Annotated in this window: 57 protein-coding genes and 1 pseudogene (1 of these 58 running past the window's edge); 6 read left to right on the top strand and 52 right to left on the bottom strand. The window is 63.3% G+C overall.

Features of this window, described 5'->3' with window-relative positions:
• Positions 1–122: 122 nt before the first annotated feature.
• Positions 123–314 (top strand): 50S ribosomal protein L28, encoded by a 192-nt coding sequence (rpmB, locus tag AMA01_RS08100; protein WP_067849834.1) that lies wholly within the window; start codon positions 123–125, stop codon positions 312–314.
• Between the two features lie 75 nt (positions 315–389).
• Here rpmB and spoVM read toward each other — a convergent pair whose 3' ends face one another.
• From spoVM to AMA01_RS08170, 14 genes are all read right to left on the bottom strand, one after another.
• Entirely contained in the window at positions 390–533 is a 144-nt protein-coding gene (gene spoVM, locus AMA01_RS14055; RefSeq protein ID WP_081442625.1) for a stage V sporulation protein SpoVM, read from the bottom strand.
• A gap of 93 nt (positions 534–626) precedes the next feature.
• The gene (rpe, locus tag AMA01_RS08110; RefSeq protein ID WP_067849836.1) at positions 627–1,292 is read right to left on the bottom strand and encodes a ribulose-phosphate 3-epimerase; all 666 of its coding nucleotides are present in this window, start codon (positions 1,290–1,292) and stop codon (positions 627–629) included.
• Positions 1,292–2,167, bottom strand: coding sequence for a ribosome small subunit-dependent GTPase A (gene rsgA / locus AMA01_RS08115; RefSeq protein WP_067849838.1), 876 nt, complete (start codon positions 2,165–2,167; stop codon positions 1,292–1,294). Before rsgA ends, rpe begins: the two co-directional genes overlap by 1 nt.
• 11 nt (positions 2,168–2,178) lie before the next feature.
• A complete protein-coding gene (pknB, locus tag AMA01_RS08120; protein ID WP_067849842.1) occupies positions 2,179–4,125 on the bottom strand; it encodes a Stk1 family PASTA domain-containing Ser/Thr kinase in 1,947 nt (648 codons plus the stop codon).
• Positions 4,122–4,883: a Stp1/IreP family PP2C-type Ser/Thr phosphatase gene (locus tag AMA01_RS08125; protein ID WP_067849844.1), complete on the bottom strand. Its 762-nt coding sequence runs from the start codon at positions 4,881–4,883 to the stop codon at positions 4,122–4,124. The genes pknB and AMA01_RS08125 overlap by 4 nt, the downstream gene beginning before the upstream one ends.
• Before the next feature lie 36 nt (positions 4,884–4,919).
• The gene (rlmN, locus tag AMA01_RS08130) at positions 4,920–5,966 is read right to left on the bottom strand and encodes a 23S rRNA (adenine(2503)-C(2))-methyltransferase RlmN (protein ID WP_067849846.1); all 1,047 of its coding nucleotides are present in this window, start codon (positions 5,964–5,966) and stop codon (positions 4,920–4,922) included.
• 21 nt (positions 5,967–5,987) lie between these two features.
• Positions 5,988–7,343 (bottom strand): 16S rRNA (cytosine(967)-C(5))-methyltransferase RsmB, encoded by a 1,356-nt coding sequence (gene rsmB, locus AMA01_RS08135; protein WP_067849848.1) that lies wholly within the window; start codon positions 7,341–7,343, stop codon positions 5,988–5,990.
• A complete protein-coding gene (fmt, locus tag AMA01_RS08140; RefSeq protein WP_067849850.1) occupies positions 7,333–8,277 on the bottom strand; it encodes a methionyl-tRNA formyltransferase in 945 nt (314 codons plus the stop codon). Before fmt ends, rsmB begins: the two co-directional genes overlap by 11 nt.
• Positions 8,274–8,777 carry a peptide deformylase gene (gene def, locus AMA01_RS08145; RefSeq protein ID WP_067849851.1) on the bottom strand — a complete coding sequence of 168 codons (504 nt, stop codon included), beginning with the start codon at positions 8,775–8,777 and terminating at the stop codon, positions 8,274–8,276. The genes fmt and def overlap by 4 nt, the downstream gene beginning before the upstream one ends.
• A gap of 21 nt (positions 8,778–8,798) precedes the next feature.
• Positions 8,799–11,213, bottom strand: coding sequence for a replication restart helicase PriA (priA, locus tag AMA01_RS08150; RefSeq protein WP_067849853.1), 2,415 nt, complete (start codon positions 11,211–11,213; stop codon positions 8,799–8,801).
• Positions 11,210–12,427, bottom strand: a complete 1,218-nt coding sequence (gene coaBC / locus AMA01_RS08155) for a bifunctional phosphopantothenoylcysteine decarboxylase/phosphopantothenate--cysteine ligase CoaBC (RefSeq protein WP_067849855.1) — start codon at positions 12,425–12,427, stop codon at positions 11,210–11,212. The genes priA and coaBC overlap by 4 nt, the downstream gene beginning before the upstream one ends.
• An 89-nt stretch (positions 12,428–12,516) precedes the next feature.
• Positions 12,517–12,717 (bottom strand): DNA-directed RNA polymerase subunit omega, encoded by a 201-nt coding sequence (gene rpoZ / locus AMA01_RS08160; RefSeq protein ID WP_067849856.1) that lies wholly within the window; start codon positions 12,715–12,717, stop codon positions 12,517–12,519.
• 120 nt (positions 12,718–12,837) lie between these two features.
• A complete protein-coding gene (locus AMA01_RS08165) occupies positions 12,838–13,716 on the bottom strand; it encodes a YicC/YloC family endoribonuclease (protein ID WP_067849858.1) in 879 nt (292 codons plus the stop codon).
• 64 nt (positions 13,717–13,780) lie between these two features.
• A complete protein-coding gene (locus AMA01_RS08170; protein ID WP_067849860.1) occupies positions 13,781–16,501 on the bottom strand; it encodes a calcium-translocating P-type ATPase, SERCA-type in 2,721 nt (906 codons plus the stop codon).
• Between the two features lie 162 nt (positions 16,502–16,663).
• On the opposite strand from AMA01_RS08170, the gene AMA01_RS08175 reads away from it, so the two are divergent.
• The 3 genes from AMA01_RS08175 (at position 16,664) to AMA01_RS08185 (ending at position 21,096) form a co-directional block, all read left to right on the top strand.
• Positions 16,664–18,448 (top strand): Rqc2 family fibronectin-binding protein, encoded by a 1,785-nt coding sequence (locus AMA01_RS08175; protein ID WP_067849862.1) that lies wholly within the window; start codon positions 16,664–16,666, stop codon positions 18,446–18,448.
• 15 nt (positions 18,449–18,463) lie between these two features.
• Positions 18,464–19,756 (top strand): Glu/Leu/Phe/Val family dehydrogenase, encoded by a 1,293-nt coding sequence (locus AMA01_RS08180; protein ID WP_082744079.1) that lies wholly within the window; start codon positions 18,464–18,466, stop codon positions 19,754–19,756.
• Between the two features lie 83 nt (positions 19,757–19,839).
• On the top strand, positions 19,840–21,096 hold the full coding sequence (locus AMA01_RS08185; RefSeq protein WP_067849864.1) for an MFS transporter: 1,257 nt from the start codon (positions 19,840–19,842) through the stop codon (positions 21,094–21,096).
• Here AMA01_RS08185 and AMA01_RS08190 read toward each other — a convergent pair.
• The 10 genes from AMA01_RS08190 to lspA all read right to left on the bottom strand — a co-directional run bounded on the left by AMA01_RS08190 (position 21,078) and on the right by lspA (position 32,602).
• Positions 21,078–22,352 (bottom strand): NAD(P)/FAD-dependent oxidoreductase, encoded by a 1,275-nt coding sequence (locus AMA01_RS08190; RefSeq protein ID WP_067849865.1) that lies wholly within the window; start codon positions 22,350–22,352, stop codon positions 21,078–21,080. The two genes, AMA01_RS08185 and AMA01_RS08190, sit on opposite strands and share 19 nt — an antisense overlap.
• A 103-nt stretch (positions 22,353–22,455) precedes the next feature.
• A complete protein-coding gene (gene pyrE, locus AMA01_RS08195) occupies positions 22,456–23,115 on the bottom strand; it encodes an orotate phosphoribosyltransferase (protein ID WP_067849867.1) in 660 nt (219 codons plus the stop codon).
• Positions 23,108–23,863 (bottom strand): orotidine-5'-phosphate decarboxylase, encoded by a 756-nt coding sequence (gene pyrF / locus AMA01_RS08200; RefSeq protein WP_231862880.1) that lies wholly within the window; start codon positions 23,861–23,863, stop codon positions 23,108–23,110. Before pyrF ends, pyrE begins: the two co-directional genes overlap by 8 nt.
• On the bottom strand, positions 23,856–27,104 hold the full coding sequence (carB, locus tag AMA01_RS08205; protein ID WP_067849991.1) for a carbamoyl-phosphate synthase large subunit: 3,249 nt from the start codon (positions 27,102–27,104) through the stop codon (positions 23,856–23,858). The genes pyrF and carB overlap by 8 nt, the downstream gene beginning before the upstream one ends.
• Positions 27,097–28,203: a glutamine-hydrolyzing carbamoyl-phosphate synthase small subunit gene (gene carA, locus AMA01_RS08210; RefSeq protein ID WP_067849869.1), complete on the bottom strand. Its 1,107-nt coding sequence runs from the start codon at positions 28,201–28,203 to the stop codon at positions 27,097–27,099. The genes carB and carA overlap by 8 nt, the downstream gene beginning before the upstream one ends.
• Complete coding sequence (locus AMA01_RS08215) at positions 28,200–29,495, bottom strand: dihydroorotase (RefSeq protein WP_067849871.1); 1,296 nt, start codon at positions 29,493–29,495, stop codon at positions 28,200–28,202. Before AMA01_RS08215 ends, carA begins: the two co-directional genes overlap by 4 nt.
• Positions 29,492–30,424: an aspartate carbamoyltransferase gene (gene pyrB, locus AMA01_RS08220; RefSeq protein WP_067849994.1), complete on the bottom strand. Its 933-nt coding sequence runs from the start codon at positions 30,422–30,424 to the stop codon at positions 29,492–29,494. Before pyrB ends, AMA01_RS08215 begins: the two co-directional genes overlap by 4 nt.
• A 17-nt stretch (positions 30,425–30,441) precedes the next feature.
• Positions 30,442–30,975, bottom strand: coding sequence for a bifunctional pyr operon transcriptional regulator/uracil phosphoribosyltransferase PyrR (gene pyrR / locus AMA01_RS08225; protein ID WP_067849873.1), 534 nt, complete (start codon positions 30,973–30,975; stop codon positions 30,442–30,444).
• Positions 30,976–31,171: 196 nt separating this feature from the next.
• Complete coding sequence (locus tag AMA01_RS08230; RefSeq protein WP_067849875.1) at positions 31,172–32,116, bottom strand: RluA family pseudouridine synthase; 945 nt, start codon at positions 32,114–32,116, stop codon at positions 31,172–31,174.
• A gap of 15 nt (positions 32,117–32,131) precedes the next feature.
• Entirely contained in the window at positions 32,132–32,602 is a 471-nt protein-coding gene (gene lspA / locus AMA01_RS08235; protein WP_067849877.1) for a signal peptidase II, read from the bottom strand.
• Positions 32,603–32,694: 92 nt separating this feature from the next.
• Here lspA and AMA01_RS08240 point away from each other — a divergent pair, with 92 nt between their 5' ends.
• Positions 32,695–33,522, top strand: a complete 828-nt coding sequence (locus AMA01_RS08240; RefSeq protein ID WP_067849879.1) for a phosphosulfolactate synthase — start codon at positions 32,695–32,697, stop codon at positions 33,520–33,522.
• Here AMA01_RS08240 and AMA01_RS08245 read toward each other — a convergent pair.
• Positions 33,507–34,148 carry a TraR/DksA C4-type zinc finger protein gene (locus tag AMA01_RS08245; protein WP_067849881.1) on the bottom strand — a complete coding sequence of 214 codons (642 nt, stop codon included), beginning with the start codon at positions 34,146–34,148 and terminating at the stop codon, positions 33,507–33,509. The two genes, AMA01_RS08240 and AMA01_RS08245, sit on opposite strands and share 16 nt — an antisense overlap.
• Before the next feature lie 12 nt (positions 34,149–34,160).
• Positions 34,161–34,475 (bottom strand): DUF5665 domain-containing protein, encoded by a 315-nt coding sequence (locus tag AMA01_RS08250; protein ID WP_067849883.1) that lies wholly within the window; start codon positions 34,473–34,475, stop codon positions 34,161–34,163.
• A gap of 155 nt (positions 34,476–34,630) precedes the next feature.
• Between AMA01_RS08250 and AMA01_RS08255 the strand changes: the two genes are divergently transcribed.
• Positions 34,631–34,825, top strand: coding sequence for a hypothetical protein (locus AMA01_RS08255; protein WP_067849884.1), 195 nt, complete (start codon positions 34,631–34,633; stop codon positions 34,823–34,825).
• Positions 34,826–34,873: 48 nt separating this feature from the next.
• Here AMA01_RS08255 and AMA01_RS08260 read toward each other — a convergent pair whose 3' ends face one another.
• From AMA01_RS08260 to AMA01_RS08380, 26 genes and pseudogenes are all read right to left on the bottom strand, one after another.
• Positions 34,874–35,380, bottom strand: a complete 507-nt coding sequence (locus tag AMA01_RS08260; protein WP_067849885.1) for a DivIVA domain-containing protein — start codon at positions 35,378–35,380, stop codon at positions 34,874–34,876.
• Between the two features lie 111 nt (positions 35,381–35,491).
• Complete coding sequence (locus AMA01_RS08265) at positions 35,492–36,259, bottom strand: YlmH/Sll1252 family protein (protein ID WP_067849887.1); 768 nt, start codon at positions 36,257–36,259, stop codon at positions 35,492–35,494.
• Positions 36,260–36,272: 13 nt separating this feature from the next.
• Positions 36,273–36,554: a YggT family protein gene (locus tag AMA01_RS08270; RefSeq protein ID WP_067849889.1), complete on the bottom strand. Its 282-nt coding sequence runs from the start codon at positions 36,552–36,554 to the stop codon at positions 36,273–36,275.
• Positions 36,555–36,566: 12 nt separating this feature from the next.
• Complete coding sequence (locus AMA01_RS08275; protein WP_067849890.1) at positions 36,567–37,256, bottom strand: YggS family pyridoxal phosphate-dependent enzyme; 690 nt, start codon at positions 37,254–37,256, stop codon at positions 36,567–36,569.
• 3 nt (positions 37,257–37,259) lie between these two features.
• The gene (pgeF, locus tag AMA01_RS08280) at positions 37,260–38,048 is read right to left on the bottom strand and encodes a peptidoglycan editing factor PgeF (protein ID WP_067849892.1); all 789 of its coding nucleotides are present in this window, start codon (positions 38,046–38,048) and stop codon (positions 37,260–37,262) included.
• A 47-nt stretch (positions 38,049–38,095) separates the two neighbouring features.
• Entirely contained in the window at positions 38,096–38,392 is a 297-nt protein-coding gene (locus AMA01_RS08285; RefSeq protein ID WP_067849894.1) for a YlmC/YmxH family sporulation protein, read from the bottom strand.
• Between the two features lie 54 nt (positions 38,393–38,446).
• On the bottom strand, positions 38,447–39,226 hold the full coding sequence (gene sigG, locus AMA01_RS08290) for an RNA polymerase sporulation sigma factor SigG (protein WP_067849896.1): 780 nt from the start codon (positions 39,224–39,226) through the stop codon (positions 38,447–38,449).
• Positions 39,227–39,383: 157 nt separating this feature from the next.
• Positions 39,384–40,133: an RNA polymerase sporulation sigma factor SigE gene (gene sigE, locus AMA01_RS08295; protein WP_067849898.1), complete on the bottom strand. Its 750-nt coding sequence runs from the start codon at positions 40,131–40,133 to the stop codon at positions 39,384–39,386.
• The gene (locus tag AMA01_RS08300) at positions 40,030–41,049 is read right to left on the bottom strand and encodes a sigma-E processing peptidase SpoIIGA (protein WP_067849899.1); all 1,020 of its coding nucleotides are present in this window, start codon (positions 41,047–41,049) and stop codon (positions 40,030–40,032) included. The genes sigE and AMA01_RS08300 overlap by 104 nt, the downstream gene beginning before the upstream one ends.
• Before the next feature lie 279 nt (positions 41,050–41,328).
• On the bottom strand, positions 41,329–42,465 hold the full coding sequence (gene ftsZ / locus AMA01_RS08305) for a cell division protein FtsZ (protein ID WP_067849900.1): 1,137 nt from the start codon (positions 42,463–42,465) through the stop codon (positions 41,329–41,331).
• A gap of 87 nt (positions 42,466–42,552) precedes the next feature.
• Positions 42,553–43,788: a cell division protein FtsA gene (ftsA, locus tag AMA01_RS08310; protein WP_012810653.1), complete on the bottom strand. Its 1,236-nt coding sequence runs from the start codon at positions 43,786–43,788 to the stop codon at positions 42,553–42,555.
• 115 nt (positions 43,789–43,903) lie between these two features.
• Positions 43,904–44,281: a small basic family protein gene (locus AMA01_RS08315; protein ID WP_067849901.1), complete on the bottom strand. Its 378-nt coding sequence runs from the start codon at positions 44,279–44,281 to the stop codon at positions 43,904–43,906.
• Positions 44,281–45,021, bottom strand: a complete 741-nt coding sequence (locus AMA01_RS08320; protein ID WP_067849902.1) for a DUF881 domain-containing protein — start codon at positions 45,019–45,021, stop codon at positions 44,281–44,283. Before AMA01_RS08320 ends, AMA01_RS08315 begins: the two co-directional genes overlap by 1 nt.
• 5 nt (positions 45,022–45,026) lie before the next feature.
• On the bottom strand, positions 45,027–45,731 hold the full coding sequence (locus AMA01_RS08325) for a DUF881 domain-containing protein (RefSeq protein ID WP_067849904.1): 705 nt from the start codon (positions 45,729–45,731) through the stop codon (positions 45,027–45,029).
• Positions 45,732–45,745: 14 nt separating this feature from the next.
• Positions 45,746–46,576 (bottom strand): cell division protein FtsQ/DivIB, encoded by an 831-nt coding sequence (locus tag AMA01_RS08330; protein WP_067849907.1) that lies wholly within the window; start codon positions 46,574–46,576, stop codon positions 45,746–45,748.
• Between the two features lie 35 nt (positions 46,577–46,611).
• Positions 46,612–47,604: pseudogene (gene murA, locus AMA01_RS08335) on the bottom strand (UDP-N-acetylglucosamine 1-carboxyvinyltransferase); the annotation flags it as partial.
• A gap of 21 nt (positions 47,605–47,625) precedes the next feature.
• On the bottom strand, positions 47,626–49,083 hold the full coding sequence (locus tag AMA01_RS08340) for a recombinase family protein (protein ID WP_067849911.1): 1,458 nt from the start codon (positions 49,081–49,083) through the stop codon (positions 47,626–47,628).
• Entirely contained in the window at positions 49,080–49,238 is a 159-nt protein-coding gene (locus AMA01_RS13915) for a hypothetical protein (RefSeq protein ID WP_195867440.1), read from the bottom strand. Before AMA01_RS13915 ends, AMA01_RS08340 begins: the two co-directional genes overlap by 4 nt.
• Positions 49,239–49,297: 59 nt before the next feature.
• Complete coding sequence (locus AMA01_RS08345) at positions 49,298–50,290, bottom strand: YpdA family putative bacillithiol disulfide reductase (RefSeq protein ID WP_067849913.1); 993 nt, start codon at positions 50,288–50,290, stop codon at positions 49,298–49,300.
• A 143-nt stretch (positions 50,291–50,433) separates the two neighbouring features.
• Entirely contained in the window at positions 50,434–50,748 is a 315-nt protein-coding gene (locus tag AMA01_RS08350; RefSeq protein ID WP_067849914.1) for a UDP-N-acetylglucosamine 1-carboxyvinyltransferase, read from the bottom strand.
• Positions 50,729–51,679, bottom strand: coding sequence for a UDP-N-acetylmuramate dehydrogenase (gene murB, locus AMA01_RS08355; RefSeq protein ID WP_067849917.1), 951 nt, complete (start codon positions 51,677–51,679; stop codon positions 50,729–50,731). The genes AMA01_RS08350 and murB overlap by 20 nt, the downstream gene beginning before the upstream one ends.
• A gap of 85 nt (positions 51,680–51,764) precedes the next feature.
• Positions 51,765–52,871, bottom strand: a complete 1,107-nt coding sequence (gene murG, locus AMA01_RS08360) for an undecaprenyldiphospho-muramoylpentapeptide beta-N-acetylglucosaminyltransferase (RefSeq protein ID WP_067849919.1) — start codon at positions 52,869–52,871, stop codon at positions 51,765–51,767.
• Positions 52,868–53,983: a stage V sporulation protein E gene (gene spoVE, locus AMA01_RS08365; RefSeq protein WP_067849996.1), complete on the bottom strand. Its 1,116-nt coding sequence runs from the start codon at positions 53,981–53,983 to the stop codon at positions 52,868–52,870. Before spoVE ends, murG begins: the two co-directional genes overlap by 4 nt.
• 80 nt (positions 53,984–54,063) lie before the next feature.
• Positions 54,064–55,440, bottom strand: a complete 1,377-nt coding sequence (gene murD / locus AMA01_RS08370) for a UDP-N-acetylmuramoyl-L-alanine--D-glutamate ligase (RefSeq protein WP_067849920.1) — start codon at positions 55,438–55,440, stop codon at positions 54,064–54,066.
• A gap of 13 nt (positions 55,441–55,453) precedes the next feature.
• On the bottom strand, positions 55,454–56,419 hold the full coding sequence (gene mraY / locus AMA01_RS08375; RefSeq protein WP_067849922.1) for a phospho-N-acetylmuramoyl-pentapeptide-transferase: 966 nt from the start codon (positions 56,417–56,419) through the stop codon (positions 55,454–55,456).
• 12 nt (positions 56,420–56,431) lie between these two features.
• On the bottom strand, positions 56,432–57,671 hold the 3' portion of the coding sequence (locus AMA01_RS08380) for a UDP-N-acetylmuramoyl-L-alanyl-D-glutamate--2,6-diaminopimelate ligase (RefSeq protein ID WP_067849923.1). Its footprint extends 257 nt past the window's final position; only the last 1,240 of its 1,497 coding nucleotides appear in the window; the start codon falls outside the window, past its right edge — the gene reads right to left on this strand; it ends in the stop codon at positions 56,432–56,434.

Consider the following 57,671-nt stretch of genomic DNA (forward strand, 5'->3'; position numbering starts at 1 on the left):
GGGGGCTGGAAGGACGGTTGCGGGATTCTTGGAGAATGTGCTAAGCTATGCGAGGTTCATCACGCAGAAGCCCGCGCATGAGGCTTCCTTTCCGTACAATTTCAAGGAACGGAGGTGCTCGAATGGCTCGCCGTTGTGAAGTGTGTGGCCGGGGCCCGCAAGTCGGGAACAAGATCAGCCACTCCCACATTCTGACGAAGCGGCGCTGGTACCCGAACCTGCAGACCGTGCGTGCTGAAGTGAACGGCTCCGTGAAGCGCATCCGCGTCTGCACGCGATGCCTTAAGGCAGGTAAGGTGAAGCGCGCCATCTGAGAAAGAAAAAAGCACCGTTCAGGTGCTTTTTTCTTTGTATCGATGGCTGTCTCACGCGTGCTGGTTGAACTCGCCTCACTCGTCCTTGGTGAACGTGCTGAGCACAGCTTTCACAATTCCTCCCAGGAAGCGCGGCAACTTGATGGTGTAGACCTTCACGACCTCTACCCCCCTCGAACAACCTGCGCCATTGTCGGAGCGGAGTCTGACCCGCCGCAAGTCCCGCTCTGCCTCCAGGGCATAGGCGTCTGTCGCTAGCTATGTATATGCGCCCACTGTAGAAATGTGCCAGGACGAGCTCAGAAATTCATCTCAACTGTCAAGCGCCCGACGCAGGGCCTCAATGGCTTTGGCGCGGTCCAGTTCATCAAACACGGCCGATCCCGCCACAAACACGTCGGCGCCGGCACTCCTCGCTCGGCGGATGGTCCCGGCGTGGATGCCTCCATCCACCTCGACGTGGACGTCCTGCCGCCCCGCGTCGTCCAGCATTCGGCGAACCTCGGCGACCTTTGCGAGCGTGCTTGGAATGAGCGATTGACCCCCGTAACCCGGATTCACGGTCATGACAAGGACGAGATCGACGTCAGAGACCAGATACGACAAACCATCGGGAGGCGTACCGGGATTCAGCGCCAAGCCCGCCTTGAGGCCCGCCTCGCGGATCATCTGCAGTGCGCGATGCACGTGCGGCGTCGCTTCGTAGTGCACCGTCAGAATGTCAGCTCCTGCATCCACAAACGCCGGAATCCAGCGCTCTGGACACTCGACCATGAGGTGCACGTCCAACGTCGCTTCGACGTGCCGCCGCAGCGCCTTGACGATGGGAGGCCCCAACGTGAGGTTCGGCACAAAGTGACCGTCCATCACATCGATGTGAATCCAGTCGCACCCGGCCCGGATGACCTCGTCGACCTCTTCTTTCAACCTGGCGAAATCGGACGACAGAATGGAAGGAGCAATGACTGGTGTCTTCATCAGTACGCGTTCAACTCCTGTTCCCGCGCTTCCTCATACAGCTGCTTGTACGACATATAGCGACTGGCCGGAATTCGCCCTTCCTCCACAGCGGATTTAACGGAACATCCATCTTCATCTAAATGGAGGCAATCCCGGTAGGTGCACCGCTGCGCCCACGGTAGAAACTCGCGAAAATGAAACTTCACCTCACGAGATGCCACGTACACGTGGAGCTGACTGAACCCTGGGGCGTCCGCCAGCCACGTGGCATCGTCCAACCGAACCAGTTCCACATGGCGCGTGGTCTGCCGCCCTCTCCCGATCTTCTCACTCACCTCGCCGGTCTTGAACGAGATGCCTGGCGCCAGGGCGTTGGCGAGCGTGGATTTGCCCGCGCCGGACGGTCCCGCAAGAACGGTCACATGTCCCTTGAGCCGCCACCGCAATCGATCCAGACCCTCTCCCTGCCTGACCGACACGGCGACGGCTTCGTATCCAACGCGGCGGTATGTGTCCACCGCGGCGTCGGACTCAGCTTGCTCGACCAAATCGGCCTTCGTGAACACAATGGTCGGTTCGACGCCCGCCACGCTCACCTGCAGCAAGGTCTTGTCGAGCATGTAGAAGCTGAGATCGGGCGTCACAAAGGAACACGCGACAACGACGTGATCGACGTTGGCGATCGGGGGCCGGACAAGCTCCGTCCGCCGCGGAAGCACCTCGCGAATGATGCCCTCCTGCGCCCCGACAGGCTCATACCGGACGAAATCCCCCACCAGCACCGTTGTGCCTTTGACTTTAAACACGCCTCGCGCTCGGCAACGCCGAATGTGGCCATCGTCGAACACGTCAAAGAAGCCGCCGATGGCGCGAATGACACGCCCTTCTCTCACCGCGCTCCTCCTCAATGCCCTTTGTGCTTCAGTTGACCGGGCGCCGACTTGCCGGGCGGCTGCGGTGCGGGCGCAGGCTGAGCCGTGGGCTGGGTGGCGTTGCCGGCGGGCCCAACGGAATTGCCGCCGGCCGCGCTGTTCGCACCACCATTGTCCGCCCCCGCCGCGTTGCCCGAGCCGTTCTGCGTCCCGCCGCTCGTCCCGTTGCCGGTGTCGTTGCCCGTTCCATTGGACGGCGGGAGAGACGCGGGATTTGGCACCACATACAGATTGATGGTCGATCCCGCCGGCACGCGATCCCCTTGGATGTACGGGTACGCGTAGGAGACGAGCGGATTTTGGTCGGCGAGATCGCTCGGCGTCACCGTGCCCAAGGTGAGGCCAGCAGCCTGAATGGCTGCCTCCGCCTGCTGAAGCGTGAGGCCGACGAGCTTCGGCACCGTGACGTATTGCTGCTGACTCACCGTCAGCGTGATCTTCGATGTGATGGGGACCTGGGTGCCTGGCGCCGGATCGCTCGAAATCACGTCACCCGACGGCACCGACGTGCTGGTCTCCGTTTGGACGGCGATGTTGTTGGCCGAGAAGCCAGCGCTCGTGAGAGCCTGCTTTGCCTGATCCAACGGCTCATTCGTCACGTCCGGCACGGCCACCTTCGGCGCACCCTGACTGACGTAGAGCGTGATATCCCGGGTCTTCTTCACCTGCGTGTTGCCTGCAGGAGACTGCTGATACACAATCCCGGACGCGGCCTTCACATTTGGCTCGAACTTCTCCTGAATCTGCTGCCTGGAAAAGCCCGCGGCCTCCAGGGTCGCGACGGCCGCTGCCGCCGGTTTACCGACGACGGAGGGCAGTTCGACGTTGGGTACGGTGAGGAGCCTCGTCACGAGCACAATGGCCGCATACCCGCCGAGGCCGATCGCGGCGAGCGACAATACCACGATGCCCGTGATGAGGCTCGCACGTTTCCAGCGCGCCATGGGGCGCTTCGCCGATGCCGGCGCGTCGGATGCGCCTTCCTCACCCGTCACCTCCGCAGACTTGAGCGCCTCGCTCAGGCGCTCACCCATCGCCGGCACCACGATGGTCTTTCCGTCCAAGCCGCTCGAAGGTACAAACTTTGGCTCGTTCGGGCGCTGAAGCGCAGCGTCGAGATCGGCCATGACCGCGGCCATATCGGGATAGCGCCCCTCTGGCTCCTTGACCAGACAGCGCAGGACGATGTTCTCCACGCTCTGCGGGATATCCCTGTTCAGCTGGCGCGGCTCGACAAACGGCTCTCTCAGGTGTTTCAGCGCGACACTGACCGGCGAGTCTCCCTCAAATGGGAGTTTGCCCGTCAGCATCTCGTACATCACGACGCCGAGCGAGTAAATGTCGCTCTTGGCATCGGTCGGACCGCCTCGCGCCTGTTCAGGCGAAAAATAGTGGACCGATCCCAACACCGTCGTCGCCTGGCGATGGGCAATGGTTTGACCCGTGGCGGCTCTCGCGATGCCGAAATCAGCCACCTTGACCTGGCCGCTCTTCGTCATGAGAATATTGTGCGGCTTGATGTCGCGGTGAACCACGTGCAACTCGTGCGCGTGCTGTAAGGCCGAGCAGATTTGCCTGCTGATCCGGATCACTTCCTCGACCGGAAGCGGTGCGCGCTCGACAATCACGTCCTTCAACGTGGGCCCATCCACATACTCCATCACGATGTACTGCTGGCCGTCCTCCACGCCCACGTCGTACACGTTGACGATGTTCGGATGGGAGAGGCGCGCAGCGGCCTGCGCTTCTTGGCGGAAGCGGCGAACGAACTCCTCGTCTTCCGCGTACTGGTTGCGCAGCATCTTCACGGCCACCGTGCGATCGAGCAGCGTATCCATGGCGCGATACACTTCCGCCATGCCGCCTTCGCCAATTTTCTGCTCGAGACGGTACCGACCCCCGAGCGCGCGCGCCGTCATCCGTTGTTGTCCTCCTCTCGATGCACCGCGACGAGTGCGGTGACGTTGTCCGTGCCGCCCCGTTCGAGCGCCAGTTGGATCATGGCGTCCACCGCCGCAGACACGTCTTGTGTGGTGCATGCACCGCGTGCCTGCTCCAAAAACAGCCTCAGTTCCTCGTCCTCGACCAGATTCGACAGCCCGTCCGAGCACAGGAGCAGGACATCGCCCTCCTCCCACGACAGCTCCGTCAGGTCTGGAATGCTCACGGGCTCGGTTCCGAGCGATCTCGTCACAATGTTGCGCTGCGGGTGATGCCTGGCTTCCGAAGCGGAGAGATGGCCGCGGCGAACCAACTCCGCCACGAGGCTGTGATCCTCCGTGACCTGGCGAAATTCTCCTCCGGTCAACGCGTACGCCCGGCTGTCCCCAACGTGAGCCACCACCATCCTGTCCGCGAGCGCGAGCGCGCACACGATGGTGGTCCCCATGCCAGCGTATGCCGGCACCGCCTCCGCCTGTCTGTAAATCGCTTCGTTCGCGTCCGCGATAGCCGCTGCCACAACCTCTCTGGGACTGGCGTCCGCTGACAGATGGCGCCCCACATACTCGGTCACTCGTTGCACGGCGATCCGGCTGGCCACGTCCCCGGCCTGAGGTCCTCCCATGCCGTCGGCGACCACGAACAGAACGCCGACCGGCAAGTCGTCCACGACCGCGTAGCCGTCCTGATTCATGGAGCGCACCAGCCCGATATCGGACTTCGCCGCGTAAATCATCTCAACACCTCGACTCTCGAACCGGCGAACACCCACTCAGGCTTGCCGGTTCGCGTACTGGGCGCGAAGCTGTCCACACGCCGCCGCGATGTCGTGCCCCATCTCGCGGCGGATGGTGGCGTTCACGCCTGCGTCCAACAGCGCGCGCCAAAATGCAAAGATCTGTTTCTTGTCCGTGCGGCGATAACCGCGTTCAGGCACGTAATTCACCGGGATCAGGTTCACGTGGCACGGCAAGCCCTTCAACAAATCCGCCAGTTCCTCGGCGCACTCAAGGCTGTCGTTCTCGCCCGCCACCAGCGCGTATTCGAACGAAATCCGGCGTCCCGTTTTTCGATAGTAATCATGACATGCCTCCATCAACTTGGCAATCGGGTACGCCTTGTTGACAGGCATCATGCGTCCGCGAATCGCATCGTTCGGCGCGTGCAGGGATACTGCCAGCGTGATCTGACGACCTTCTTCTGCAAGGCGGCGAATGCCGGGGACAAGTCCCACTGTCGACACGGTGATGTGTCTCTGCCCGATGTTCAGCCCGTGCTCGTTCGTGATGATGTCGATGAATCGCATCACCTGATCGTAGTTGTCCATCGGCTCACCCGAGCCCATGACCACGACGGACGACACGCGCTGCCCCACTTCGTCCAACAGCGCCTGGCTGTGCATCAACTGCTCAACCATCTCCCCCGCGGTCATGTGGCGGATCATGCCGCCCAGCGTGGACGCGCAGAACGTGCAACCCATCTTGCAGCCAACCTGGGACGACACGCACACGCTGTTTCCGTAGTCGTGACGCATGAGCACCGACTCGACCGTGACGCCGTCCGGCCAGGCGAGCAAGAACTTGCTGGTCGGATCCACCTTGGAATCCTGACGCACGACCTGCTTGGCGGATCGCAGGTACGCCACCTCGTTCAGGCGCTGGCGGAGCGCCTTCGGCAGACTCGTCATATCGTCGAACGACTTGGCCCGCTGCTGGTACATCCACTCGTAAAGCTGAACGGCGCGAAATGGCCGCTCTCCGAGTTCGCGCACCACCCAGTCGCGCAGTTCATCGAGTGTGAAGTCGTACAAATGGATCATGGTCTCACCTCCCGGCGAAGCTCAAATTCGGCGCAGGCGCGCCATGAAAAATCCGTCCGTCTCGTACCAGTCCGGCCAAAGCAGGAAACCGGCCGTGCGCTCTCCAACCCTCGCCGCGAGGTTCGGCGTCAGCTCGCCGCCGATGTCTTCGATGCGGACGCCCACGGACGGATCGGACGCCACCTCACGCACGACAGACTCGTTCTCCTCCTTCAACAGTGTGCACGTCGAGTACACGACGCAGCCGCCGGATCGGACGATGGCGCACGCTCGGCGCAGCAAGGACCTCTGAAGCTGCGCCAATTGCGCGACGTCCTCCGGGCGCCGCCGATATCGCAGATCCGGCCGGCGGCGCATGACGCCAAGGCCCGTGCAGGGTGCGTCCACGAGCGCCGCGTCGTACAGCGCCCCAGGTTCCACCTGCCGGCCGTCGCCGAGTCTCGGATGAACGCTTTGCACGCCGAGCCGCTCCGCCTGTTGCCGGACGGCGCGGACCTTCGCCATCGCGACGTCGTAAGCGTCGATCTCGCCGCGATCGTTCATCAACTCGGCCAAATGGGTCGTCTTGCCACCCGGCGCGGCGCACAGGTCCACCACGCGCATGCCGGGCTCCGGCCGAAGAAGAGGCGCGACGAGCATCGCCCCCTCGTCCTGAATCGTCACCCATCCGTCCCGGTACGCCTGAAGGCGCGTCACATCGATCTGCCCCTGCACGCGCACGCCGTCATCCGCGAGCGCGCCGGACCTTGCCTCGACGCCCTCCTCTGCCAGCCGAGCGATGACCTCCTCCCGGGATCCGCGCAGGCGATTGGCGCGGAGCGACATCGGCGCCGGCTCATTCATCGAGGCGAGGGCCGCGAGGACTCGATCCGCTCCGTGGTCCGCCACGAGCCGCTCCACAATCCAGGCCGGCACACTGTACATGACCGACCAGCGCTCGAGGTCCCGCGCCCCTGCGAGGGCCTTCTTGAGCAAACTCTCCCACTCTTGCGCCCGCTCGGCGTACCGGCGCAGGACCGCGTTCACGAGGGCCGCGGCCTGTGGCCGATGCCGCTTGGCGAGTTCGACCCCGTCGTTCGCCGCCGCGTACGCCGGAACGCGGTCGAGCCAAGTCATCTGGTACGCGCTCATCCGCAGGATCACGCGCACCTCGGGATCCAGTTTCGCCAAGGGGCGGCGCAAGAGCGGCGAAAGCAGTCGGTCGAGCGTGATCTGCCGGCGCAGCGTCCCATAGGCGATCTCGGTGGCCAAGGCCCGATCCCGCTCGTCCACCTTTCCGCCCGCGAGCGCCCCTTGGAGGGCGACGTTGAGATACGCCGCGTCCCGTTCAACCCGGATGAGCGCCTGATACGCGCGCCGCCTGCCTTCAGCGATCATCGCTCGCGTTCCCCCTCATGCGCACGCCTTCCCCGCGCAGCCCGCGCCAAAACGCGCCCGCTGGCATCGCGCGGCGACCACTCGGCTTCAGCTCGAAGATCTCGTAGATGCCCGCGCCGCACGACACCCAGAGCGCATCGCCGCGCGGTTTGACCTCGCCGGGATCGCCGAAGGGCCCCATGTCCATCGGCCTCCCCGCCAGCACCTTCATCTCGTCACCGGTGCTGAGCGCGGCACTCGCCCCCGGCACTGGCGCGAGCGCCCGCACCTGCCTGTCGATCTCGGCCGCGCTTCTTGTCCAGTCGATCCACTCGTCCTCGCGCGCCAACTTCTCGGCGTACGTGACCCCTTCAGCCGGCTGGGGCACGGGTACAAGCTCGCCGGCGACATAAAGCGGCAGATACCGCTCGCACACCTCGCCGCCGAGCCGAGCCAATTTGTCGTGCAGCGATCCGGCCGTGTCCGTCGGCTCGATGACTGCGCGCTCCTGCGCCAAAATGGGCCCCGCGTCGAGATCGCGCACCATTTCCATCAGCGTGATGCCGGTTTCCGCGTCGCCGGCCCAGATGGCGCGCTGGATGGGCGCCGCGCCGCGCCAACGGGGCAGAAGGGACGCGTGCACGTTGACCGATCCGACGCGCGGAAGCCGCAGCAGCGCCTCGCTCAGGATCTTGCCGTACGCGGCCGTGACGATGAGATCCGGCGCAAATCGCCGGATGTCCTCCATCGCGTCTCGCAGGCGCTCGGGCTGCCAGACCGGAAGGCCGAGTTCCAGCGCGCGCACTTTGACCGGCGGCGGCGCCAGCGTCCGGGATCGCCCGCGGGGCCTGTCTGGCTGCGTGATGACGACCACCTCGTAGCCCAGGCGGCAGAGCGCATCGAGGCTCGGCACCGCAAAATCCGGCGTCCCGCAAAACAGCGCGCGAACCGTCATCGCGACGACTCTCCGACCGGCTGGCGCTCGATCTCCTCGGGCCGCAGGTAGTCCGTGAACAGGATGCCGTCCAGGTGATCGATCTCGTGCTGCAGGCAGCGGGCCAGCAGATCGCGGCCCTCCATCTCAAAGAACTCGCCATACCGGTTCTGCGCCCGCACCCGCACGTAGGCGGCGCGCTCCACCACGCCGGAGAGCCCGGGCAGAGAGAGACACGCCTCGCGCTCCCGCTGCACGCCGCTCCGCTCCACAATCTCCGGGTTGACGAGTTCAATCCAGGCGCGCTTCTGAAAGCTGTCCTCCTTCGGCTGCACGTCGATCACGACGAGACGCTTCAGAATCCCAATCTGATTGGCTGCAAGGCCAATCCCGTCGGCGTCATACATGGTTTCCGCCATGTCGTCGAGGAGCCGGTGAATCGCCGGGGTGAACTGCGTCACGACATGCGCCTTCTGCCGCAGCACTGGATCCTCTCCCTTGCGAATGATGCGAATGGCCATCGTTCATCCCCTCCCTGTATGTCAACCGATCCGCTGGGCATTGACGTCGAGCACGGCGGAGCCGCCCAGCCGATTCATCTTCTCTTTCACCAATCGGTACGCGCGCACGACGTCCTCTTTCACATCCTGCCACGCCGCGTACTTCATCACAACCTGGTACCGATACACGTTGTCGATCCGCCGAATGCCACTTGGCCCCGCCGGCAGCACGGTCAAGGACGCCGCGGAGGGCGAACGCGCGAGCTCCCGCTCGAACCTCGCCGCCGCGCCGCGCGCCAGCCGCTCCTCCGAATGCGAGGCGAGAAACACCGCCAGTTCACAAAAGGGCGGATATCGAAAGAATTCGCGGCTCTCCCGCTCGCGTTCGTAGAACATGCGGTAGTCGTGGGACTTCGCCGCTTCGATGGCGCGATGACCGGGCTGATACGTCTGGATGAGCGTAATGCCATCCGTGTCTGCGCGCCCGGCCCGTCCCGCCACCTGCGTGAGCAATTGGAATGCGCGCTCGTTGGCTCGATAATCCGGGAGCGTGAGCATCGCATCCGCCGCCACGACCCCCACCAGCCGGACGCGCGGAAAATCGAGTCCCTTCGCGATCATCTGCGTGCCCACGAGCACGTCCGCGTCGCCCCGCTGAAATCGGTCGATGATGCTCTCGAGCGCCCCCTTGCGCCGCGTGGTGTCCAGATCCATGCGGAGGACCCTCATCTCGGGCCAAGTGCGCAGCAGGTGCTGCTCCACCTGCTCGGTTCCGAGGCCATATGGGACAAGCGCATCCTCGCCGCAGGCAGGGCAACGGCGCACGAGCGGCTCCTCGTGCCCGCAATAGTGGCACAAAAGGACGTGCCCGTCCGCACGCCGGTGAACCGTCAGGTGAATGTCGCAGCGCGGACACTCCATGCTGTGCCCGCACGCCCGGCACAACGCCGCGTGCGCGAAACCGCGGCGATTCAGAAACAGGATGGCCTGCATGCCCTCCGACACCGTGCGCTCCAGTTCCGCCGCGAGCCTGCGGCTGAAAATCGACCGGTTTCCCGCGCGCAACTCCTCGCGCATGTCGATCACGTCCACGGGCGGCAGCGGCCGTCGATTTGCCCGAACCGGCAGGGAGACAAGCCTCGCGCCGCCTCGTTCCACCCGAAACATGGACGCGAGCGACGGCGTCGCCGATCCCAAGACTACGAGCGCCCCGGCCTCCCGCGCGCGCCACATGGCCACTTCGCGCGCGTCGTAGTGGGGCGCATCCTCTTGCTTGTACGACGGCTCGTGTTCCTCATCGATCACGACCAGCCGAAGCTTGCGCATCGGCGCAAAGACCGCCGATCTCGCCCCGATGACCACGCTCGCCTCCCCTTCGAGGACCCGCGTCCATTCCTCGCGCCGCTCGCCGAGCGACAGCCCGGAGTGAAGGACCGCAATCTGATCTCCGAACCTTCGCTCGAACCTCTGCACGAGCTGGGGTGTCAGGGCGATTTCCGGTACCAATACGAGCGCCTGTCCGCCCTCGTCGACGGCCGCGCGAATCAGGTGCATGTACACTTCCGTCTTGCCGCTGCCGGTCACACCGTGCAGCAGCGCCACGCCATGGCCCCCTCGCGCCATCTCGGCCAGTGCGCGCACCGCCGAGCTCTGGTACAGCGTCAGCTCTGGCCAATCGTCCACCTCTGGCGGCGCAGATTCGCGCTTCGCGCGGCGTTCCACGGCGCCGACCAGCCCCGCCTCGACGAGCGGCGTCACCGAAGCCGGTGGATACGCGCGCCGGTCCCAGGGCACCTCTCGCTCCGCCGCAAGTCGCAGCAAGATCTCGGCCTGGCGCCGCGCGCGGCGGCGCCGGCGTTCCGCCTCGAGGCGCAAAACATCCGCTTCCGCACACGCGACGAGGTACGCGCGCCGCTTCTCGCCGACGGCCTCGTCCACGCGGATTTCTTCGCGAACGAACCCTGCCTCCAGCCAAATCCGAACGGTACGCTCGTCCGCCCTCGATCGCGCCCGAATCTCGCTCCACTCGGGTGCACGGTCGGCAACGAAGGCAAAAAGCGGGGCATCTTTCACGTCGTTCGGGACGCGCCCTTCCGAATTCGGCACGACCACCTTGCGCACGCGCACGCGAAACGCGCCGGGCAGGACGGCCGATACCGCCTCCGGCAGCGTCGCCGCGTACCGATCGCACAGCCACTCCGCCATGCGCATCTGATGAGGCGTCAACACCGGGACGCGATCGATCACCCGCGCGAGCGCGCGAAGACCTCGGGTATCGACGTCCTCCCGCACCGCCCAGACGATGCCGGATCGGACCGACTCCCGCATCGGCACCACCACCCTGGCTCCGGGCGACACATCCACGCCAGGCGGAATCACGTAATCGAACCGCTTGTCCAAGAAGAGGGCCGTCCCCTCGACCACGACCTCCGCGACGCGGGCGGTGCCTCGGGTCATACGGGCCGCTCACCGTCCGACACGCGAAGGACCTGTCTCACGCGGGTCAAGATGTGATCCGCCACCCTGTGCTTTTCCATGACCGGCAGCGCCTCGGCCGATCCGTCCTTCGCGATGAGGGTCACCTGGTTGGTGTCCACCTCGAAGCCTGCACCAGGCTTCGTCACGTCGTTCACCACGATGAGGTCCAGGCCCTTTTCCGCGAGCTTGCGCCGGGCATGTTCCACCGGCGTGTCCGTCTCCGCCGCGAAGCCCACCACTACCTGACCGGGGCGCTTCGCGCGGCTCACCGTGAGCAGAATGTCGGGCGTCTCGACGAGATCCAGTTTCAACGGGCCTTGCGACTTTTTCCATTTATGATCCAGGGCACGGGCGGGGCGAAAGTCCGCCGGCGCCGCGGCGGAGATGAACGCGTCCGCCTCGGCAAAGAACTCGCTCACCGCATGCAGCATCTGTTCGGTCGAGCGGACGTAGATCATCCGCGCGCCTGGCACTGGCTTGAGGTGCGTGGGACCCGAAATGAGGGTCACCCGCGCCCCACGGCGTGCGGCCTGTTCGGCCAACGCGTATCCCATCTTGCCGCTCGAGCGATTGGTGAGGTAGCGGACGGGATCGATGTCCTCGACCGTGGGCCCCGCGGTGATGAGAATAGACAGGCCATCCAGGTCCTGCTCCTGATGGAGCACGGCTTCAATCACGTCCGCGATGTCCTCGGGTTCCGGCATGCGCCCACGGCCGGTGTAGCCGCAGGCGAGCGGCCCCTCGCCCGGATCCAGAACGAGCGTCCCCCGGCGGCGGAGAATGTCCAAGTTCTCCTGCACAGCGGGATGGTCAAACATATGAACGTTCATCGCCGGCGCCACGACCGTGGGGCAGGTCGCGGCAAGCGCGGTGGTCGTGACCATGTCGTCCGCCAGGCCGTGCGCCAGTTTGGCGATGAGGTTGGCCGTCGCAGGCGCGATGACGTACAGATCTGCGCGATCCGCCACCGCGATATGGGCAATCTCCGACGGATTCGGCTCCGCGAACGTGTCGAAGATCACCGGGTGCTTGGTCAGGGCCTGCAGGGTGAGCGGCTGAATGAACCGGGTCGCGTGTTCGGTCATCAGCACCTGCACCTCGTAACCGCGCTTCACCAGGAGTGAACATAGATTCGCGGACTTGTACGCCGCAATGCCTCCTCCCACCCCGACGAGGATGGTCTTTTTGTCCATACCGCACCCTCCCTTGGCTCCTGCCGTTCATGACAAGAGGCAGAACAACGCGCGGTTGTCCTGCCTCATCGCCCGATCACGGATCTGCGTCATTCGCCGTACGAATTCTTGCCGCGAACGACGCCGTCGTGAATTTCCCAGAGCGCGCGGCTCACGTTCCGCGTCGTCGACGCGCCGGGCTGGTTGAGCGTCTCGTTCTGCAGCTTCCGCGCGCGCTTCGCCGCGAGCACGACGAGCGCATACTTGCTGTTGCACCGATCCAGGAGTCGATCAATGGACGGATAGATCAACGACGGTCACCCCATATCGAAATACCGCCTCAACGGGCGGATACGAATGCTCAAGTCTTCTCAAGTCACGCGACGCTTCCTTACATTGTACATGGATCTTGGAGCAAAGGAAAGAGCGCACTACTCCACGTTCTGCGCCTGCTCGCGCAGCTTCTCAATGAGGGCTTTCATCTCCACCACGTGTCGGCTGATCTCGGCGTCCTGCGACTTCGACGCAATGGTGTTCACCTCGCGGTGCATTTCCTGCACCAGGAAGTCGAGCCGCCTCCCAACCGGTTCCGCGCGTTCAAGATCGCTGCGCATCGCCTGAACGTGGGCCTCGAGCCGCACCAGCTCCTCGTCGATCGCGACGCGATCGGCAAACAGCGCGACTTCCTGCGCAAGTCGCGCGTCGTCGACCGAAATGCCAAGCTCCGACACCCTGGCCAGAAGTGACGCGCGATACGCAGCGACAGACGCCGGCGCACGCTGCCGGATGGCGCGAAGATGGGCCTCCACGTCGTCGAGGTAGCCGACGCACGCCCGGGCGAGATCGCCCCCTTCGCGCTCGCGCATGGCGACGAGTTTGTCGATCGCGGCATTCACGAGATCTCCGAGGGACGAGACGGCCTCTTCCTCGGATAAGGCAGCAGGGCGCACCGAGACGGCGCCGGGAAACGTCAGCCACTGGCGGGCCGAGCGCGGATCAAACGGAACGCCGAGTTTGTGGCACAGCGTCTGATCCGCCTCGACGAGCGCGTCGACAAGCGCCCAATCGACGTACACCTGCCCCGCCGCTGCGCCCGTGCCTGCCAGTGAGACGGCGATATCGACGCGGCCGCGCTGCAACTGACCCCTGACGCGATCCCGCACGGCCACCTCGGCGAACGACCAGTCGCGCGGCAGGCGCACCGAAACCTCGAGGAAGCGATGATTCACGGACTTCGCCTCAACCACCACGTCATACGGCCCCACGCGGCCCTCCGCGCGGCCAAAACCTGTCATGCTGCGAATGCCCACATTCCCGCCCCCTGACCGCGTGTCATCTGGTCAGGATTGTACCGATGGCGGGACGGATTGGCAATCAAGCGGCCGCGTCCGAGCCGGATCGCTGCTGGAACTTGTGCAGCCGGTTCCGCCCCATGCGGCGCACCGAGAGCGCGAACGATGGCACGGCGGCCGCCACAAGGACCATCGCCCAATCGCCCAGGCCGAGTGGCGTCGTGTGGAACACCTCGGCCATGCGAGGCACGTACATGGTGCAGGCGAACAGCGCGACGGAGGACAGCACGGCCAAAAGCAGCCAGATGTTCTCAAGCGGGTTGCGCCGCAGGATGCCGCCCTCCAGGCTTCGGGAATCAAAGACGAGAATCAGTTGGGCCATGGTGAGGGTCGCGTACGCCATCGTTTGCGCGTGTGCCAATTCGGCTCCTTGGTGCAGCGACCACGCAAAGACCGCAAGTGTCGCGAGGCCGATCAGCACGCCGCGGGACAAGATTTTGACGGCCATGCCGCGCGCGAAAATGCCCTCGTGCACGTTTCTCGGCGGGCGGCTCATGATGTCGTCCTCGGGCGCATCGACGCCGAGCGCGATGGCGGGCAGTCCGTCCGTGACCAGGTTGACCCAGAGGATTTGAATCGGCGTCAGAGGCAGCGGCCAGCCGGCCAGCATGGCCAGGAACATCGTCAGAATTTCGCCCACGTTCGACGCGAGCAGGTAGCGGATGAACTTCTTGATGTTGTCGTAGATGGCGCGCCCCTCTTCCACCGCGGCCACGATGGTGGCGTAGTTGTCGTCAGCGAGGATGAGGCTGGACGCCTCCTTCGCCACATCCGTCCCGCTCTGCCCCATGGCGATGCCGATATCCGCCTGTTTGATGGCCGGAGCATCGTTCACGCCATCGCCCGTCATGGCGACAACCTCGTGATTCGCTTGGAGCGCCCGCACAATGCGCAGTTTGTGTTCCGGCGTCACCCGCGCGTAGACGTAGGTGTCGCGCACGAGATTGGACAGGCGCTTATCGTCCACGCGCTCGAGATCCGCGCCTGTGAGCACGCGCCCACCGGGAGGAAGGATGTCAAGTTGCTTCGCGATGGCGGTGGCCGTCGCCTGGTGATCGCCCGTAATCATCACCGTGCGGATGCCGGCCGACTTCGCTTTGGCAATCGCCGATTTTGCCTCGTCTCGCGGCGGATCGATCATGCCGCAGATGCCCACGAAAACGAGCTCCGACTCCCAATCCGACTGGCGCGCTTCCTCGGACGAGCGGAACCGGCGATAGGCGAAACCGAGGTTGCGCAGCGCGCGTGAGGCCATCTGGTCGTTGGCCGAGGCAATCTCCTTTCGTAACGTCTGCCCCAGGGGTTCCTCCCGATTGCCGAGCAGCACATGTGTGCATCGCTCCAAAAGGACGTCCGGCGCCCCTTTGACGAACGAGAACCAGTCTTCGCCCGAGCGGACCAGCACGCTCATCATTTTCCGATCCGCGTCAAAGGGCCGTTCGTCGACGCGCTCATAAACGCTGTCGGGGCGCGCAAAGCCAGCCTTATGAGCAAGCACGAGCAGGGCAATTTCCGTCGGATCGCCCTTGACCGTCTGCGCTGTCGCGCCGTCCGCGCCTGCCTCAAGGTGCGCTTGGTTGCATACCGCGGCGATCTCGACCAAACTTTTCAGCGCGGCCCTCCGCCCCGGTTCAATCCGGCGGCCATTCGCGACAAACTCGCCGTGCAACTGATGCCCCGATCCCGTCACATCCACGTACAGACCATCCGCGTACATCTGTGTGACGGTCATCTTGTTCTGCGTGAGCGTGCCCGTCTTATCAGAACAAATCACCGTGGCGCATCCCAGCGTTTCCACCGACGGGAGTCGGCGCACAATGGCGTTCCGCTTGATCATCCGCTGCACGCCGAGCGCGAGCGCGATGGTGACAATGGCCGGGAGCCCCTCCGGAATTGCCGCGACGGCGAGCGACACGCCCGCCAAAAACATCTCATACAGCGCGTGTCCGTGCATCACGCCCGCCACCACCACGAGCACCGTGATGCCGAGCGAGATCCAGACCAGCGTTTTCCCAAGCTGATCCAGACGCTTTTGAAGCGGCGTCTCCTGATCCTCCGATTGATCAATCAAATCCGCGATTTTCCCCATCTCCGTCTGCATTCCGATGGCCGTAACGGCGTATTCCGCCCTGCCTCGGGTCACCATGGTGCCCATGTACACCATGTTCCGCCGATCCGCGAGCGGGCTGTCCGCTGCCACCCTGACGCGCGGATCCTTCATCACCGGCACCGATTCGCCGGTGAGCGCCGACTCCTCCACTTCGAGCGATCGCGCCCGAACGATTCGTCCGTCCGCGGGGACGCGATCGCCATCCTCCAACAGCACGATGTCTCCGGGAACCAGCTCTTTCGCGGACACCTCCACCACTGCGCCGCCGCGCCGAACCTTCGCCACAGGCGCCGTGAGCTCCTTGAGCGCCTTGAGCGAGCGCTCGGCCCGCACTTCCTGCACAAAGCCGAGGATACCGTTCAGGAACACGATGGCGACGATGGTGATGGCATCTGTGTATTCACCCAAGAGTCCCGAAATGAGCGTGGCGGCGATGAGCACGAGCGTCATGAAGTCGCGAAACTGGTTGAAGAAGACCGTCAACAACGACACCTTGTTCCCGTCGTGCAACAGGTTCAACCCGTGCAATTCTCGCCGCCTGTCCACTTCTGCTTGGGAGAGCCCGTCGAGCGACGTCTCGAGTCCCGCGAGGCATTCGGCCTCGCTGTGCGCATGCCACGTTTGTTGTTCCACCGAGCACACCCCTTCGTCAACTTGTCTCGTAATCATCTATGCGAAGGAAGGAGTGAACATGTCCGAGCGAGGAGCACTGGCGGACGACCTTTGTCAAGAAATCACCGCGCCGAATTGGGGAAACTGCGGTATACTGGCTTCGTGAAGAGAGGAGCATCGAGCGTGGACGGTTGGACCTTGCGCCGCCTCGCGCGCGAACTCGACGGCGCGCTGCGAGGTGCCCGCATCGACAGGATTTATCAACCCGGCGAGCGCGATCTCGTCCTCGCCGTCCGCTCGGCACAGTTGGGGGCGCGGCGACTGTACATGTCCGCCCACCAGCGGTTTGCGCGCGTCCACTTTCTCGCGGACGAACGCCCAGACAATCCGCCAACGCCGCCGATGTTCTGCGTCATTTTGCGCAAGCACATCGAGGGCGGTCGCATCCTTGGCGTCACTCAACCAGGTTGGGACAGGGTGCTTGAAATTGGCATTGAAGCGCTGGATGATCTCGGTGATCGCCGCACATACGCCCTCGTCTGCGAGATCATGGGGAGACACAGCAATATCGTGCTGGTTGAGGAGCGCTCGGACGACAGCCGCGTGATCATCGACAGCGCTGTGCGCGTGACGGAGGAGATGTCGCGCTATCGCGCCGTGTTGCCGGGCATCCCCTATCTCCCGCCGCCCCCGCAGGGCAAAAAGCCCGTGGAGCAGTGCGCGCCGGAAGACTTCCTCGGCGTTGATCCCTCGGCCGGTTCCTCCCGCGCCAACCAGATGGCCGTTGTGGAGAAGCTTGCTGGCACGGGTCCCGTCACGGCTCGAGAGATCCTTCATCGGGCCATCGCGAGAACGGGTTACGCTGAGGCGGCGTCCATTTATCAGGCGTCCATCGATCTCGCCGCGGTGGTCGATGAAGTGCGAGAGCCCGCCTCCGTCGGCCTCGACGACGTGGGTCGGGCAGTGGAGTGCGCGCCCTTTCGGCTCACGTGCAGGCCCAGGTTCGCCGAGTGCGACACGGTGAGCGAGGCCATTCGCCGGCTGTTCGCCGACGTCGGCGAGTCTCTCCACCAATCGCGCTTGGCTCGCGAACTGGAGCGGAGCGTCCGAGACCACATGGATCGACTTCGCGGCAAGCTCGTCCGCCTTGAGCAGGAGTGGGAGGACGCCGAGGCGGAGGAGCAACTGCGAGTGAAGGCCGAGCTCCTCACCGCGTACGCGCACGCGGTCCCGCGCGGCGCATCGGAGGTGGAACTGCCGAACTACTACGACGACAATCAGCCGCTTCGGATTGACCTGGATCCTGCGCTCGACGCCATCGCGAACGCTCAGCGCCTTTTTCGCATGGCGGCGAAACGAAAGCGGGCCCGTCAGTGGATTGAAATGGAGCGGGAAAACACGCGGCGAGACCTGCGGTATCTGGAGGACGTGCTTCAATCGCTCGCGGACACCTCGCTTGAGAACCTCGAAGAGGTGCGCAGGGAACTGGAAGCGCAGGGCTTCTTGGCGCGGTCCCATCGCCGAGGAACTGGGAGCAAGAAGCGCTCCCGCGAGGCCGAGCCGCACGCGTTTCGCTCAAGCGACGGATTCGTCATTCGCGTCGGTCGCAACAACGCGCAGAATGATCGGCTGACGTTTCGGAGGGCTGACAAGCGCGATGTGTGGCTTCACGTGAAAGATGCGCCGGGATCGCACGTGGTCATCGAACGCGGCCAGGCGGACGAAATTCCAGAGCGCACCGTGGAAGAGGCGGCGGTGCTTGCCGCGTATTTCAGCAAGATGCGCGATTCGGCAAACGTGCCGGTGGACGTGACCGAGATTCGCCACGTGTGGAAGCCGAACGGCGCGCGACCTGGTTTTGCACTGTACGACCATCAGAAGACACTGTTCGTGACGCCGGAGCGTTCGCTCTTGGACAGCATCATGTCCCGAGCGCTTGCGACGCGCGAAACGAGCGATTTCCATTGAAGGAGAGGTCCCACTATGGCTCAGGATCAAGGAAATAAACGCCTCATCGTCGGTGCAACCAAGCCTGCGCATGACACCAACATTCTCACCAACACGCAGGCCACCATCCGCGAAGCCTTGGACCGACTTGGCTACGAAGAGGCCGTGTACGAACTCCTCATGGAGCCGATGCGGGTGATGACCGTGCGCATCCCGGTTCGAATGGACGACGGGCACGTCGAGGTGTTCACAGGCTATCGAGCGCAACACAACGACGCCATTGGCCCGACGAAGGGCGGCGTTCGCTTTCACCCAGATGTGACGCTCGACGAGGTCAAGGCGCTGTCCATCTGGATGTCGCTAAAGTGCGGCATCTTCAACCTGCCCTATGGTGGCGCCAAGGGCGGCATCGTGTGTGATCCGCGCAGCATGAGCCTGTCCGAACAAGAGCGACTGGCGCGCGGCTACGTGCGAGCCATCAGCCAAATTGTCGGCCCGGCCAAGGACATCCCGGCGCCAGACGTGTACACCAACAGCCAAATCATGGCCTGGATGTACGATGAGTACAGCCGCATCCGCGAGTTTGACTCCCCCGGCTTCATCACGGGGAAGCCGCTCGTCCTCGGCGGTTCGCGCGGACGCGAGTCCGCCACAGCGCTCGGCGTCGTGGTGGCACTTCGCGAAACCGCGGAGCGAATGGGCAAGAAGCTGTCGGAACTGCGCGTGCTTGTGCAGGGATTCGGAAACGTGGGTTCCAACGTCGCTCGAATTCTCCACGAGCTTGGCGCTACTGTGGTTGGCATCAGCGACGCGGGCGGCGGCGTATACAATGAAAATGGCCTGCCTATCCCCGAACTTATTGAAGAAAAGGATTCGTTTGGAATGGTCACGCCGCGGCTGTCCGGCGTCATCCCGACGGAGGAGTTTCTCACCAAGCCGTGCGACGTGCTCGTCCCGGCGGCACTGGAGAACCAGATCCACGAAGGCAATGCGGATAAGATACAGGCAAGCCTCATTGTCGAAGCTGCGAACGGCCCCACCACGCCCGAGGCAGATCAAATCCTGCACGAGCGAGGCATCGTCGTCGTGCCGGATGTGCTCGCCAACGCGGGCGGAGTCACCGTGTCTTACTTCGAGTGGGTTCAGAACAACCAGGGCTTCTATTGGACCGAAGATGAAGTCAACCAACGCCTCGAGAATATGATGGTGCAGAGCGTGCACAACATCCTTGACACAGCAGAGCGTTACGACTCGCTGCCTCGCATGGCCGCGTACATGGTGGGGATTCGCCCGTTTGCGGAGGCCATGCGCTGGCGCGGATGGGTATGAGAAATCACCGCTTTTAAGAGACTATATTCAGGGCGCGGCGCGGCCGCGCCCTTGCGCTGGGGATGAGCATGAGGACCGCGAGCATGAGGCCCGACGACGTGGTCACCCGCCTCGGGATGCAGATGAAGTGGAAAACGTGGTGGAATTTCCGAATCGATTTTGGCGGTTCGGTCCTGTTCGCGCTTTTCAATGTCGTGGTCAATCAGTTTTACGTCCCGATGGCCATTCGCCACGGGGTATCCAACCTAGGTGTGGGCCTACTGACGGCGGCGCCAGCCATCGGCATGCTATGGTCTCCCATGTGGGCGCACCTGATGCGCGGGCGTTCGACCAAGCCGTTCGTCCTGTGGCCACTTGTCGTCGGCCGGATGTCCGTCCTGTTGGCAGGCGCACTGTTGACACCCGCCGCGTTCCTCTTCACGGCGTTCATGGTGAACTTGATGAACGGCATCCAGGCACCTGCCTATCCCGCGCTGCTCGCGCGCATGTATCCCCCTGCGCTGCGCGGACGGCTGATGGGCTACGTGCGCGTGGCGCAGGGGACACTCCTCATTCCCCTTGCCTACCTCGTCGGCGAGTGGAGCCAACATCAGGGCGACCGCTGGCCGCTCATTGGCGCGGCCATCATGGGGACGGTGTCTGTCATCCTGTTCTCGCGGGTGCGAGAGGTGGAAACACCCGCACCGGAAGGCGCAGAACACACGTCCGCACGCCGAACCACGCAAATATTCGGACATTGGCAGATAGCTCGCGCAAGCCGACCGCTCACCATCTTCCTGATGGCCACCATGGCCACAGGTTTCGGCAACCTTCTGGCGGGCCCAATCTATCAAATCTATCAGGTTCATACCTTGAACCTGTCCAATGCGCAAATTGGTGTCACGCGCGTGGCGTACTACGTCGCGCTGTTGGTGGCCTACTTCGCGGTGGGATGGATCATCGACACGTGGTCACCCCGCCACGCCATGTTCATCGGCATGAGTGCCTATGCCCTCGCCCCGGCACTGTACGTGCTCAGCGGATCATTCTCGGCCGTGATATCTTCCTGCGCCCTGCTCGGCGTTGGCGATGCCGTCTGGGACATCGGCTGCATGTCCTACATCTTCCGCGCCGTCCCGGGCCGAGAAGCTGAGGCGTTTGGTCTTCATTTCCTTCTGTTTGGAATTCGCGGCGCCATTGCGCCGCTGGTCAGCACGGCGATGACGCACGCGATGTCGCTTACGGATATCTTCCTCATCGCCATCGGCATCTGCGCACTTGGCATTGCCATTTTCGCCGTGCCACCCACGCCGCGGGCGCCGTCGCCCACGGTCGAAGCGCCTCAGCCCGGCGCTCCGTGAGTCATCACGGCCGACAGCCTTTTCGCGGCGCGCCGCCAAAGTGCAAACCTGTCCGGTCCGAGCACGTCGTCCTCGGGCCGGGCTTCCCCTGCCATGCGCCGCGCGATGATATCCGCCGCCACCGCGTAACAGACGGTCCCGTTTCCTCCGTAGCCAAGCGAGCAGAAGACCCGCCGAAAGCCTGGGTGCGCGCCGACGACAGGCCATCCGTCGGTTGTCGAGCCAAACGTCGAGGCCCATCGGTACGCAATGGACACGGGTCCGATGTCAGGAAGCACCTGTTGCGTCAGCCGAGCCAACTGCTCCGCGCGGACATTGAGGTCACCGTCTCGCCGGGGACCGTCCGGAACCGGCAAGTCGAGGCCGCCGACCACAAGCCGCCTGTCTCGCGTCGTCCGCATGTACAAATACGGGCGCGCCGTCTCCCAGATCAGGACACCCTCCGGCCAAGCCGCCAAGTCCGACAGCGGTTCTGTGGCGATCGCGTAGGTACAGCCAAGCCGCGCACCCGCGAGAGGCCGCGTGTTCTGGAAGACATATCCTGTCGCGATCACGGCCGCACGCGCCCGCACGCGAAATCCAGCGTCCGTCTCCACAGCGACATGCGCGTCATTCTCTTCCGTGCGGACGACCGCCGTGCGCTCAAAGACGCGGGCCGCGCCGCGGCGGACGAGCTCGGCCAAAAGCGCTCGGGTGAACTTCAACGGATTGACCTCCGCATCTCCGTACGTCACGAGTGCCGCCTCGCGGTCAATCCCGAAAGCCCGCCGCAGCTCATCTCGCCCGACCACGAGATCCGCAGCAAAGCCGTGTTGCGCAAGCGCGCGGGCCTCGTCCTTCAAGCGAGGGATGTGAGCCGGAACGGACGCGTAGCAGACGCTCATGCGATCCGCAAATTCGACGTCCTCCGGAAGCTGCTTGACAATCTCCCGTATCCGTCCGACGCCTTCCCGACAACGCCGGTAGAACGCCACCGCTCGCGCACGCCCGTGCACGCGAATCATCTCGGCGAGTGGCATGTCGTTCGCATATTGCAGAAGACCTGTGTTTCCGCGAGTCGATCCCATGCCCACGCGGTGTCGCTCCACCACGACGACCTGAAATCCGCGTTCCGCAATTTCCCACGCAGCGATGGCTCCGCCGATGCCGCCGCCCACCACCACGACATCGCTTTGCACATCCCCATCGAGCCGGGGATAGGACTTCGGGGAGATGTCGGACTCCGACCACAGCGTGCGGCCCGTGTGAAGATCCACGTGAGCCCCTCCTTCGCCTGACGGGTAGGATATCCCGTTTGACGAGGAACGACTCAGGCGGCCCGAAGCGCAAGTCGACAGGCCGCCTGTTGACGCCAAGCCCTCAGAGTCCGTACTTGTCGGGGGACTTCCGCCAGCGCATCAGCAGTGCCACATCCGACTCCTGGATATCGCCGCGCTCGAGCGCCACCTGAATGAGCACTTCGTACGGCACGAGCCGATACGCGGGGATGCCGGTGTCCTCGGCGCGCTTGGTGGCGACGTCGAAGTCGTACGACAAAATCGTGAGGATGGCCATCACGTCCACCCCCGCGTCGCGCAGGGCCTGCGCGGCTTGATAGGCGGATCGACCCGTCGACAGGGTGTCCTCAATGACGACTGCCTTCATGCCGGGGCGCGCGTAGCCTTCGATTTGTTTGCCCCGGCCATGTGCCTTGGCCTCGGAGCGCACGTACGCGCACGGCAGGCCCAGGCGATCCGCCAACATGGCGGCGTGTGGGATGCCGCCCGTCGCGGCGCCCGCGATGAGTTCCACCGCGGGAAGCTCGTAGTCGATGATCGACTCGAAGCCGGAGACGACCTGGCTGCGAAGCAGCGGATATCCGAGGATGAGGCGATTGTCGCAGTAGATGGGGGAACGCCAGCCGCTCGACCACGTGAACGGCTGATGCGGCCTCAGCTCCACCGCGCCGATCTGCAGAAGTCCCTTCGCGATGGTGTACGAAAGGTCGTCGTACTCGACGGTGAACGTCGGTTCACTCATGGGTCAGTCCCTCCCTCACGGAACGAAGGTAGCGCGCCAAGGCGGCGACGGGATCGTCCGCCTCCGTCACCGCTCGCCCAAGCACCAGGCGCGTGGCTCCGTGCCGGATGGCCGCATCGGGCGACATCACGCGAGCCTGATCGTGCACCCGGTCGCCCGCGAGGCGGATGCCCGGCACGACGCGCTCGAAGGAGGGGGTGACCATCTCGCGGAGGATGTCCAACTCCTGGGCCGAGCAGACCACGCCGTCGAGCCCCGCCTGCTCCGCCATCTGCGCCAGGCGGCGCACCCACGCGGACGAAGTCGTGCCGACGCCCATCCCCTCAAGATCCGCGTCTGTCAAGCTTGTGAGCACGGTCACCCCCACGAGAAGCGGGCGATGGGGCGATCCGTCCACAGCCTCGCGCGCCGACGCGAGCATCTTGAGGCCGCCCGACGCGTGCACGTTCACCATTTCAATGGGGTACTGCGCGATGGCCCGAAGCGCGCCGGCGACGGTGTTCGGGATGTCGTGCAGCTTGACATCCAGGAACACCCGCAGATTGAGCTTCAAAAGGGACTCCACGAGGCGCATACCCGCTCGGTGAAACAGCTCCAGCCCCACCTTGTAGCCGTCCACAATCGGCGACAGGCGATCGACGAAGTCCAACGCGCGCGCCTCCGAGTCCACGTCCAGCGCGACGTAGATGCGCCTGCGCGCCTCGTCGTACGCATGCGAGGCGAGCTCCTGCAACAGCGCCTCAGACACCTTCTCCACCTCCCTGCCCTGGGACCGGATCGCCCAGCGCCATGGTCTGGAAGTGAATGAGCTTCATGATGTCGAGCACGGATCGGACCGTGTCGAGCGAGGTCAAGCACGGAACGCCGTGCTCGACGGCCGTCCGGCGGATGCGGAAGCCGTCCCGCTCGGGTTTGAGACCCTTGGTGAGCGTGTTGATGACAAGCTGGATCTTGCCCTGCCGGATGTCGTCCGCGAGATTGGGCGTGCCCTGCGCCAGCTTGTTGACGACGCGCACCTCAAGGCCGCGATCGCGCAGGTATTTCGCCGTGCCCTCGGTCGCCGCGAGCCGATAGCCGAGGCGCGCGAACTCGCGCAGAAGCGGGTACGCCTCCGGCTTGTCTTTGTCCGCAATGGTCGCGAGCACCGTCCCGTGCGCCGGAATCGCAATTCCGGAGGCGATGAGCCCCTTGTACAGCGCCTTTTCGTAGACGAGATCGCGCCCCATGACCTCGCCCGTCGACTTCATCTCAGGGCCGAGGCTGATATCGACCTGGTGCAGCTTCGCAAACGAGAACACCGGCACCTTGACGGCCACGGCCGGCGACTCTGGCACACGACCGGTGGTGTAACCGAGATCCGCGAGCTGCCCGCCACAGACTGCATGCATGGCGAGTTGGACCATCGGCACGCCCGTGACCTTCGAGAGGAAGGGCACCGTGCGCGACGATCTCGGATTCACCTCGATGACCTCTACCTCGCCGTCGTGCACGATGAACTGCACGTTCATGAGCCCCTTGACCTTGAGGCTTTGCGCGATGCGAATGGTGTGGTCCTCGATGAGCCGCTTCACGTCCTCCGTCAGGTTCTGCGGCGGGTACACCGCGATAGAGTCGCCGGAGTGCACGCCCGCGCGCTCGATGTGCTCCATGATGCCCGGGATGACGACGGTCTCGCCGTCCGAGATGGCGTCGACCTCCGCTTCAATGCCGTTCACGTACCGGTCGACGAGCACCGGGTGCTGCTGCGACACCTCCACCGCTTCCTCCATATACTGGAGCAGCTCGTTGGTGTTCGTGATGATCTGCATCGCGCGCCCGCCGAGGACGTACGAGGGGCGCACGAGGACCGGATAGCCGAGCGACTCCGCCGCCTCGACCGCCGCCTCCACGGTGGTGACCGTTCGGCCCTCTGGGCGCTTGATGCCGAGTTGCGTGAGTAGTGCATCGAACTTCTCGCGGTCCTCCGCGGCGTCGATGCCCTCGCGCGACGTGCCGAAGATCCGCACACCCGCGTCCGCCAGCGGCCCCGCCAGGTTGATGGCCGTCTGTCCGCCGAACTGGACGATCACGCCCTCGGGCTGCTCCCGATCGATCACGTTCAGCACGTCCTCCACGTCGAGCGGCTCGAAGTACAGCCGATCCGACGTGCTGAAGTCCGTCGAAACGGTCTCCGGGTTGTTGTTGATGACGACTGCCTCATAGCCTTCGCGCTGAAGCGCCCACACCGCGTGCACCGTGCAGTAGTCGAACTCGATGCCCTGGCCGATGCGGATAGGCCCAGAACCAAGCACCACCATCTTCTTGCGCGGACTCGTCTCGACCTCGTCCTCCCGCTCATACGTGCTGTAGTAATACGGCGTGGAAGCCGCGAACTCCCCGGCGCAGGTGTCCACCATCTTGTATACGGGGACGATGCCTCGTTTCTTTCGCCACGCGCGGATGGCTATGGCATCCGCCTTGAGCAAACGCGCGAGTTCCCGATCCGGAAACCCGTTTCGCTTTGCCTCGTGGATGAGCTCCCGGTGCTCGTCCAGCACCTGTTCGATGGGCAGGCGCGGATTTGCGACAGCGGCAATGCGCTGCTCCAGGTCCACCAGCGCCTCCAGATGCCAGAGGAACCAGCGGTCGATCTTCGACCAATCGTGGATTTGCTCGACCGACACCCCGCGGCGCAGCGCCTCGGCAATGGCAAACAGGCGATCGTCGTCGGCCACGCGGATCTTCTTCTCAATCTCCATATTTGACCATTTGTCGGGCTGCTTCGTCCACAAGCTGTATGCGCCGATTTCCAGGCTGCGAACCGCCTTGAGCATGGACTCGCCGAACGTGCGGCCGATGGCCATGACCTCGCCCGTCGCCTTCATCTGGGTGCCAAGGGATCGATTCGCGCTCCGGAACTTGTCGAACGGCCAACGCGGGATCTTCGTGACGATATAGTCCAAGGCAGGCTCGAAAGCTGCGTACGAATCCTGCGTCACCGGATTTTTCAACTCCGCGAGCCGATACCCGACGGCGATTTTCGCAGCGATGCGCGCGATGGGATACCCCGTCGCCTTCGAGGCGAGCGCGCTGGACCGGCTGACGCGCGGATTGACCTCAATGACGTAGTACCGGGAGGAGTGGGGATCGAGCGCAAGCTGCACGTTGCACCCGCCCTGAATTCCGAGCGCATGAATAATCTGGAGGCTCGCGTCGCGCAGCATCTGATACTCTTCGTCCGAGAGCGTCTGGCTCGGCGCCACGACGATGGAGTCGCCCGTGTGCACCCCGACAGGGTCCATGTTCTCCATGTTGCAGACGACGATGGCCGTGCCGTCGGCGTCGCGCATGACCTCGTACTCAATCTCCTTGAAGCCCGCGATGCTCTGCTCCACGAGCACCTGGTGAATCGGCGAAAGCGTGAGGCCGCGCTCCACAATTTCGTGATACTCGCGCCAGTTCGACGCGATCCCGCCCCCCGTTCCGCCGAGCGTGTACGCAGGCCGAATGATGATGGGGAAGCCGACTTCCTCCGCGAACGCGTCGGCCTCCTCCTGGTTTCTCACGATGGCGCTGCGCGGTACGGGCTGGCCGATCTCCTGCATCAGCTGGCGGAACTTCTCGCGATCCTCTGCCTTTTCGATGGCCTCAAGCGGCGTGCCCAGCAACTCGACGCCTTCGGCCTCGAGCACCCCGGCCTCAGCGAGTTGCACGGCCATGTTCAGGCCCGTTTGACCTCCGAGCGTGGCGAGCAGGCCGTCCGGCCGCTCCTTCCGGATGATCTGCGTGACGAAATCCAGCGTGATGGGCTCGATGTATACTCGATCCGCCATCTGCTCGTCGGTCATGATGGTGGCAGGGTTCGAGTTGACGAGGACAACCTCGTAGCCCTCTTCCTTCAATGCCTGGCAAGCCTGCGTGCCCGCGTAGTCGAACTCAGCCGCCTGGCCGATGACAATCGGCCCCGAGCCGATGACCATGATTTCCCGAATGTCCTGCCGCTTAGGCATGCGCAAACCGCCCCTCTCTCACGCGCGTCATGAGGTCGATGAACTCGTCGAACAAGTAGCGGGCGTCGCTCGGCCCAGGTCTCGACTCCGGATGATACTGCACGCAGAAGACGGGTTCGTGTCGATGCACGAGCCCCTCCACCGTACCGTCGTTCAGATTGACGTGGGTGAGCTCGAGCGGCGTGCCGTGCAGCGACTCCGCATCGACGACATACCCGTGGTTTTGCGACGTGATGTCCACGCGGCCCGTGCGAAGGTCCTTCACCGGATGGTTCGCGCCGCGATGGCCGAACTTCAGCTTGCGCGTCTTGGCGCCGCACGCGAGGGCAATGAGCTGATGCCCCAGGCAGATGCCGAAGATGGGCACCTTGCCGATGAGGCCACGAAGCGCCTCCACCGCGTAAGGCGCGTCCTCCGGGTTGCCCGGGCCGTTCGACAGCATCACGCCGTGCGGCTTCCAGCGCAGCACGTCCTCCGCCGTCGACGTGGCTGGCACGACAATGACATCACATCCGCGCTCCAGCAACGAACGGAGGATTCCCGCCTTCATCCCGTAATCGATGAGCACGACGCGGTGGCCAGGCCCCGGCGCCCGGTACACGGTCTGCGTGGTTACCCGGCTGACCGCATCCGGCACCAGCGCCTCGTCCATGCGCGCGAGGAGCGATTCCACCGGCACATCCTCCGTGGTGAGAACCCCCGGCATCGCCCCCACCGTCCGGATGGCCTTCGTCAGCTCGCGCGTGTCAATCCCGGCGATCCCGACGATGTCGTGCTGCACAAGATACGATTCCAGCTTGTCCACCATCTTGTGATGAGACGGCCACTCGCACAGCGTCCGCACCGCGAACCCCCGCACGTGCGGGTGGCGGCTCTCGACATCGTCCACGTTCACACCGTAATTGCCGATGAGCGGGTACGTCATCGTGACGATCTGCCCGTAATACGACGGATCCGTCAAAATCTCCTGATAGCCCGTCATGCCCGTGTTGAACACGACCTCGCCGAACCGGGTGCCCGTTGCGCCAAAGTGCAGGCCCTCAAACACGAGGCCGTTCTTCAGCACCAACCGGGCCTTCCTCCGACCGTTCAGCATCATGACAACCGCTCCTCTCCCTCGCGAAAGATCGCGCGCCCCGCGCGAATGGTCTCGATCACCTTGCCGACCACCGACTGTCCAGCAAACGGCGTGTTGCGGCCCTTTGTGTAAAACGCGCCAGGGTCGATGGTCCATCGCCTGCCGAGATCGACCAGCACCAGGTCCGCCCGCGCGCCCGGGCGAATCTGACCGCCTTCAAGCCCAAATAACCTGCAAGGCCGCTCGCTCATGGCCTCTACCAGCCGGCGCATCGGCACATGCCCCTCGCGCACGAGCCCCGTGTACAAGAGGGCAAACGCCGTCTCGAGCCCCACCATGCCGAACGGGGCCTCGTCCATGCCCTTGGCTTTTTCGTCCGGGTGATGCGGCGCGTGATCGGTCGCGATCACGTCCAGCGTTCCATCCGCGAACGCGGCGAGACACGCCCTCCGGTCCTCCTCGGATGCAAGCGGCGGATTCACCTTCCAGTTGGCGTCCGCGCTCTGGATGTCCCGCTCTGACAAGAGCAGGTGATGCGGCGTCACTTCCGCCGTTACGCGGATGCCGCGACGCTTTCCAAACCGCACGAGGTCAGCCGACGCCTCGCGGCTCACGTGGCAGACGTGCAGGTGCGCGCCTGTCTCTTCCGCGAGGAGGATGTCTCGCGCGATCATCGCGGCCTCCGCGCTCCCTGGCTGCGCTGTCGTGCCGAGACGCGCGGCCGCCTGCTCATGGAGCGCCCCGCCGCGCGAGATGGATTCGTCCTCCGCATGGATCATCGCGGGTTCACCGAGGGCGGCGAGCTTGGTCAACGCCTCCCGCATTAGGCCACCGTCCTGTACACCGCGGCCGTCGTCAGAAAACCCGAGCGCGCCCGCTTTTGCGAGCGCCTGGTAATCCGTGAGTGCCTCGCCTTCCTGATCCACTGTCAGGCAGGCGATGGGATGCACCTCAGCCTTGCCGATGGCCTCTCCTCGGCGGATGATATCCTCCACGATCTCGACCCGCGCGATGGGAGGCTTGGTGTTCGGCATGCACGCCACCTGCGTAAACCCGCCGGCCGCGGCGGCTTGCAAGCCGCTCGCGAGGGTCTCCTTGTGCGTGAGGCCGGGATCGCGCAAGTGGACGTGCACGTCGACAAAGCTGGGCAACACGCACAAACCGCGGATGGAACGCACCTCTTCCGCGCGGATGGCGGACGGATGCCCAACGGCCACAATCTCGCCCGTCTCGGTGTCGAACGCCACGCTCGCCTCCATGAAATCGCCGAGGCCCGAGTCCCACACGCGCCCGCCGTCCCATCGAATTCTCATCGCCGCTCGCCTCCCAGCATGGCGTCGAGAAGCGCCATGCGCATGTAGAGTCCATTTTCCACCTGTCGGAAGTACGCCGCCCGCACATCCTCATCCACCTCGGGCGCAATTTCCCCGACGCGAGGGAGCGGATGCAGGATCCGCGCGTGATCGGGCAAGAGCGCCAGGTGCGCCTTGGTGAGAGCGTACAGGCTGGCTGCGTTCGGATCCACTTCGCCCGCCAGACGCTCAAACTGAATGCGCGTCTGGTAGACCACATCCGCGCCGCGAATGGCCGACGCGAGATCCGGCGCCCGCTCGAGCGAGAGGCCAGAGGCGGCAAGTTCGTCGGCGAGATCGTCCGGCAAGCCGAGCGGCGCCGGGTGGAAGAGGCGCACCCGAACGCCGGGGAACTTGGCCACGAGGCGGAGCAGGGAGTGGACCGTGCGGCCGTACTTGAGATCCCCCATCACCGCGACGGTGAGATGTTCGATCCGGCCGAGCTCGCGCCAGATGGTGTACACGTCGAGCAGCGCCTGCGTCGGGTGCTCGCCGCTCCCGGCGCCGGCATTCAGGATGGGCACGGGCGAGAAGCGGGCGGCCCGATCGAGTTCGTGCTGATCGTGATGGCGAATCACGATGGCGTCGGCGTAACAGCCCACGACGCGAAACACGTCCTCAAGCGTTTCGCCCTTCTTGGATGAAGATGACTCGCGCGCGTTTTCGGCCCCCACGACGCTTGCGCCGAGCCGGAGAACCGCGGATTCAAACGAGAGCCGCGTGCGCGTCGAGGGCTCGTAGAAGAGCGTCGCGACAATCTTGCCCTGAAGTCGTGTTCGAGCCTCTTCCCGCTCCAAGCCGCGGAGCCACTCCGCGCGCTCCATCAGCTCCCATACCAGCGGAACATCGAACTGGTTCACGGTCAACGCGTGAAATACCGCGCCGCGCATGTTTACCGCCACCGCCCTCACGCCCTTCCTTCCGCAATCCAGACGCCGTCCAACCCGTCCACTTCCGCGAGGCGGACGATGACCTGCTCGTCTCGCGCCGTCGGCACGTTTTTCCCAACAAAGTCAGGCCGAATGGGAAGCTCCCGATGGCCGCGGTCCACAAGCGTCGCGAGCTGCACGCAGCGGGCGCGGCCCGCGCGCATCATGGCGTCGAGCGCTGCCCTCACCGTCCGACCCGTGTACAGCACGTCGTCCACCAGGATCACCTTGCGATCCGCCACGTCGATGTCCGGCGCGGGCGCCTCGGACGACGTCGCCCGGTCGCGATCGTCCCGGTACGGCCGGGGATCCAGCCGGTGGCACGGCACCCTCTGTCCCTCAATCTCGAACAGCTTGCGCCCGAGCCGCTCGGCGAGGACGGCGCCGCGCGTGACGATTCCGACGAGCACGAGGTCGTCGAGCCCCTTGTTGCGCTCGAGGATCTCGTGCGCCATGCGAGTGAGCGATCTGCGCATCGCCGCTTCGTCCATAATCTGCGTCTTTTGAGCCACAGCCTTCCCTCCTCGGCACCGCTCTCGTCGGCACGAAAAAAGGCCGCCTCTCCGCGAGAGGTGGCCTTAGCCCCGGAAGACGCGCTGGCCGCGCATGCTCCCAAAACGTCCGACTCCTTACCAACCTCACGGGATTGGTTTAAAGGCAGTGTCCGTGTTCAGTTCGAAAGTAGACTAACAGGTGAGGCAGGCCGTGTCAAGTTCCGATCCGCTCCTGCCGCAAGCCCTCAAGCAGCCCCGCCATGTCGAGGGGCATGTCGCTCTCAAACCGGAGGTGACGCCCGTCCGGGTGTGTAAAGCCGAGGGTCCGCGCATGAAGCGCCTGCCCATCAATGGGCAGCGTGTGGCGCGGGCCGTAGACGGGATCGCCCGCGATGGGATGACCGATGGCCGCGAGGTGGACGCGGATCTGATGCGTGCGACCCGTCTCAAGCCGCAGCCGGAGGTACGAATAGTTCGCAAACAGCTCGAGGACCTCGAAGTGCGTGACGGCGCGCTTGCCCCCTTGGCGGACGGCCATCCGCTGGCGATCCGCCGGGTCCCGCGCGATCGGCATGTCGATGGTACCCTCGCGGTGCGGCAGGCGGCCGTGCGCGATGGCCACATACTCCCGCTCGACATCGTGCGCCCGAAACGCCTCCACCAACGTGCGATAGGCCCGATCCGACTTGGCGAACACGACAAGTCCGCTCGTGTCCTTGTCGATCCGGTGGACGACGCCCGGCCTCATCGCGCCTGCGAGCGTGCAAAGCGAGACGCCGCGCGCCAAAAGGCCGTTCACCAACGTCCCCCGCATGTGCCCTGCCCCCGGGTGCACCACGACACCGCGCGGCTTGTCCACCACAATGACATCGTCGTCTTCGTAGGCGACGACAAACGGCACGCCGTCATCCGGCACAAGCTCCAGCGGCTCCTCTTCCGGCACGTCGACCTCGTACAGATCGCCCGCCTCCACGGGTTCGCTCGCCTTCAGCCGTCCAGGGCGCGATCGCCGAATACACCCTTCGTCAAGCCAGCGCTGCACCTGCGTCCGCGAGACCTCAATATCGTCCTCCTGCAGCCTGTCGGTCATCCATCGGTCGAGTCGCTCACCTGCATCCTCCGCACTCACCTCATATTGGACATGGATGGCAGGTCTCATGGTGTCCTCCTTCGATTATTCGCGGGCATCGTTCCCGCCTCGAAACGTGGAGAGAATGAGGAGCACGACGCCAATGTCGATGGAGGCGTCCGCGAGGTTAAAAACGGGAAAATGGATGGTGTAGAAGTACACGTAATCGGTGACCGTGTGGGTCGGGGAAAAGACGCGATCCACCATGTTTCCGAGCGCGCCACCGAGCAAGAGACCAAGCCCCACCTGCGCCAGAGCGCCCAACTGAAAGCGCGTGTTCACCACGACCACCGCCGCCACGACTGCGATGGCCACGAGGACAAAGAGCCAAACTTGATGCGGCAACAGGCTGAACGCGGCGCCCGGATTTTGAATGTGCGTGAACTCGACCACGCCCGGGATGACCACCACGGCGCTGCCGATGGCCAACTTCGCGCGCACCACCATTTTGATCAATTGGTCGGCGATAAGCACAACCAGGCCGACCACGTACAAGAGCCACTTCTGTTTCCCCACTCGACACGTCTCCCCGCCGGCTGACAGCCTGCACCCTCGGAAGCCGCCGTCGCATACCGTGAAAAGGCGGCACGTGAAGGGGTGTGAATACGGTGATTGTACCAGAGGGCGGCGCCTTCTCACAATGGATTGCCCCTCCGCTCGGCGCGCGGAGTGGCAAGCCGCGCACGAGCGGAATCACGATGGTGATTGACAAGGGACTGAGCCTGGCGGAAACGGAGTCCCTCCTGTCGATGGCGGCTCCCATCATCGATGTACTGAAGCTCGGATTTGGGACGAGCGCCGTCTATCCTGAGCACATCCTGAGGTCCAAACTCCAGCGCGCGGCGGAACAGGACGTCATGGCGTGCCCCGGTGGGACTTTGGGCGAGGTGGCGTGGACGCAGGGCGTGTTCGCCGAATACCTTCAGCGTTGCCGCGAGCTCGGGTTTCAAGCCATGGAGATTTCGGACGGCATCATCGACCTGCCTCCGGCCCATCGCGCCCGGGCCGTCGCGGCAGCCAAGCGCGTCTTTCCGGTCGTGATCACCGAAGTGGGCAAAAAGCTGAGCCACGACGTCGACCTCGCGCGCTGTGCCGAGGGCGTAATCCGCGATCTCGAAGCCGGGGCCGATTACGTGATCCTCGAGGGGCGGGAATCGGGCGAAGATGTCGGCATCTACGGTCCCGGAGGCACCGTGCTGGACGACGCGTTGAGCGCGTTCATCCAGGCGCTGCCCGCCTATGCCCGGAGCCGCGTGATCTGGGAGGCTCCCAAGAAATCACAACAAGTGGAACTCATACGCCGCTTCGGTCCGACAGTCAATCTGGGCAACGTCCCGCCGGCCGACGCCATCGCCGTCGAGTGCCTTCGCCTCGGCCTCCGCGCGGACACCTTCGTTCTTGCACTGAGCGGTCCTGGATCTCAAGGCTCGTCGTAATCGGTGAGGAGTTGAGCCGACGACGGCAACGTCCGCCGGTACGCCTCTTCCGAAAAACGCTCCACCGGATCGACGTATCCGGCGTCGTCGTCAAGGTCGGGCTCGTCGTAGCGCGCAAGGCCATTGACCGGGCGGTCGTACCGCATGACGTCCTTTAGTGCGTCTTCCCCGTCGTATCCCGTTTCATCCGCGCCGTCGCGATCGAACTGGCCGAACGAGGGCGCCAGCACGTCCTCCTCTACGGGGCGGCGCGCTGGCGCTCTCCTGGCTTCGGCCTCCCGCTCACAGTCCACGCACCGGCGAGCGGTCGGAACCGCCTCGAGCCTCTCCGGGGGAATGGAGCGCCCGCACGACTCGCACGTGCCGTAGGTTCCTTGCCGGATGCGCGCGAGTGCGTCCTCGACATCCGCGAGCGCACGCTCGTCGCGCAACCGTTCGCCCATCGCCTGATTGCGAAGTGCGAGTTCGCTGGCGATATCCGCAGGATGGTTGTCATACATCGCGAGTTCCGAGAATTCGTCTGGCATCGAGCTGCGAATGTCCGCAGACGTCTCGGCCCCTTGCAGTCGCGCGACGAGCCTCCTTTGCTCAGCTTCCAAACGAGATTGAAGCAAATCCGTATCCATGTCCGTCCTCCTTCAATATGTGAACTCACGTGCCTTGAGTTGTCCATCCACGATTTGAACCAAATCTGCAATCCACTTGCCAATGACGGGCAAATTGAGAAGCTCCAACTGTTGCAGAACGAGCACCACCAGCCCCGCAATGACGGTGAAGCCGAGTCCAATGCCGAGGCCGCGGAAGATGCCGCCGATGAGATTGAGCAGCGCCAATCGCCACGGCGTCTGCAACAGATCGACGTAAGCGGCGAAGTTCACACCTTCGAGGTACTCGGTCAGGCGGAGGAGTCCGAGATTTGTGAGCGAGTGACGTCGTTTTCGCCGAAGCCGCATGATCCTCACCGTCCCGGCTGTGGATGGTCTGCCGGTAGTGTACCCGGCGAACCTCGATCCATGTCGGACATGTTCACCAGACTGTCATTGGTATCTCTCGCCCATCTGTGTATGATGGAGATCGGCAAGCGTTGTTTCGACTGGAGAGATGATTCATGCGCAGAACGTGGCTGCTCGCCGCTTCCTGGGCCATTGTGTGGATTGGCATTACGTTGTTTGCCGCGTGCCTCCTCGCCCGCGTGTGGCTGCAACTGTCACTTCCCTACACCACCTATGTCGTAATCGACTCCTCACTCGTGGCTTTCGGCCTCGCGCTCCTTTGGTACACCGTCCGAAGCGAAAAAAAATGAAGCCGACCCTCGTGGATCGGCCCCGTCACCCGTTTGTCTACGCTTGCCTCACGCGAAGTCCGGCTCAGCCGCCGCGACCTCGCGCCGCGCGAGCTCCCGCTCGAACGACTCCCAGTCTCCCGACTCCATCATTTCCAGCTGCGACTGGATGAGCGACCGGAACCGCGCGCGGAAAATCGCCGCTTGCTTCTGCATCTCCTCGACCTCAAGCGCCACTTTGCGCGCCTTGTTGAGTGCTTCGCTGATGATGCGATCCGCGTTTTTTTCCGCTTCGCGAATGATGAGCTGCGCTTCTTTCTTTGCGTTGTTTTTTAGTTCCTCCGCCGTTTCCTGCGCGACGAGGATGGATTTGCTCAGGCTCTCCTCGAGATTCTGGTAATGAGCCAGTTTCTCGTTGAGACGGGCAATTTCCTCTTCGAGCTGCTTATTCTGGCGGATCAGACCCTCGTAGTCCTGAATGACGCGTTCCAGAAAGTCATCGACTTCGTCCTCATTGTACCCGCGCAGCGAGCGCCGGAACTCTTTATTGTGAATGTCGATGGGCGACAACGGCATGGCGAATCCCCCTCATCTCGACCACAGGCTTGTAGAGCCCCCTTGTTTGGGCGAAGGTTCGTCACCCTGCTATTCGACAGCAAGCGGCAAAATCCTTCACCCTAAGCGCGCTCACCGGCGAGATCGTAAAACACCGACGCGGATCATCCATCGGCCGCTTTTGGACTGTCCCACGGTCTCCAGGACCCGCACGCGCCCAAATCCCCTGACCGACAACACATCGCCAGGACGCACCTCGGCGTCCGCTGGCGCTTCCGCGTGATTGAGTTCGACGCGCCCACTCGCAACGAGCGACTGGGCCTCCTTTCGGGACATCCGACAAGCCTGTGCCACGACGGCATCCATGCGCGGCGACATGACGAAGATGTCCTTGGGCTCGTATGGGGGAGGCGGCAGTTCGGGGATATCGTCCACCTCCCGAACATGGACAACTACTCGCCCGACGCGGGACCAAGTGTCGCGAAGATAGCTGACCAACGGCTGCGCGATAAACACGTACGCCTGTGAAGGCGTGACCAGAACGATGTCGCCCAACGAGGGGCGCTTAAGTCCAAGGCCAAGGAGCGAGCCTAGCACATCCGCGTGTGCAAACTCCCCTTGTAGCGCGGACACCTCAAGCGCCTGAATTTCGAAGTCCTCGGGGGCCACGGGCCAGGGCTCGGGCAAAAGCAGCAGCCGAACGCGTTCCGCACCGTCGAATCCACCAAAGGCCTCCGCGTGAAGTCCCGCGCCTTTCGCGACGCTCTCCGCGAGGTACTGTTCACGCGGGGTCAAAAAATCGGTCAAGTAAGGGGAGTATCTGTCCTGAACCTGTCGCACCCAGTCCGACGCGCGGCGGACCCAGGGCTGCTCCGACGCGCGGACCCATGTGTGTTTCACGGCGGGTGCCTCCTCAACTGGTTGTCAACTGTGTCAAGGTGGTGTCGACGCCCGCTTCGACCACCAAAAACACGACCATGGCCAAAATCCATGACACATCCACGGCCAGCCGCCCGATGCGCAAGGGGCGAAGATGTCGGCGAAACACCCACAGATACGGCTCACAACAGGCCGAGATCCACCGCCCGACCGGGTGATGGACCCAATCGGGCACCATCTGAACCAATGCGCCGGCCAGAAGCACCACGAAGTAGACGGCGAAGATCCATTCCACAGCGTCCGCCAGCCCGTCCATGTGACCACCCCCTCACGGATTCACCAACCTGCGCCCGATACGGATCATCGTCGCGCCCTCTTGGACCGCCACCTCGAAGTCGTCGGACATGCCCATCGAAAGCTGATCAAACGCCTCGAGTGACAGGCGCGACTGCAGGTCGTCCCTGAGAGCACGAAGCCCCGCGAACACGTGACGGACGTCCTCAGGCCGCTCGGCGATGGGCGCCATGGTCATGAGCCCTCTGACCGAGAGCCCGGGAAGTTCGCGGGCGAGGAGAATCAAATCCTCCGCGTCCTCAGGCCGGATCCCATGCTTTTGTGCCTCGCCGCTGATGTTCACCTGCACCAGCACGTTAAGAACGGCGCCGCGCCGCACGGCCTCTGCGGACAGGGCCCGCGCCAATTCAGGCCTGTCGAGCGAGTGAATCCACGAAAAACGCGGGACGACATATTTGACCTTGTTCGTTTGAAGCGCCCCGATGAAATGCCACTCGAACTGAGCTGAAGCCGGATGCGCGAGCTTGTCCCGCGCGATCTGCCACCGATTTTCGCCTGCGTCCCGGATGCCCGCGGCGTACAGCGCGGACAATACATCGGGAGACGCCGTCTTTGTGACGGCCACCACGCGAACATCGGCCGGATGGCGGCCGGATGGACGACAGGCCATCTCCACCCGCGCCCGAACTTCCTCGACCCGCTGACGCACAAACCCATAATCCACAGCTCAGTCCCCCATCCCAAGCGCGATGACCGCCATTTGGCGCCCCGCGCGCTCTCCCTCGCGGCGGTGGGAAAATAAGTGGCGGTTCCGACAGGATGTGCAGACGCCAGAATCGTAGATATGCTCCGGCTGAACGCCGCACGCTTCAACCGACAGGCGAATGGCGTGCGGGAGGCTGAAGACGTACTTGTCCGGGCGTCCAAACCTCGGCAACAGCGCTCGCTCAAGCCGCGCGTTTCGTGCACGCTCGGCCACCACGTCGTCCACCTCATAGCAGCATCGGCGGATGCACGGGCCGATGGCGACGCGGAGATGGCCGGGGTCTGTCCCGTACTCGTCCCGCATTCGCTCGATGCCGCGGGCGACAATGTGTTCAACCGTTCCCCGCCATCCCGAGTGACAGGCGCCCACGACGCGGCGGACGGGATCGTACAGAAGCACGGGCGCGCAGTCCGCGACCAAAACGGCAAGCGCCAGACCGGGGACATCTGTGATCATTCCATCGGCCTCGACAGCGGATTCCGTCGGCGCGTCGACGCGCACGACGCGAGGGCCGTGGACCTGGCGCACCAGGCACAGCGAATCGACTCGCAGACCCACCTTGCCGAGCATCTGCCCGCGATGTTCCCGAGCTACCTCCGGGCCCGCGAGCCGCGGGGAGACATCCGCATCCGCGGGCGGGAATACGTCCAAATGGCGAAAGAAAAACATGGCTCTTACCCCCGGGTCCGCAAACGGCGGGCGAATCCCGAGGCCGCCATGTTGTCCGATCACGTCCTTCAGCAAGCGCATCCCTCCGCCATCTATCATACATCCATCCGGCTTCGCGGCGCCACGCATCAGTAGCCGCCCGTGCCGCGCTTGCCGGACTGCGGAGGAAGATAGTAGCCCGGTTCCCCAGGCGGGCGCAGATCCACGAGGATCACGTCCGCGCCAATTTTCACAATCTGGCTCCACGGAATGATGTAGTCCTGCGATCCGCCCACCATGCCGAAGAACTTGGACTGGCCGGGAATGACGATGGCGCGGATCAGCCCGCTGTCCAGGTCAATCTCCAAATCTCCGATGGTGCCGAGCCGCTTGCCGTCCTCGACGTTGACCACGTCCTTCGACTGAAGCTCCGAAATGCGCACCACGCCTATCCGCCTCCCATCGGTCCTATGGTGATCATATGACCGATGGCGGATGGGTTACGACTGGATGTGCTTGTACATGCGATGAATGGCCGCCTTTTCGAGGCGAGAGACCTGAGCCTGCGAGATGCCGATTTCGTCCGCCACTTCCATTTGCGTCTTGCCTTCGTAAAATCGCTTCGCGAGGATCTTCTTCTCCCGGTCCGACAGCTTGCGCATCGCCTCCCGCAGCGCAATGCCCTCCACCCACGCCGAATCCTTTTCTCGCTCATCGTGGATCTGGTCCATCACGTAGATGGGATCTCCCCCATCGTGGTAGATCGGCTCGAACATCGAAACCGGATCCTGAATGGCGTCGAGCGCGAACACAACCTCCTCCTTCGGCAGGTTCATCTCGTTGGCGATCTCGACGATGGAAGGCTCGCGCAGATTCTTGGATGCCAGCATATCGCGGACCTGGAGGGCCTTGTACGCAATGTCGCGAAGGGAACGACTGACGCGGATGGGGTTGTTATCCCGCAGATATCTGCGGATCTCGCCGACGATCATGGGGACCGCGTAGGTGGAAAAACGCACGTTTTGGCTGAGGTCAAAATTGTCAATGGCTTTCATCAGACCGATGCATCCAACCTGAAACAAATCATCCACATATTCTCCACGATTATTAAAACGTTGAATAACCGATAAGACCAGGCGCAGATTGCCGTTGACCAACTTCTCACGTGCCGAGATATCCCCGGCCCGAAGCTGTTCAAACAACTCGCGCATTTGAGCGTTCGTGAGAACGGGGAGCTGAGAAGTGTTGACGCCGCAGATCTCCACCTTGTTGCGCTTCAAAGAAGTCCCCCCAAGTCTGCTCGTCATACACGTGTGTACACATATTCCAAAATTCGTCTTAAGTATGTCCGGACTTGGGCGGGTTATGCAGGTTCCGACTCACTAAGAAGGCGGCGCCCCAGGGGCGCCGCCGCGAACTTCACCTGTGTCGTGTACCTCACATCATCTTGTTAAATTCTCGCTGAAGCCGCTTCAAAATGCGCTTCTCCAAACGCGATATGTAGGATTGGGAAATGCCGAGAAGATCGGCGACGTCCTTTTGCGTCATCTCCTGACCGGTCCCCAGGCCGAATCGCAGTTCCATGATGGTGCGCTCCCGTTCGCTCAACTTGTCGAGGGCGTCGTAGAGCAGTTCGCGGTCCACCTCGTCTTCGAGGTTTCGGTAGATGGTGTCGGAATCCGTTCCGAGCACGTCCGACAGGAGCAATTCGTTTCCATCCCAGTCCACGTTCAGCGGCTCGTCCAGCGACACCTCGGCGCGCAGTTTGTTGTTGCGCCGGAGGTACATCAGGATCTCGTTCTCGATGCAGCGAGACGCGTACGTCGCGAGCTTGATCTTCTTGGACGGATCGAACGTATTCACCGCCTTGATGAGCCCGATGGTGCCGATGGAAACCAGATCTTCAATGTTGACGCCGGTGTTTTCGAACTTGCGAGCGATGTACACGACGAGGCGGAGGTTGCGTTCGATGAGCATCGACCGCACCGACGGATCACCCGAGGGCAGCCGTTCCAGAAGATATTGCTCCTCCTCCTTCGTGAGCGGCGGTGGAAGCGCCTCGCTTCCGCCAACGTAATAAACCTCATCCGGCTGACCCAGGAGGCGAACTCGCAGGCGGATGTACAGGAGGCGAAGCCGAAGGAGCGCGAGGCGGCGCTTGGTCTCGAGAAGCTGGAACGCGTACATCGTCATCCACTCCATTCATGACTTCAGGGTGCAAGATGGCTTGAAACGTCCCATCCGCGCTGAGCACGCCAGGGAAAACAGCAAACAGGCTGTCCGCACCGCGAATGCGGGCGCCATCCGCCTGCACCAGGTACACGGCCTTCGGGCGAAGGGCGACAGTCAAGCCGCGACCGGAGGCACCTTGAAACGGCACGACGGCAAACCGCGTTCTCGGCAACACCTCGATCAGAGCATCCAGCAGGTCCTCGCCGGCCGCGACCTTGTCTTGAACCTGCTTGGGAAACGCCGGCATCAGGACCTCCGCGTCCACCAGCGACACGGGCCGCTTGGACACCGGATCCATCAATCCGTTGCCCGTATCCACCAGGGCTCGACAGCGGATGACCATCCCGTCGAATTGCACCTCAAGATCAACCAACGATATCTCGACGCGCGCGTCCTTTCGCAGACGCGCGGCGAGCCGCTTGAGGCCATCCACGGCGAGCGGAAGGCCGATCATCAGGCCGAGCGTCTCACCGGAAGTTGCGAAGGCCACGCCGCGGTTGCTCCACAGGGCATGGTTGAGCGTCGTCCCTGGGAGCGCGAATCGGGCTGCCACGCTTGCTCCAGCGACCATGAACGACACGAGATAATACACGCCCACGAGGCGGGCGAGATCGAGCGCATTTCGGTGTGGCAGGGCAATCCACACCATCAGCACCGACACCAGCGCCTTTCCAGGCCACGTGGTGGTGAGGGACAGAGCAGGGACAAACAGCGCGAGCGAGTAGATGGCTCCAATCAGGGCGCCCGCCAAGAGCCGAGTCCAGCGAGCCCGGCGCTTCATCAGCCAGCCGGTCGTCCAGAGCAGGGCCAAGTCCATGATGAAGTTGACCATCCAGACGATGTCGATGTAGACAACCGGCAGGGCCTGCACACCATCACCTCAGGTGGAGCACGGCGTGTCCCATCCGACGGGCGGCGCGTCCGCAAGATGACACCGCATCGTTTGGAGGAAAGTATAGTAGATTTGTATTACGAAGCCTGTCGGAACTTGACGGGTGAGTCATAGACTTTTTTGGAGAAGTCGGTCGAGGCATGACGTGCTACAAGGGGATTGAGATGTGACATCTTCCCTGAAACGTCAAGGGGCCTGCCGCAACGGCAGACCCCCTGCATCTCGTGGCACCTGATTTCGACGGGCCTAGGAACGCGTTCACCGATCGCGCCCAAACCTGCCGTTCTGCCGGCGCATGAACGCCGGAATCTCCCACGGGTTTCCGGTGTTCGGCACGTTGACCACAGGATCCTGGGCCGAAGGATGGCGCTGGACAGTGCCTCGCACCACGTTCTCGTGCGCCTCGTGGTGGATCTGGTTCGGCCGTGGCTGCTGTTGATTGGAACCGTCGAATCCTGTCGCAATCACGGTCACGACGATCTCGTCTTCCAGATTCGGATCAATGGCCGCACCGAAAATCATGTTGACATCTGGATCTGCCGTCATGGAAACGATATCCGCGGCCTCGTTGACTTCCCACAGGCTGAGATTTGTCCCACCGGCGACGTGCATCAAGATACCCCGGGCGCCATCGATGGACGTCTCCAAAAGCGGCGACGAGATGGCTTTCTTCGCAGCCTCCGCGGCCCGGTTTTCGCCAGACGCGATGCCGATGCCCATCAGAGCCGAGCCGCGCTCCGTCATAATGGCCTTCACGTCCGCAAAGTCCACGTTGATAAGCGCTGGCGTCGCGATGAGGTCCGAAATGCCCGACACACCCTGCCGCAGGACGTTGTCCGCCTCCCGGAACGCCTCGAGCACAGGCGTGTTGCGGTCCACAATCTCAAGCAGGCGGTCATTCGGGATCACGATGAGCGTGTCAACCTTCTGCTTCAACTCGTTGACACCTTGTTCCGCCTGAATCATACGTCGGCGCTGCTCAAATCGGAATGGCTTCGTGACGACGCCCACCGTGAGCGCACCTAGTTCCTTCGCAATCTCAGCGATGACCGGCGCTGCTCCCGTCCCGGTGCCGCCGCCCATCCCCGCCGTGACAAATACCATGTCCGCGCCCTTGAGCGCGTTGGCCAACATTTCGCGGCTCTCTTCCGCCGCCTTCTTGCCAATTTCGGGATTCGCCCCCGCGCCCAAGCCGCGGGTCAGCTTTTCGCCAATCTGGAGCTTCGTCTCGGCCTTCGACAGCTTGAGCGCCTGGGCATCCGTGTTCACCACGATGAACTCCACGCCCTTGACGCCTGATTCGATCATCCGGTTCACCGCATTGCACCCGCCGCCGCCGACGCCGATCACCTTAATATTGGCAAGGGAATCAGTTTCAAAATCGAATTCAAGCACTGTGGGTCCTCCTAATCTATTTGGCTCCGCACTTCCCCTGCGACAGTATGGTGTCAGCGCGCACGCGCGCGCACACACCGGCCGACATCACACGAAATCGCGCAGCCAATCTTTGATTCGTGCAAATACGCCGACGTGATTGGACGAACGAACCTGACGAGCGCCAGCGTTGTAATCCGCCGAGCTCGGCCGAAGCCCCGTGCGAGCGGCATACACAATCATGCCGACGCCGTTGACGAACGACGGATCACGCACTCCGAGAAATTCTGGAACGGCGATGCGCACAGGCGCCTGCAGTTCTTCCCCCGCCAACTCGGCCGCGGAAGGCGTCGACATGACGCCGCCGTGAAACACGTATCCCGCGGGCAACTCGTCGGCGTAACCCATCTTTTCTACTTCTTTTCGCACGAGGCCGAATATCTCCTGCATTCGAGGCTCGATGATCGTGGCGAGATCATACTGCGTGAACTCGGCCTCTTTGTTGCTTCCCATTCGAGGCACCCGGAACGTCTCGTGCTCGGACGCCTGCTCCACCATCGCGCAGGCGTGGCGAAGTTTTACCTGCTCGGCTGCAACGGTGTTGGTACGCAGGCCGATGGCGATGTCCTGCGTCACGTAGTCGCCGCCGATGGGGATGATGCTCGTGCCCATCAGCACGCCGTTCGCAAACACGCTGACCGACGTCACGCCCGCACCCACGTCCACGAGCGCGACGCCCAGTTTTCGCTCGTCCTGGGTCAGTGCAATCTGGCTCGCCGCCATCGGCGCAAGCACGAGGTTCGCGACTTCCAGCCCCGCGCGCTCTACACAGCGAACGATGTTATGAATGGCGGTGCGGCTCCCAGTGATGAGGTACGCATCCACCTCCAGTCGCACCCCGAGCATGCCCCGCGGATCCATGATGCCGCGCAGGCCGTCGACGACAAATTCCTTGGCAACCACGTCAATGACCTCGCGTTCCGGAGGCAGCGCCACGACTCGCGCTTGCTGCAAAACGCGTTCAATATCTTCATCCGTGATTTCGCGATCCGCCGAAGATACGGCGACCACCCCATGAGAGCTGTGCAACTGAATGTGCTCTCCAGAAATACCCACGTACGCGGATGGGATGCGAATGCCCACCATGCGCTCGGCGTGATCGACCGCTTCCCGGATTGAATCAACCGTTTTGTCAATATCGACAATCGCACCGTGGCGCAGTCCTTGACTCGAGGCGGAGCCCACTCCAATGATGTTCAAGTTGTTTCCTGTCGACTCTCCGATGATGACTCGCACCTTCGAAGTGCCGATGTCGAGACTGACGATGTAGTCCTCCTTGGCCAACCGAGTGGCACCTCCCTAGAGCGCCCGAGACTGCGATTCTCTATCTACTTCCACACGCATTTCGACAATCCTCTAACGCAAGCGAAAAATCTTTGATTTCCAGCCGCCGTTTGACTCAGTCCTTGGTGGAGGCCACGCGTCGTGCCACTCGTCGCTGCCGGATGAGCGTGAACACGTGCCGCCGGATGACGGCGATGTTCTGGAACAGACGGACGCCAAAGGCCACGACCGCCGCCAGATACAGATCCACACCGAGCTGATTCCCGATGTAGGCCAACAGCGCGGCGACCAACGTGTTCGTGAAAAAGCCGGACAGAAACACAGCGCTGTCGAACGTCTTGTCCAAGCTTGCCCGGATGCCCCCCACCACAGTGTCCAACGCCGCGAGAATGGCGATGGACAGATAGCTCGTGAACGCGACAGGGATGACGACGTTGGTCACCAGGCCAAGGCCGACGCCAACGGCCAGGCCCAAAATCGGCAGCCAATACATCAGCCGTTTCCCTCCTTCGCGTATTGCCCAGGCAACGATCCCGCGTACGCAGGAACCGTCACGCCGCGCGGCGACGGCAGCGCGCGAATGATAAAGTCCTCGCCCATCGCCTCAAAATATCCTTGTAAGACGTTCACGGACAGCCCAGTTTCCATCTGTTGCACGTTGCCGACAGCCTGGATGACATACGGCTCCTCGACAGGTCTGCCGTTCACGTGCACGCTGCCGATTCCGTTCACCTCGACGAGCCGAATGGAGGACGTGCCAACCAAGCGCTGGCCATTGATAGCAATGGCCGTGGCCCCATTGGCAAACAGGACATTGACCACCTCGTCCAACCACTGATCCGCCTGTTGAGGAAAGAGCGCCATCTGCGCCGGACTCGCGCCGAGCTTCGCGTCCGGCTGGATGGTGATGGTGATCCCAGGGCCGGTGACGGACGTGAGGCCAGCTTCAGATGCGAGCTGGCGCTCATCTCGCGCCAACACTTGTCTGAGCTCCTTCTGGCTGCCACTCGCGGCCCTGTACTCGGCGAGTTGAGCTTCAAGTTTCGAAATCTGCTGCTCGAGCAGAATGTGCTCCTGCGCCTGTTCGGAGACCTGAGTCCTTAGGTCGATGTAGCTGGTGTTACCCGACCCGACAGGCGCCTCGGCCGTCAAATCCACTGTCACCATGAAACCAAGCGCAGCCACGGTGGCCGTCGCCACCCAGATGAGACTTCGGTTGGAGCGAGCCGGCATCCGTGTCACCCCTGCAGCGAATTGGTATAGGCGGGAATGTGGATATCGTTCTCCACCTCTGGCGTTGACACCTGCAGCCCCTCCTGCCGCATCGCATCGAGGATCCCGCCCTGAATCTCAAGCGCAGAGGAGAGGACGGCGGGATCGCCAATGGCAGTCACCGTGAACGGTGCGCCAAGGCGATGGCCGTTCACAGAGACGACGGGGCCTTGGCACTCGATGGACGACGTGGCAAGCACGCGGTAATCGTTGATGGCCACGGCCTCCGCACCGGCGGTGAAGAGCTCGTTGACCAGGTTGCGAAGCGTCCAATCGTGAGCGAGGATTTGCTCGACGTCATTCCCGCCCGCACTGCCGTCGTTCAGCGTGACTTGGACGCCCGGTCCGTGCACTGGCGTGAGCCCTGCCAGAATGCGTTCACCGGTCATCCGCTGCTGCAGGACCTGAACCGAACTCGTCGATCCCGCCGAAATCTGCTCATACTGCGCGATCTCCTGCGTCAAGGAGGCCAGTTGCTGCTGCGCCTCCTGGTTCGACTGCTTCAGCTCGCTGAGTCGCTCCCCCAACTGGCGATTGACGGCCGAATTGCCGTTCACGAGCACACCCAAGGAGGCCGCGGCATGGTTCTGCCGATAACTCACCGTCAGCATGTAGCCGAGGGCCACCGCGACCACCGTGAGCGATGCAATGACGCGTCCTTGCGCGTTCACAACGTCCCTCCTCCTCAGGGATGCGATACGGCTGTAGAGCTTGTCCCGCCATTCAATGCGCCTTGACTGGAGGCGCCCGATGCCTTGGCAGTGGCGCCCGGCAGCGATGAGAACGGAGTGTAGCGGTAGGGAGGCGGCCCGGTCAGGTCAATGAGGCCGGGGCGGTATCCCTTTGCCACGAAATAGTCAACCGCCGGTCCAATGGCCGCCATCGCGCCTCGCAGGTCCGCGACGTCCGCAAGCACTTCAAAGTCGTTGTCCAGATACAGGGTGACCGTGCCGTCTCCGTTCACTTGGATTTCGGATACGTGGTTCACTTCGCTCGCAGGCACTTGAGCGAGTTGATGACAGACGGACGACACGGCAGCCGAGGCCATCTGATGCACATAAAGTACCGGCTCCTGTCCGGTCAAAATGGGATACGAAAGCCCGGCGGCAGACGCGATCTTCTGGTACACGTAGCCGTTTGACATGAGTTCGTAGAATCCGTTTCGAGCTGCGTACACCGCGACGACGTCTCGCTCATGCACCTGAATCGACACGGTTCCCGAAGGCCACGACACGTCGATGGCAGCCCGGTCCACCATGGGCACCTTCGCGACGACCGCCATCGCGGCGCGCCTCCGGTTCACGGCCCACAGGCTCTCGCCGTAGGCCACGCCGCTTGCAGCCACAATTTGAGCCATCGGGACGGTCGTATTGCCACTCACGCGAATGTGGCGCACGCGGGCGAGTGGCGACTCCAGCACCGCCACAAGCCCGATGAACGCGAAGAAGCTCACGACAATCCTGCGATTTCTCGCCTTTCGGCGCGCGCGCTCGTCTGCTGTTTCCTGTCGTGGCATGCTGTCACGCCTTTCGCCGCCTGTGCGCCCCCTCTTCACTCGCCGCTCTGCACGCGCAAGGCGCGCGCACCGAGCGTGCGCAGCAAAGCCGTCATGTCTTCATACCCGCGGTCGATGTGCTGGAGTCCTTCGACCTCCGTGACGCCATGGGCCGCGAGACCGGCCACGACGAGCGCCGCGCCCCCGCGAAGATCCGCCGCAGCGACGCGCGCGCCGGACAGTCGCGGAACACCCCGCACAATGGCCGTGCGAAGATCGACCGAGACGTTTGCACCCATGCGCACCAGCTCATCCACGTGCTTGAAGCGGGCTTCGAACACACTTTCCTGCACGATGCTCGTGCCTCTGGCTATGGTCAAAAACGCCATGAACGGCGCCTGAAGGTCCGTCGGAAACCCTGGGTAAGGCGCAGTGCGGATATCAACGGAAGATGGGGTCTCCTCACAGATAACAGTGATTATATCATGCTCCACCTCGGCGCGAACACCCGCATCGCGCAGTTTCTGTAAAACCACGCCCAGATGATCCGCCCGTGCCCCCACGAGCTTCACCTCTCCGCCTGCCGCTGCGGCCATGGCCATCACGGTACCTGCCACGATGCGGTCTGGAATAACCGCATAGGTGGTCTCGGAGAGCTGGGATCTCCCGTGCACCTCAATGCGCGCCGATCCGGCCCCGCGGATCTGCGCGCCCGCCGTGTTCAGGAAGTTTGCCAAGTCTTCCACTTCAGGCTCGCGCGCCGCGTTTTCGATAATGGTGATTCCGTCCGCCAAAACCGCCGCCATGAGCAGGTTCTCAGTCGCGCCCACCGATGGAAAATCCAACACGATGTGCGTACCGACGAGACGCTTTGCCTGGCAACGGATGAGCCCGTGGGATTCCTCAATCCGCGCTCCCAGCGCCCTGAGCCCGCGCAGATGAAAGTCAATCGGCCGCTGGCCGATGACGCACCCTCCCGGCTTCGAGACGGTCACCTCACCGCACCGCGCCATCAGGGGCCCCATCAAGAAGATGGAAGACCCCATGCTCCGCGATAGATGATCTCGACATCACTCGAGCCTCAGGACGAGATCGACATCCACCTCGCGCGAGCGCTTCGGGCGAAACACCCGCACCTCTCGGACGACGGCCAGGAACAAGGCGCGCTCCAACTGTGGATCGCCAGCAAGATGGGCGCAGAGATCGTGCACCCACTTCTCCCAGCCCTCGCTAGTGGCAAGGCCCGTCATCTCGGCCTCCGCCGCGCGACACTCCTCCAACACGCGCAACAGCCGATCCTGCTCGCGCGTATACGCCTCCTCGGACACCACGCTCGACGCGTAGGCCTCGGCGATCCGCCTCAATCTCGCCAGGGCAATGCGGCGCTTGCGCTGAATCATGCGCAGCTCGTTCGACGCTGCGTTCGACTGATAGGCCGCTACCAACGGCTCGAGTTGGGACCGAACGCGGCGGAGAAGTTCCTCCACCACCAGCCGTTCGAGCTCTTCGGCGTCCACCTGGTTTGGCGTACAGCCACCACCTGTGACATACCGACCGCAGCGGTAAATCGGCCGCTTTTGGCGATGGTCGCCGCGTGTGGTCACCTGCCAGCCAGCGTACAAGGCGCTCTCGCAGAATCCACAACGCGCAATGCCGGCGAGCGGGCGCTTCGAGCCTTGCGATCGCGGCGCCAACGCGCTGCGGCGCTCAAGCATGGCCTGCAGGGTTTCGAATTCCTGGCGGCTCAAGATGGCCTCGTGCGTTCCCTCGACACGAACCCACTCGGCCGGATCCCGCTCTGTTCGCCGACGCCCCTGGGTCTTTCGACGATTCCACACGGACACGCCGGCCAACGCGGGATTGGAAAACAGCGTGCGAACCGTGCGGTCGGTCCAAAGCCGTCCCGTCTTCGTCCGCACGCCGAGTGCGTTGAATTCCATCGCGACGTCCCTCGGGCTCGCGCCGGTCAGCAAAAGGCGCGCTCCTTCGCGCACCCAGCGCGCCTCCCGCGGATCCGGGGTCAAACGGCCATTCGACAACCGATAGCCAAAGGGGGGCTTGGTGGCCAACTCACCCCGCTGCGCCATCGCCAACAGGTTTTCGTGTACGCGCTCCGCGATGATCTCTCGCTCGAACTCCGCAATGACGGATAGCATCTGCGCCACCAGTCGCCCCATGGCTGTGGAGATCTCGAAATTCTGCCTGGTGGAACGATAAAACACGCCGTGCACGTTCATCTCTTCCACCAGCCGCGCGAAATCGGCGACACTGCGGGTCAGACGGTCAATGCGCGTGGTCACAACCCCGACCACGAGCCCGTCGCGGATGTCGGCCCGGAGGCGGTCCATCGCCGGGCGATTCAACGACTTACCTGAGTATCCGTCATCGCAATAGAGTTGGTAGCAAGGAAAGCCTTGAACCCGCGCGTACGTCACGAGCTGCTCCTGTTGTTCCTTCAGGCTGTGCCCCGATGTCGCCTGCTCTTCGGTGGAAACGCGGATATACAGCGCCAGATGTCGCTCCTTCACGGCTCATTCACCCGCCGGCCGCGGTGCGCAAGCATGCGCTCCACAAGGGGACGGGCGACAGCCATCACGCGGTTCGCCACCTCCGCTTCGGCATCCCGCACAGGAGCCAGTTCCTCACGCCGGGCGTCCCAGACGTAGACGGCACGAATTCGCATGTTCATCCCCTCCCGTCAGACCGATATGCGGGAGGGGATGGCCATCTTGCCGGACGAACTCAGCTCACACGCGCGCCCGCCCTGGACGCAATGGCGTCCGCAATACAAGGCGCCTGCAGTCGGCCGTTTTCGATGAAAATGCGGTTGGCATCAAAGCCGGACACCACGACGCCGGCCACGTAAATGCCGGGCACGTTGGTCTCATACGTCGCCTCATCATGTACCGGAATGCCCGTCTCCGGCGCAATCTGGACGCCGAGCTTTTCGAGAAACGAAGTATCCGGGTGATAACCGGTCAGCGCCAGGACGTGGTCGCACGGCACGTCCAGCGGACCGCCAGGTGTCTCGACGCGGACGTGATCCGCGCAGATGGCCGCCACGCGCGAGCGAAAGTGACAGTCGATCGCCTGCTTGTCGATAAGGCTCTGGATGTCGGGCTTCACCCACGGCTTGATTTTGTCAGACATGGCGGCTCCTCGGTGGACCAGGGTGACCTGCGCGCCGATGCGATGGAGGTCGATGGCGGCCTCAGCCGCTGAATTGGTACCGCCGATGATGACCACGCGCTGGCCGTAATACGGATGCGCATCGCGGTAATAGTGACTCACGTGAGGCAGATCTTCGCCCGGCACGCCGAGCATGTTGGGCTGATCGAAATACCCCGTAGCCACCACGACGGACGAGGCCATCGTTTCAAGCGTCCGCCCAGACAGCGTGCGCGAGTGGATGCGAAATCCCTGCAGCTCGCGATCTCGCTCGACCGAGATCACTTCCTCGTACTGCCGAACCGGCAACTGAAGCCGCTCAACCACGGTCCGGTAGTACGTCATCGCCTCCATTCGCGTGGGTTTGGCCCGCTCTGTGTAAAACGGGATTTCACCCAACTCCAGGCGTTCAGGGGTCGAATTGAACACCATCTGCGTCGGAAAACGGTAAATTGTAGAAACAATGCAGGATTTTTCGATCACGACGTGGGGAATGCTGCGCCGCTTCAGCTCGACCGATACGGCCAAGCCGCATGGACCGGCGCCAATGATACACGCTTCGAACATGGCCCTCGCTCCTAGCGAAAATCTCCGTCTGTGAATCTCTGGACTTCGTCATTATACCACGGAGCGACGGACCTCTCGGCGTCCAGCGGGGATGGATCGGCATGGGACTGGGGAACAAGCGAGGTCATGCGAAGAGGGTGTCGTCAGGATCCAGTCATGAGCAATTCGCGCATCATGGGGGACCTCATCTTCTGCATGAGATGAGACGGAACTTGCGTTGAAGTAAGCGACGTGGCATCGACCTTCACGGTACCAGAGGACATCGAGACCGTCGCGCCAAGACTCCTGAGGATGTCCAGCATGACACGGACATCCTCGAGATCCGGGACGTTTTGGATGACCGAGCGCCCCGCAACCATGACGGTGGCCGCGAGAATGGGAAGGGCCGCGTTCTTTGCGCCCGCCACCCTGACCTCACCCGTCAGCGGAACGCCGCCCTCAATTCGCAGCAATTCCATCGTCCGCACCTCCTAGCAAGGGTTCGCCAAGCACCCGGACTTCGGTTTCAAGGTCAATGCCAAATCGGGCTCGAACCTCCGCCTGTGCGCGCCGAATCAGCCAGAGGACATCGCTCGCGGATGCGTTCCCCAGGTTGATGATAAAGTTGGCGTGTTTGTCGCTGATCATCGCCTGCCCGCGGCGCAATCCCTTGAGCCCTGCCTCCTCAATGAGCTTGGCCGCATGCGTGCCGTCGGGGTTGCGAAACACGGAGCCGCAGTTTGGAAAGCTGAGCGGCTGCGTCGCAATGCGGCGCTGAGACCACTCGCGCACGACGCGCCGCATCTCGTCGCGATCGCCCGGCTTCATCTGAAACTTGGCCCAGGTGACGATCCCGAAGCGATCCTTGAGGATGCTGTAGCGGTAACCAAAGCGCAGATCGCCATTGCTGAGCCGCACCACAGCGCCGGTCTCGTCCATCACTTCGGCCCACGCGAGCACCTCGCGCGTCTCACGGCCGTACGCGCCGGCGTTCATCATGACCGCTCCGCCGACCGAACCGGGGATGCCCGTGGCAAACTCCAGGCCTGAGAGACCATGGCGGATGGCCACGTTCGCGAGCGCGACGTACGAGCGACCCGCCATTGCGTAGACGGCACATTCGTCCTCTTTGACCTCGTACGACGCGAACGCGTCGTGTAGCTTGATGACGAGCCCGCGAATGCCCCCGTCCAGCACCAGTGCGTTGGATCCACGGCCAATCACGGTAATGGGTAGACCATAAGCCCTCGCAGCGCGGACGCTCACACGAAGGGCGTCGACCGAATCCGGTTCGACAAAGTAGTCGGCTGGCCCGCCGATGCGCCACGTGGTGTGCCGCTTCATCGGCTCGCCGCAGATCGCCCTCACGCCTTCATCCGCAAGGACTCTCACAAACGGATCGTCATGCATGTCAGGTCCTCCATAAGATTCCACTGGGTCACCTACCTCACCGCCGCAACCGCATCATATGCCGGGCTGGGCGAAGGGTGAGTGCCTACGTGCGGCGCCTGCCCGCCACTTCAAGGACGAGATCGCCGAATCGTCTCACGGCGTCGGGGCGGCCAAAGCTCCGCGCCCGGGCTTGGATGTCGGCAAGATCTCCCTCGAGCATGTCACAGATTTCCTTCCAGAGGACATCTGGGGTCAGGTCGGCTTCCCGGAGGACGCGCGCAGCGCCGGCCCTGGCGAGCTGCATCGCGTTTTCCTCCTGATGATTCGCTGTCACGTACGGGCTTGGAACAAGGATGGACGCCACGCCGAGCGCACAGATCTCCGCGAGCGTGCTCGATCCGGCCCGGCTCACCATCAGGTCGACATGCGGAAGAAGCGCAGGCATGTCCGCAATAAAGGGATGGAGCGTCACGTTCCGAGGGAGCGGCCCCACTTGGTTTTGAATGTCCTCGAAGTGTCGCTCGCCAGTCACGAACAGAACGCGCCAGTCGGGGCGGTCCGCAAAGCGCGAGAGCATCTCTGCCACCACCCGATTGGCGGTCTCCGAGCCTCGGCTCCCAAAGACAATGAGAATCACGCGCTGTCCACGCAGAATTCGATAATTGTCGAGTGCCCGCCGCTTGTCCGCCGCGGAGACTTCTACCACCTCGCTCCCGCGCGGATTACCTGTGAAAACGACCCGTTTCGCTCGTGCGAAGGACGCCTCGCTCTCCGGAAAACAGACAGCCACGGCGTCCACGCGACGCATCAGGAGCTGGTTGGTCAGCCCAGGCCTCGCGTTGCCTTCCCAGATCACGGACGGAACGCCGAGCTTGGTGGCGGCGTAGATCACGGGAAGCGCCACAAAGCCGCCGGTGCCGACCGCGACATCGGGTCGGAAGTCGCGGACGACTCGGAGCGCCTCCCGATACCCGCGGTACGTGGTGGCAAGGGTGCGCACGGCGTTCAGCGACAGCTCTCGACGAAGGCCGGCCGCATGGACGGACACAAACGGAACGCCTGCTTCCGGCACCAGCCGACTTTCAAGCCCTTGCTCGGTACCTACGTACAGAACCGCCGCGTCCCCCACACGCGCCTTCAAGTGACGCCAAAGCGAAAGGGCGGGGAAGATGTGGCCGCCCGTGCCCCCACCCGTCAGCAACACCTTCATTCTACCATCCCCGCCTGCTTCGAAATGTTGAGGAGAATCCCGACGCCGCTCAGCAACAACGTCAACGACGATCCGCCGTAGCTGATAAACGGCAACGTGATGCCCGTCGCCGGGATGGATCCAGTCACCACACCGATGTTGATCAGAACCTGCACGGCAATCATTCCCGTGATGCCTGTCGCCAAAAGCGTTCCGAAATCGTCCGGCGCGTACAGCGCCGTGCGGATTCCTCGCCAGATGAGCACGGCAAACAACAGGAGCACCGAGACGGTCCCGAGCAGGCCCAGTTCCTCGCCGACGATGGAAAAGATGAAGTCGGTCTGAGGTTCCGGCAGATAAAGAAATTTTTGTCTGCTATGTCCGAGGCCGAGCCCCAGGATGCCACCGGACCCGAGCGCGTAAAGGGACTGGATGATCTGATATCCCTTCCCAAGCGGGTACTTCCACGGATCCAAAAAGGCGTAAATGCGATCCATGCGGTAGGGCGCCATCGCGACGAGGCCCGCGAAGCCGACGGCGCCCGCGCCGAAGAGGGAGGCCAAATGCGACCAGCGCGTGCCCGCGACAAACAGCATGATGAGCGTGGTCCCCATGATCACGACGCTCTGGCCGAGATCGGGCTCCAGCATGATGAGCCCCACTGCAACCAGGGCCAGTCCCATCGGTGGGACGAATCCGCGCCAGAAGGAGTGCATCCGGTCCTTCGACTCCGCGAGCAAATGAGCGAGAAACATGACGAGCCCCAGTTTTGCGAACTCGGACGGCTGAATGCCGAGCGAGCCGATGCCGAGCCACGCCTTCGATCCTCCGCGGTTCACGCCTACCACAAGCACGAGGACCAGAAGCGCATAGCTCGCAAGCGCAATCTTCGGTGCATGCTTGCGCCACACGTGGTAGTCGATACGTGAGAGCCAGATCATCAAACCGACGCCCATTAGAGCCCAGATGAGCTGCCGCTTGGAGAAATAGAAGGCGTCCTGGAATCGCGTCGCGGAGATGACCGACGAAGCGCTGTGCACCATGGTCACGCCAAACGCGAGCAGGAGCAAGATGACGCCAATCAGCGTAACATCGGGCGACGAGCCCGGCGCCCGGTTCGAAGACGCCGACATAGACCGAAACACCGCGTTCCCTCCCCTCCCGCGCGGCCTTGCGCGGTGTGGTCCAAAGGGCGACGCCTTTGGACGCGCTGTTACAGTCTATGCACGGCCTCCTTGAACATGCTGCCCCGCACCTCATACGAAGGGAACATATCCCAGCTGGCGCAAGCCGGCGAGAGCAGGACGACGTCGCCCGGCTCTGCGATCCGGCTCGCCTCATGCACGGCTTCCTCCATCGACGAGACCAACACGAACGTGGGCACACCCGCTCGTGCGATCACGTCCCGAAGCTGTTCCCTGGTTTCACCGAGCAGCACCGCGGCTCGGACGCGCCCCGAGATATCCGGCAAAAGCGGATCGAACGAAATTCCGCGGTCGAGACCGCCCGCAATCCACACGATACCGCGCTCAAACGACCGGAGCGCCTGTCGCGCGGCGTCCGGATTCGTCGCCTTCGAATCGTTGTAATATCGCACACCGGATACCTCGCGCACAAACTCGAGCCGATGCTCGACACCCTGGAACGTCGCAAGCACACGGGCCACAGCTTCCACGGACGCTCCGGCCGCGAGCGCCACCGCCGCTGCCGCCGCCGCGTTTTGCAGATTGTGCCGGCCCGGGAGGGCCACGTGCTCCACCGGCAGGATCGCCGTGCGCTCTCGCCCGCGCACGGCGACAAGCGCGCCGTCGATCACGCCCACGCCTTCGTCAAACGGCGCGCCCTCCAGGCTGAATCCGCAGACGCGTGGTGCCAACTGACTGGCTCGATCCCGCACGAGCGCCTGATCCCAGTTGAGAATCGCGACATCGTCCGCGGTCTGATTCGCAAACAGCTTCCACTTCGCCTGTTGATACGCCTCGTAGCTGCCGTGATAGTCGATGTGGGCGGGATAAAAATTGAGCAGCGCGCCACCTTGCGGGTGGAACGTGTGCGTGCCGTCCAGTTGAAAGCTCGACACCTCAAGGACCAACAGATCGCCGGGTTGATCCACCACGTCGCAGACCGGCGTGCCGATGTTGCCCGCGACAATCGGGCGATATCCCGAAGCTTTCAGCATCTCGCCCACCAGCGTCGTGGTTGTGGTCTTGCCGTTGGAGCCCGTAATGGCGTAGATGGGTCTTGTCTCAAACCACGAGGCGATCTCGACGTCCGTCACGATGACGTGCGACGCTTGAATCAACTTCGCGATGAACGCCTGATGATACGGGATGCCTGGGCTTTTGGCGACAAACTGCCACGGGCGCGCGGCGAGCGCCTCCGGGTGCCCGCCAAGCACCAAATCGACGCCGAGGGCGGCGAGCGGCGCGACTGCCGGATCGGACGGATCGAGAGCCCGCTCGTCCGTCGCAGTCACGCGAAAGCCGCGCCGCGCAAGCAATGAGGCGACAGCCTTTCCACTTCTGCCGAGCCCGACCACCAGCGCCTCACCTGGCGCATGTAACCAAGTTTCAGGTGTGACAAGCTTCACTTCGTCGGCCTCCTCAGTGCGACACCATCGCGAGCGTGCCAAAGGCGCAGATGAACGACGCGAGCCAGAACAGGATGACGACTTCCCACTCCGACCATCCGCCAAGCTCAAAGTGGTGGTGCAGCGGGCTCATGCGAAAGACGCGCCGTCCAAACGTCTGGTAGGAAAACACCTGAATGATGACGGACATAGCCTCGATGACAAACACCAGGCCGAACAGGATGAGCGTCAGCTCACTGTGAGTCAGAACGGCTGCCATGGCCAGTCCCCCGCCGATGGCGAGCGATCCCGTGTCGCCCATGAAAACTTTCGCCGGATGGCGATTAAATACGAGAAATGCGGCGAGCGCACCCACCATGGCCGCGCAATACAGCGCGACATCATAGCTCGTGTGCCAATACGCGTACACGGCGTACGCCGCAAACACCATGATGGCCGATCCCGACAACAGCCCGTCCAGCCCATCCGTGAGGTTGACGGCGTTGGTCGTGCCCACCAAAACCAGCATGAGAAACACGATGTAGAGGAACCCGAGTCGGACGGCTTCGTCGGTGAACGGAATGTGCACCGACAACGCTTCCTGTCCCTGCTCCCGATACAGCAGGACAAACAGGATGACTGTCAGCACGGCCTGGAGAATCACCTTCTGCTTGGCCGTCAGCCCGAGATTCCGCTTCTTTACAATTTTAATCAGATCATCTGCAAAACCAATCAGTCCGAACCCCACCGTCGCCACCAGCATCATCACCGTGTCCAAACTGCCAAATGCGAAACGGAGGGTCGTCAGCACCACCGCTACGAGGATGATCACGCCGCCCATGGTAGGCGTTCCGGCTTTCGACTGGTGGTGCTTGGGCCCCTCTTCGCGAATCGATTGTCCGAACTTGAGTCGATGCAAAAGTGGGATGGAGATAGGCCCCAAGAGCACCCCGATGACAAACGCCGCGAGCGCCGTCAGCAAAAGCGCCTGAATGTCCAACGGAAACGCCCCCTAGTATCGCCCGTACCGGGCCCTGATGGCTCGGCGAGCTTCTTCGCGGTCGTCAAAGTGGCGCTTCTCCGCGCCAATGATCTGATAATCTTCGTGTCCCTTGCCCGCGATCACGACGACGTCTCCCGGTTCTGCTTCCGCGATGGCCATCTCAATCGCCCGCCTGCGATCCACTTCTTCCCGCACCTTGTTCGCATGGCTGGGTTGGACGCCAGCGCGCATATCCGCCAGGATGGCGAGCGGATCCTCGCTCCGCGGGTTGTCGCTCGTGAAAACGGCTAGATCTGCCAGCCTCACAGCCACGTCCGCCATCTTGGGCCGCTTGGTACGGTCGCGATCGCCGCCGCAGCCCACGACCACCAAGACGCGGGCAGGCGCGAACTCGCGCACAGACGCGAGCACGTTTTCGAGCCCGTCGGGCGTGTGGGCATAGTCCACAAACACCGAAAACGGCTGTCCCTCGTCGATGCGCTCCATCCTCCCAGGCACACTCGGATACGAGCGAATCCCCTCCTGGATCTCGCTTGGCGCGAGCCCCTCAACGAGCGCAATGGCGACGGCCGCGAGCGCGTTGTACACGTTGAACCTGCCGATGAGCGGCGTGTCAATCTCGAATGGACCCGCCGGGGAATCCACCGTAAACCTCGCGCCCTGCGCCGAGAGCCGCACGTCGCGGGCTCTCACGTCCGCGGCGCGTTCGATGCCATACGTGAGGATGGGCGCGGCAGACGCCTCGGCCATCACCCAAGACCATGGATCGTCCGCGTTGATGACCGCGTAGATGGAGCGGGCCGGATCGCTTCCGGTGCCATTGCCAAGCCGGGAAAACAAGAGCGCCTTCGCGGCTGCATACCGTTCCATCGTACCGTGAAAATCGAGGTGATCTTGTGTCAAGTTCGTGAACGCGGCGCAGGCAAATGTCACGCCGGCGGCGCGGCGCTCCACAAGCGCGTGCGACGATACCTCCATGACCGCATGCGTCGCCCCGGCGTCCACAAAGCGGCGCAGCAAGCGGTGCACCTCCACCGCCTCAGGCGTGGTGTTTGGGAGCGACCACGATGCAGAGGCCAACTTCGCGCCGACGGTGCCGATGAGGCCCGCCCTTTTTCCAGCCGAATCGAGCAAGTGGCGCACGATGTGGGTCACGGTGGTCTTGCCGTTCGTGCCCGTCACGCCAATGACCCTGAGCTCTCGCGATGGGCTCCCGAACAGCCTGTCTGCGACCAGTGCACTCCAGTGG

Source organism: Alicyclobacillus mali NBRC 102425 (assembly GCF_001570745.1).
GTDB lineage: Bacteria > Bacillota > Bacilli > Alicyclobacillales > Alicyclobacillaceae > Alicyclobacillus > Alicyclobacillus mali.

Excerpts from the sequence above, each read along its gene's own strand:
- def (WP_067849851.1), bottom strand. The coding sequence starts at position 8,777 with ATGGCCATTCGCATCATTCGCAAGGGAGAGGATCCAGTGCTGCGGCAG.
- AMA01_RS08350 (WP_067849914.1), bottom strand. The coding sequence starts at position 50,748 with ATGGAATTGCTGCGAATTGAGGGCGGCGTTCCGCTGACGGGTGAGGTC.
- coaBC (WP_067849855.1), bottom strand. The coding sequence starts at position 12,427 with ATGGACAAAAAGACCATCCTCGTCGGGGTGGGAGGAGGCATTGCGGCG.
- AMA01_RS13915 (WP_195867440.1), bottom strand. The coding sequence starts at position 49,238 with ATGCGAATTCGTGCCGTCTACGTCTGGGACGCCCGGCGTGAGGAACTG.
- AMA01_RS08215 (WP_067849871.1), bottom strand. The coding sequence starts at position 29,495 with ATGAGAATTCGATGGGACGGCGGGCGCGTGTGGGACTCGGGCCTCGGC.
- priA (WP_067849853.1), bottom strand. The coding sequence starts at position 11,213 with ATGACCCGAGGCACCGCCCGCGTCGCGGAGGTCGTGGTCGAGGGGACG.
- fmt (WP_067849850.1), bottom strand. The coding sequence starts at position 8,277 with ATGACGGTTCGCGCGCTGTTTTGCGGGACGCCGGATTTTGCGGTGCCG.
- carB (WP_067849991.1), bottom strand. The coding sequence starts at position 27,104 with ATGCCTAAGCGGCAGGACATTCGGGAAATCATGGTCATCGGCTCGGGG.
- AMA01_RS08260 (WP_067849885.1), bottom strand. The coding sequence starts at position 35,380 with ATGCCGTTGTCGCCCATCGACATTCACAATAAAGAGTTCCGGCGCTCG.
- murG (WP_067849919.1), bottom strand. The coding sequence starts at position 52,871 with ATGAAGGTGTTGCTGACGGGTGGGGGCACGGGCGGCCACATCTTCCCC.
- AMA01_RS08125 (WP_067849844.1), bottom strand. The coding sequence starts at position 4,883 with ATGATTTACGCGGCGAAGTCCGATATCGGGCTGGTGCGCTCCATGAAT.
- AMA01_RS08245 (WP_067849881.1), bottom strand. The coding sequence starts at position 34,148 with ATGGATACGGATTTGCTTCAATCTCGTTTGGAAGCTGAGCAAAGGAGG.
- AMA01_RS08270 (WP_067849889.1), bottom strand. The coding sequence starts at position 36,554 with ATGGACGGGCTGGCGGACGCTGTGGAATGGATCTTCGCCGTCTACTTC.
- sigE (WP_067849898.1), bottom strand. The coding sequence starts at position 40,133 with ATGTACGCGTTCCAGCTTCTCGAGACCAAGCGCCGCCTCGCGCTCCTT.
- murB (WP_067849917.1), bottom strand. The coding sequence starts at position 51,679 with ATGCATGACGATCCGTTTGTGAGAGTCCTTGCGGATGAAGGCGTGAGG.
- AMA01_RS08345 (WP_067849913.1), bottom strand. The coding sequence starts at position 50,290 with ATGTTCGAAGCGTGTATCATTGGCGCCGGTCCATGCGGCTTGGCCGTA.
- carA (WP_067849869.1), bottom strand. The coding sequence starts at position 28,203 with ATGATGCTGAACGGTCGGAGGAAGGCCCGGTTGGTGCTGAAGAACGGC.
- AMA01_RS08330 (WP_067849907.1), bottom strand. The coding sequence starts at position 46,576 with ATGCCACGACAGGAAACAGCAGACGAGCGCGCGCGCCGAAAGGCGAGA.
- rsmB (WP_067849848.1), bottom strand. The coding sequence starts at position 7,343 with ATGATCGCTGAAGGCAGGCGGCGCGCGTATCAGGCGCTCATCCGGGTT.
- rlmN (WP_067849846.1), bottom strand. The coding sequence starts at position 5,966 with ATGATCCATTTGTACGACTTCACACTCGATGAACTGCGCGACTGGGTG.
- AMA01_RS08315 (WP_067849901.1), bottom strand. The coding sequence starts at position 44,281 with ATGTATTGGCTGCCGATTTTGGGCCTGGCCGTTGGCGTCGGCCTTGGC.
- pyrE (WP_067849867.1), bottom strand. The coding sequence starts at position 23,115 with ATGAGTGAACCGACGTTCACCGTCGAGTACGACGACCTTTCGTACACC.
- AMA01_RS08250 (WP_067849883.1), bottom strand. The coding sequence starts at position 34,475 with ATGCGGCTTCGGCGAAAACGACGTCACTCGCTCACAAATCTCGGACTC.
- AMA01_RS08180 (WP_082744079.1), top strand. The coding sequence starts at position 18,464 with ATGGCTCAGGATCAAGGAAATAAACGCCTCATCGTCGGTGCAACCAAG.
- pknB (WP_067849842.1), bottom strand. The coding sequence starts at position 4,125 with ATGACGGCGCGCGCGCTCGGGGGTCGGTACCGTCTCGAGCAGAAAATT.
- rpe (WP_067849836.1), bottom strand. The coding sequence starts at position 1,292 with ATGAAGACACCAGTCATTGCTCCTTCCATTCTGTCGTCCGATTTCGCC.
- AMA01_RS08255 (WP_067849884.1), top strand. The coding sequence starts at position 34,631 with ATGCGCAGAACGTGGCTGCTCGCCGCTTCCTGGGCCATTGTGTGGATT.
- pyrB (WP_067849994.1), bottom strand. The coding sequence starts at position 30,424 with ATGCGCGGCGCGGTATTTCACGCGTTGACCGTGAACCAGTTCGATGTT.
- spoVE (WP_067849996.1), bottom strand. The coding sequence starts at position 53,983 with ATGTCGGCGTCTTCGAACCGGGCGCCGGGCTCGTCGCCCGATGTTACG.
- AMA01_RS08320 (WP_067849902.1), bottom strand. The coding sequence starts at position 45,021 with ATGCCGGCTCGCTCCAACCGAAGTCTCATCTGGGTGGCGACGGCCACC.
- AMA01_RS08230 (WP_067849875.1), bottom strand. The coding sequence starts at position 32,116 with ATGAGACCTGCCATCCATGTCCAATATGAGGTGAGTGCGGAGGATGCA.
- AMA01_RS08185 (WP_067849864.1), top strand. The coding sequence starts at position 19,840 with ATGAGGCCCGACGACGTGGTCACCCGCCTCGGGATGCAGATGAAGTGG.
- rpmB (WP_067849834.1), top strand. The coding sequence starts at position 123 with ATGGCTCGCCGTTGTGAAGTGTGTGGCCGGGGCCCGCAAGTCGGGAAC.
- pgeF (WP_067849892.1), bottom strand. The coding sequence starts at position 38,048 with ATGCGCTTGCTGAAGGACGTGATCGGACAACATGGCGGCCTCGGGATT.